The 57,671-nt window shown below is 59.7% G+C and carries 52 protein-coding genes (1 of these 52 running past the window's edge); 25 read left to right on the top strand and 27 right to left on the bottom strand.

Annotated elements, in window-relative coordinates:
• Window positions 1–58: 58 nt before the first annotated feature.
• The 3 genes from tnpC to tnpA are packed head-to-tail and all read right to left on the bottom strand — an operon-like array spanning window position 59 to window position 2,422.
• On the bottom strand, window positions 59–1,642 hold the full coding sequence (gene tnpC, locus G518_RS0120595; protein ID WP_036594857.1) for an IS66 family transposase: 1,584 nt from the start codon (window positions 1,640–1,642) through the stop codon (window positions 59–61).
• A gap of 28 nt (window positions 1,643–1,670) precedes the next feature.
• On the bottom strand, window positions 1,671–2,021 hold the full coding sequence (gene tnpB / locus G518_RS0120600; protein WP_028603289.1) for an IS66 family insertion sequence element accessory protein TnpB: 351 nt from the start codon (window positions 2,019–2,021) through the stop codon (window positions 1,671–1,673).
• Window positions 1,997–2,422, bottom strand: coding sequence for an IS66-like element accessory protein TnpA (gene tnpA, locus G518_RS0120605; RefSeq protein WP_028603288.1), 426 nt, complete (start codon window positions 2,420–2,422; stop codon window positions 1,997–1,999). Before tnpA ends, tnpB begins: the two co-directional genes overlap by 25 nt.
• Window positions 2,423–2,495: 73 nt before the next feature.
• On the opposite strand from tnpA, the gene G518_RS36110 reads away from it, so the two are divergent.
• The 4 genes from G518_RS36110 to G518_RS0120625 are packed head-to-tail and all read left to right on the top strand — an operon-like array spanning window position 2,496 to window position 4,700.
• A complete protein-coding gene (locus tag G518_RS36110) occupies window positions 2,496–2,789 on the top strand; it encodes a DCC1-like thiol-disulfide oxidoreductase family protein (protein ID WP_051237143.1) in 294 nt (97 codons plus the stop codon).
• Window positions 2,790–2,809: 20 nt separating this feature from the next.
• Entirely contained in the window at window positions 2,810–3,712 is a 903-nt protein-coding gene (locus G518_RS0120615; protein ID WP_051237145.1) for an NAD-dependent epimerase/dehydratase family protein, read from the top strand.
• A gap of 43 nt (window positions 3,713–3,755) precedes the next feature.
• The gene (locus G518_RS0120620; protein WP_425414298.1) at window positions 3,756–4,217 is read left to right on the top strand and encodes a DoxX-like family protein; all 462 of its coding nucleotides are present in this window, start codon (window positions 3,756–3,758) and stop codon (window positions 4,215–4,217) included.
• 6 nt (window positions 4,218–4,223) lie between these two features.
• Complete coding sequence (locus G518_RS0120625; RefSeq protein WP_028604160.1) at window positions 4,224–4,700, top strand: DUF2269 family protein; 477 nt, start codon at window positions 4,224–4,226, stop codon at window positions 4,698–4,700.
• Between the two features lie 98 nt (window positions 4,701–4,798).
• Here G518_RS0120625 and G518_RS0120630 read toward each other — a convergent pair whose 3' ends face one another.
• A complete protein-coding gene (locus tag G518_RS0120630) occupies window positions 4,799–5,896 on the bottom strand; it encodes a helix-turn-helix transcriptional regulator (RefSeq protein ID WP_028604161.1) in 1,098 nt (365 codons plus the stop codon).
• A gap of 121 nt (window positions 5,897–6,017) precedes the next feature.
• Between G518_RS0120630 and G518_RS0120635 the strand changes: the two genes are divergently transcribed.
• The gene (locus G518_RS0120635; protein WP_036595456.1) at window positions 6,018–6,458 is read left to right on the top strand and encodes a hypothetical protein; all 441 of its coding nucleotides are present in this window, start codon (window positions 6,018–6,020) and stop codon (window positions 6,456–6,458) included.
• 50 nt (window positions 6,459–6,508) lie between these two features.
• Here G518_RS0120635 and G518_RS0120640 read toward each other — a convergent pair whose 3' ends face one another.
• Window positions 6,509–7,627 (bottom strand): helix-turn-helix transcriptional regulator, encoded by a 1,119-nt coding sequence (locus G518_RS0120640; RefSeq protein WP_028604163.1) that lies wholly within the window; start codon window positions 7,625–7,627, stop codon window positions 6,509–6,511.
• A gap of 221 nt (window positions 7,628–7,848) precedes the next feature.
• Here G518_RS0120640 and G518_RS38675 point away from each other — a divergent pair, with 221 nt between their 5' ends.
• Window positions 7,849–11,094, top strand: a complete 3,246-nt coding sequence (locus G518_RS38675; protein ID WP_169457978.1) for a Kelch repeat-containing protein — start codon at window positions 7,849–7,851, stop codon at window positions 11,092–11,094.
• A 155-nt stretch (window positions 11,095–11,249) separates the two neighbouring features.
• On the opposite strand, the gene G518_RS36120 is transcribed toward G518_RS38675, so the two are convergent.
• Window positions 11,250–12,209, bottom strand: coding sequence for a LysR family transcriptional regulator (locus tag G518_RS36120; RefSeq protein ID WP_051237149.1), 960 nt, complete (start codon window positions 12,207–12,209; stop codon window positions 11,250–11,252).
• Between the two features lie 162 nt (window positions 12,210–12,371).
• Here G518_RS36120 and G518_RS0120655 point away from each other — a divergent pair, with 162 nt between their 5' ends.
• The 4 genes from G518_RS0120655 (at window position 12,372) to G518_RS0120670 (ending at window position 17,286) form a co-directional block, all read left to right on the top strand.
• Entirely contained in the window at window positions 12,372–13,355 is a 984-nt protein-coding gene (locus G518_RS0120655) for a Bug family tripartite tricarboxylate transporter substrate binding protein (RefSeq protein WP_036595458.1), read from the top strand.
• An 82-nt stretch (window positions 13,356–13,437) separates the two neighbouring features.
• A complete protein-coding gene (locus tag G518_RS0120660; RefSeq protein ID WP_051237162.1) occupies window positions 13,438–14,922 on the top strand; it encodes an amidase in 1,485 nt (494 codons plus the stop codon).
• 53 nt (window positions 14,923–14,975) lie between these two features.
• On the top strand, window positions 14,976–16,286 hold the full coding sequence (locus G518_RS0120665; RefSeq protein WP_051237151.1) for an aspartate aminotransferase family protein: 1,311 nt from the start codon (window positions 14,976–14,978) through the stop codon (window positions 16,284–16,286).
• Window positions 16,287–16,347: 61 nt separating this feature from the next.
• The gene (locus tag G518_RS0120670; protein WP_028604167.1) at window positions 16,348–17,286 is read left to right on the top strand and encodes a beta-keto acid cleavage family enzyme; all 939 of its coding nucleotides are present in this window, start codon (window positions 16,348–16,350) and stop codon (window positions 17,284–17,286) included.
• 209 nt (window positions 17,287–17,495) lie between these two features.
• On the opposite strand, the gene map is transcribed toward G518_RS0120670, so the two are convergent.
• From map to G518_RS41095, 3 genes are all read right to left on the bottom strand, one after another.
• Window positions 17,496–18,275, bottom strand: coding sequence for a type I methionyl aminopeptidase (gene map, locus G518_RS0120675; RefSeq protein ID WP_028604168.1), 780 nt, complete (start codon window positions 18,273–18,275; stop codon window positions 17,496–17,498).
• The gene (locus G518_RS0120680; RefSeq protein WP_028604169.1) at window positions 18,272–18,484 is read right to left on the bottom strand and encodes a ParD-like family protein; all 213 of its coding nucleotides are present in this window, start codon (window positions 18,482–18,484) and stop codon (window positions 18,272–18,274) included. Before G518_RS0120680 ends, map begins: the two co-directional genes overlap by 4 nt.
• Window positions 18,485–18,594: 110 nt before the next feature.
• Window positions 18,595–18,753, bottom strand: coding sequence for a hypothetical protein (locus G518_RS41095; RefSeq protein WP_245598059.1), 159 nt, complete (start codon window positions 18,751–18,753; stop codon window positions 18,595–18,597).
• On the opposite strand from G518_RS41095, the gene G518_RS0120685 reads away from it, so the two are divergent.
• Window positions 18,752–19,477, top strand: coding sequence for an META and DUF4377 domain-containing protein (locus G518_RS0120685; protein WP_245598061.1), 726 nt, complete (start codon window positions 18,752–18,754; stop codon window positions 19,475–19,477). The two genes, G518_RS41095 and G518_RS0120685, sit on opposite strands and share 2 nt — an antisense overlap.
• Before the next feature lie 225 nt (window positions 19,478–19,702).
• Here G518_RS0120685 and G518_RS0120690 read toward each other — a convergent pair whose 3' ends face one another.
• The 7 genes from G518_RS0120690 to G518_RS0120720 all read right to left on the bottom strand — a co-directional run bounded on the left by G518_RS0120690 (window position 19,703) and on the right by G518_RS0120720 (window position 25,930).
• Window positions 19,703–20,680, bottom strand: coding sequence for a tripartite tricarboxylate transporter substrate binding protein (locus tag G518_RS0120690; RefSeq protein WP_051237153.1), 978 nt, complete (start codon window positions 20,678–20,680; stop codon window positions 19,703–19,705).
• Between the two features lie 16 nt (window positions 20,681–20,696).
• Window positions 20,697–21,041, bottom strand: coding sequence for a DUF4387 domain-containing protein (locus tag G518_RS0120695; RefSeq protein ID WP_036595463.1), 345 nt, complete (start codon window positions 21,039–21,041; stop codon window positions 20,697–20,699).
• 26 nt (window positions 21,042–21,067) lie between these two features.
• Window positions 21,068–22,429, bottom strand: coding sequence for an acyclic terpene utilization AtuA family protein (locus tag G518_RS0120700; protein WP_028604173.1), 1,362 nt, complete (start codon window positions 22,427–22,429; stop codon window positions 21,068–21,070).
• Between the two features lie 170 nt (window positions 22,430–22,599).
• A complete protein-coding gene (locus G518_RS0120705; RefSeq protein WP_084652053.1) occupies window positions 22,600–23,592 on the bottom strand; it encodes a sigma-54 interaction domain-containing protein in 993 nt (330 codons plus the stop codon).
• 86 nt (window positions 23,593–23,678) lie between these two features.
• On the bottom strand, window positions 23,679–24,122 hold the full coding sequence (gene trxC, locus G518_RS0120710; protein ID WP_028604175.1) for a thioredoxin TrxC: 444 nt from the start codon (window positions 24,120–24,122) through the stop codon (window positions 23,679–23,681).
• Window positions 24,123–24,300: 178 nt separating this feature from the next.
• Entirely contained in the window at window positions 24,301–24,630 is a 330-nt protein-coding gene (locus G518_RS0120715) for a hypothetical protein (protein WP_028604176.1), read from the bottom strand.
• A 109-nt stretch (window positions 24,631–24,739) separates the two neighbouring features.
• The gene (locus G518_RS0120720; protein ID WP_028604177.1) at window positions 24,740–25,930 is read right to left on the bottom strand and encodes an aminotransferase-like domain-containing protein; all 1,191 of its coding nucleotides are present in this window, start codon (window positions 25,928–25,930) and stop codon (window positions 24,740–24,742) included.
• A gap of 158 nt (window positions 25,931–26,088) precedes the next feature.
• Here G518_RS0120720 and nth point away from each other — a divergent pair, with 158 nt between their 5' ends.
• From nth to G518_RS0120755, 7 genes are all read left to right on the top strand, one after another.
• Window positions 26,089–26,727, top strand: coding sequence for an endonuclease III (gene nth / locus G518_RS0120725; protein WP_028604178.1), 639 nt, complete (start codon window positions 26,089–26,091; stop codon window positions 26,725–26,727).
• Between the two features lie 502 nt (window positions 26,728–27,229).
• Window positions 27,230–28,621, top strand: a complete 1,392-nt coding sequence (locus G518_RS0120730) for an NtaA/DmoA family FMN-dependent monooxygenase (protein WP_051237155.1) — start codon at window positions 27,230–27,232, stop codon at window positions 28,619–28,621.
• Window positions 28,614–29,468, top strand: coding sequence for an ABC transporter ATP-binding protein (locus G518_RS36125; protein ID WP_084652055.1), 855 nt, complete (start codon window positions 28,614–28,616; stop codon window positions 29,466–29,468). The genes G518_RS0120730 and G518_RS36125 overlap by 8 nt, the downstream gene beginning before the upstream one ends.
• Before the next feature lie 24 nt (window positions 29,469–29,492).
• On the top strand, window positions 29,493–30,266 hold the full coding sequence (locus tag G518_RS36130) for a class II aldolase/adducin family protein (protein WP_036595467.1): 774 nt from the start codon (window positions 29,493–29,495) through the stop codon (window positions 30,264–30,266).
• Between the two features lie 8 nt (window positions 30,267–30,274).
• Window positions 30,275–31,096 (top strand): ABC transporter permease, encoded by an 822-nt coding sequence (locus tag G518_RS36135; protein ID WP_051237156.1) that lies wholly within the window; start codon window positions 30,275–30,277, stop codon window positions 31,094–31,096.
• A 40-nt stretch (window positions 31,097–31,136) separates the two neighbouring features.
• A complete protein-coding gene (locus G518_RS0120750) occupies window positions 31,137–32,243 on the top strand; it encodes an ABC transporter substrate-binding protein (RefSeq protein ID WP_028604180.1) in 1,107 nt (368 codons plus the stop codon).
• A 251-nt stretch (window positions 32,244–32,494) separates the two neighbouring features.
• A complete protein-coding gene (locus tag G518_RS0120755) occupies window positions 32,495–33,835 on the top strand; it encodes an LLM class flavin-dependent oxidoreductase (RefSeq protein ID WP_028604181.1) in 1,341 nt (446 codons plus the stop codon).
• A gap of 69 nt (window positions 33,836–33,904) precedes the next feature.
• On the opposite strand, the gene G518_RS0120760 is transcribed toward G518_RS0120755, so the two are convergent.
• The gene (locus G518_RS0120760) at window positions 33,905–34,666 is read right to left on the bottom strand and encodes an IclR family transcriptional regulator (protein ID WP_036595470.1); all 762 of its coding nucleotides are present in this window, start codon (window positions 34,664–34,666) and stop codon (window positions 33,905–33,907) included.
• A 136-nt stretch (window positions 34,667–34,802) separates the two neighbouring features.
• Here G518_RS0120760 and prpB point away from each other — a divergent pair, with 136 nt between their 5' ends.
• The 5 genes from prpB to G518_RS0120785 are packed head-to-tail and all read left to right on the top strand — an operon-like array spanning window position 34,803 to window position 38,782.
• Entirely contained in the window at window positions 34,803–35,720 is a 918-nt protein-coding gene (gene prpB / locus G518_RS0120765; RefSeq protein WP_028604183.1) for a methylisocitrate lyase, read from the top strand.
• A gap of 34 nt (window positions 35,721–35,754) precedes the next feature.
• Window positions 35,755–36,753 (top strand): Bug family tripartite tricarboxylate transporter substrate binding protein, encoded by a 999-nt coding sequence (locus G518_RS0120770; RefSeq protein ID WP_051237158.1) that lies wholly within the window; start codon window positions 35,755–35,757, stop codon window positions 36,751–36,753.
• Window positions 36,754–36,809: 56 nt separating this feature from the next.
• Window positions 36,810–37,595, top strand: coding sequence for a fumarylacetoacetate hydrolase family protein (locus G518_RS0120775; protein ID WP_084652066.1), 786 nt, complete (start codon window positions 36,810–36,812; stop codon window positions 37,593–37,595).
• A complete protein-coding gene (locus G518_RS0120780; protein ID WP_028604186.1) occupies window positions 37,592–38,353 on the top strand; it encodes a fumarylacetoacetate hydrolase family protein in 762 nt (253 codons plus the stop codon). The genes G518_RS0120775 and G518_RS0120780 overlap by 4 nt, the downstream gene beginning before the upstream one ends.
• Window positions 38,354–38,374: 21 nt before the next feature.
• Complete coding sequence (locus G518_RS0120785) at window positions 38,375–38,782, top strand: 5-carboxymethyl-2-hydroxymuconate Delta-isomerase (protein WP_028604187.1); 408 nt, start codon at window positions 38,375–38,377, stop codon at window positions 38,780–38,782.
• A gap of 86 nt (window positions 38,783–38,868) precedes the next feature.
• Here G518_RS0120785 and rlmD read toward each other — a convergent pair whose 3' ends face one another.
• From rlmD to surE, 4 genes are all read right to left on the bottom strand, one after another.
• Window positions 38,869–40,338: a 23S rRNA (uracil(1939)-C(5))-methyltransferase RlmD gene (gene rlmD, locus G518_RS0120790; RefSeq protein ID WP_084652068.1), complete on the bottom strand. Its 1,470-nt coding sequence runs from the start codon at window positions 40,336–40,338 to the stop codon at window positions 38,869–38,871.
• Window positions 40,339–40,608: 270 nt separating this feature from the next.
• Entirely contained in the window at window positions 40,609–41,541 is a 933-nt protein-coding gene (locus tag G518_RS0120795; RefSeq protein WP_084652057.1) for a peptidoglycan DD-metalloendopeptidase family protein, read from the bottom strand.
• A gap of 23 nt (window positions 41,542–41,564) precedes the next feature.
• A complete protein-coding gene (locus G518_RS0120800; protein ID WP_036595472.1) occupies window positions 41,565–42,383 on the bottom strand; it encodes a protein-L-isoaspartate(D-aspartate) O-methyltransferase in 819 nt (272 codons plus the stop codon).
• Window positions 42,383–43,165 carry a 5'/3'-nucleotidase SurE gene (surE, locus tag G518_RS0120805; protein ID WP_028604191.1) on the bottom strand — a complete coding sequence of 261 codons (783 nt, stop codon included), beginning with the start codon at window positions 43,163–43,165 and terminating at the stop codon, window positions 42,383–42,385. The genes G518_RS0120800 and surE overlap by 1 nt, the downstream gene beginning before the upstream one ends.
• Before the next feature lie 144 nt (window positions 43,166–43,309).
• On the opposite strand from surE, the gene G518_RS0120810 reads away from it, so the two are divergent.
• Window positions 43,310–44,290 (top strand): NADPH:quinone oxidoreductase family protein, encoded by a 981-nt coding sequence (locus G518_RS0120810; RefSeq protein WP_028604192.1) that lies wholly within the window; start codon window positions 43,310–43,312, stop codon window positions 44,288–44,290.
• Window positions 44,291–44,978: 688 nt separating this feature from the next.
• Here the strand turns inward: G518_RS0120810 and G518_RS0120815 are convergent.
• From G518_RS0120815 to G518_RS0120840, 6 genes are all read right to left on the bottom strand, one after another.
• Window positions 44,979–46,247 carry an MFS transporter gene (locus tag G518_RS0120815; RefSeq protein WP_084652058.1) on the bottom strand — a complete coding sequence of 423 codons (1,269 nt, stop codon included), beginning with the start codon at window positions 46,245–46,247 and terminating at the stop codon, window positions 44,979–44,981.
• Window positions 46,244–47,680 carry an efflux transporter outer membrane subunit gene (locus G518_RS0120820; RefSeq protein ID WP_028604194.1) on the bottom strand — a complete coding sequence of 479 codons (1,437 nt, stop codon included), beginning with the start codon at window positions 47,678–47,680 and terminating at the stop codon, window positions 46,244–46,246. The genes G518_RS0120815 and G518_RS0120820 overlap by 4 nt, the downstream gene beginning before the upstream one ends.
• A 165-nt stretch (window positions 47,681–47,845) precedes the next feature.
• Complete coding sequence (locus tag G518_RS0120825) at window positions 47,846–51,226, bottom strand: efflux RND transporter permease subunit (protein WP_028604195.1); 3,381 nt, start codon at window positions 51,224–51,226, stop codon at window positions 47,846–47,848.
• Window positions 51,223–54,423: an efflux RND transporter permease subunit gene (locus G518_RS0120830; protein ID WP_028604196.1), complete on the bottom strand. Its 3,201-nt coding sequence runs from the start codon at window positions 54,421–54,423 to the stop codon at window positions 51,223–51,225. Before G518_RS0120830 ends, G518_RS0120825 begins: the two co-directional genes overlap by 4 nt.
• A 17-nt stretch (window positions 54,424–54,440) precedes the next feature.
• Window positions 54,441–55,949: an efflux RND transporter periplasmic adaptor subunit gene (locus G518_RS36140; RefSeq protein ID WP_084652060.1), complete on the bottom strand. Its 1,509-nt coding sequence runs from the start codon at window positions 55,947–55,949 to the stop codon at window positions 54,441–54,443.
• 168 nt (window positions 55,950–56,117) lie between these two features.
• A complete protein-coding gene (locus G518_RS0120840) occupies window positions 56,118–56,942 on the bottom strand; it encodes an undecaprenyl-diphosphate phosphatase (RefSeq protein WP_028604197.1) in 825 nt (274 codons plus the stop codon).
• Between the two features lie 273 nt (window positions 56,943–57,215).
• On the opposite strand from G518_RS0120840, the gene G518_RS0120845 reads away from it, so the two are divergent.
• Window positions 57,216–57,671, top strand: partial view of a DUF6622 family protein gene (locus G518_RS0120845; RefSeq protein WP_036595473.1) — the 5' portion only. It continues 105 nt past the right edge of the window; only the first 456 of its 561 coding nucleotides appear in the window; its start codon is at window positions 57,216–57,218; the stop codon falls past the right edge of the window.

The following is a 57,671-nucleotide window of genomic DNA, read 5'->3' on the forward strand; positions in this document are numbered from 1 at the left end:
GTAAGCGGTCAATAAACCCCGCCCTTGTGCTGTTTGAGGGATGTGTACCGTGCGCGGTTCACGGTGCGCCGAGGACGATGTTCCAAGGCAGAAGGGCTTCATAGTCATCGACGGTCTGGGCCAATGGAAGCTTCTTGAACAGCGCGGCGAGGTAACGGGAGGGCTCAATGTTGTTGGCCTTGGCCGTCTCGATGAGCGAGTACAGATTGGCGCTGGCATTGGCGCCCCCCACCGTGTCGGCGAACAACCAGGAGCGCCGCCCCACCACGAAGGGCCGGATGGCGTTCTCCACCGGGTTGGAATCGAGTGGCCAGGCGCCGTTGTCCAGGAACCGAATGAGCTTGGGCCACTGCCCGTGCAAGTAGTGCAGTGCCTCGCCCAGCAGACTTGAGGGAGTCACGCTGTGCAAGTTCGCGAGAAGCAAGCGTTCGATCTCTCGCACGACAGGGGCGCTGTAGCGCGAGCGCAGGCGTAACCGACGTGCAGGCTTCCAATCCCGGGCCAGTGACTCCGCCCGGTATAGCTTGCCGATGAGTTGCACGAAACGGGTGGCAACCTGATCGGGCGAACGCGCCGCCTTCGGTATGGCCTCCTCTGCCTTGATGAAAGGTCGACGTGCGTGCACCCAACACCCCAGATGCGTCAATCCATGGTCTGCGGCGATGCCGTCATAGACTTGGTAACCATCGCTCACGAGCGTGGTTCCAGGCCGGATACCCGCATACAGCTTCTTGGCATGCACCTCACCTCGGCCTGGGGCATAGGCGAACAGCCGCACCGGTGGCCCGGTGCCGGGGCCATTCATCTGCGCCCACATGTAGCTTTTGGTCTGCGCCTTGCGACCGGGCTCCTTGAGCACCTGGACCGTGGTCTCGTCGCCATAGATCAGGTCCGAGTCGAGCAGGTGGTCGCGCAGCAGATTGATCACGGGTTGCACGGCCTGGCCGATGCGCACAACGCCGGCGGCCAGGGTGTTGCTCGCGATATCGCCGCCAAAGCGGCGCAGCAACGCGGCCGTGCGGTACAGCGGCATGCCGAACTGGTACTTGCCGGTGATGACCCAGGCCTGCGCAGCTTCAGTGAGTAGCCCGCGCGGGATGACGCGCGCCGGCGTCGGTGCGACCTTCAAACTCTGATCGCAGCAAGGACAGGCGTACTTGATACGGTGGTGCTGCAGAACGCGCACCTGTTCGGGGATGACGTCGAGTTGCTCACTGACCTCCGCGCCAATCTCCACCAGCGTGTGCCCATCATGGGCGCACACGCGCTCGGCCTCGGGCAACTCGTGACGCACGACCTCACGTGGCAGTGCGGGGTCCAGCGGCTTGCGCCCACGCTTCTTGCGCTGGTGGCCTGCCACCGGTGTCGATGCCTCTTCATCGGTCTGTGCCGGCAGCGTCTGCACGGTGGGCGCGAGTGCCTCGGCCTCGTTGAGAAACAAGTCCTTCTGGTCGGTGCTGCGCGCCTCACTCTTGGCGGCGAACAGTTGGCGTTGAAACGCTTTGAGCCGCTCCAGCGCCAAATCCCGCTCGGTGGTGGCCACCCGCAGCGCGCCGGCAAGCGCATCACGTTCGGCGATGAGGGCGCTCAGTTCTTCAGCGGTGATGGAGACAAGCGATGACACGCCAACTTGGATCTGCATGCCCCATCATCGTTCCTTCACCATTGGGTCAAGCCACGCTGGTGTAGCGCAGATGGGGGTGGCGTTGCACCACCTCGATGTCGATGCCCTCCAGCAGCCAGTGCAACTGCTCGATGGTCAGCGTGGGCACGGCCTGTGCCGATGGCCAGATGAACCGGTCCTTCTCCAGCCGCTTGAGCAACAGCCAAAAGCCGTTGCGCTCCCACCCCAGAATCTTGATACGGTCGCGCCGACGGTTGCTGAACACATACACGCACGAGGCAAACGGATTCAGACCGAGCGCCTGCTCCACCAACACAGCCAGGCCATTGATGTTGAGCCGAAAGTCCACCGGTTCGCGGTGCAGGTAGACCTTCATGCCTTCGTCAAAGCGGAACACCGCAAGCTCCCCAAGACTCGAATCACTTCGCCAACGTTGCTCAGGTCCAGACCACGCATGTCGATCACCACGCCATTGGGCAAACGTGCCTGCATGTCCATCACAGGCGCAGGCGCAGGCATCGATACCGGTGGCAATGCAACTGGCACAAACGCCGCCGCCGTTGGGGCCACGTTGGCCACCGAATGCCGCGCACGGGCATCGCGTTCATGTTCACGAAGCCAGCGGCTGACCTGGTTGGCATTCACGCCGCACTCCCGCGCAAGGCGAGAAACTGATGCTCCTGGCTGTCGACACAAGGCCACCAGCTCAGCCTTCGCCCCTTCGTCGTACACGCTGCGCCCGTCGCTCTTGCGTCCCACCACCAGTCGGCGCCTGAGCTCACTCAATTCGTCTGTCATCTACGTTCCCACGTTGGTCTATGTGGGAACGTAGGCTCTCAGGTCACAAGCCTCTGTTCAAGGGCGGGGTTTATTGACCGCTTACGATGCGCAAGGGCAGATTTTCATTGGCGTTGAGTGCCTCACTCGCGCTTATGAGGGCGTTGGCTGGGCGTGGGTGCATCGTTTCTTCAATTTGCCCGTGGTGCGCCCGCTGGCGAACAGCCTCTACCCCGTGGTCGCGCGCAATCGCTACCGCATGCCACAGTGGCCTATCGCGTGGATTTTTGAATCTGCTGCGCGTCGAGCTGCTGAACGCGCTGCACGACGCAGTGCACGATGCACTCAGGAGCACTGTGAACTGGACGATCACGATATCCGGAGCTGAACCTGCTTGAAAGAGCCATCATGCCAAACACCTCCACGTCTCCCGCCTCATCCCGCACGGTACTGCTGTGCGGCGCGCAGGGCTTCATTGGACGGGCGTTAGCCCAAAGCCTGAAAACGCAAGGTTGGTGCGTACGCTCCGCCAGCCGCAGCAGCCAACCTCCGCTGGATTATGCAAACCTGCGTACCGCAAGCGATTGGTTGCCCCACCTGCAAGGGATAGACGCGGTGATCAATGCCGTGGGACATCTGCGCGGCAGCACCCAGGCACCACTGGAGAGCATTCACGCCCAGGCGCCGATGGCCTTGTTCAAGGCTTGTGCGGAGTCAGGCATCCGCCGAGTGATGCAACTCTCAGCTTTGGGCATAGATGGCAATGAAACGGCCTATGCACGTACCAAGCGTGCCGCAGACCAGCACCTGCAAGCCTTGACTGCGGCTGGGCAGCTTGATGGCGTCATCGTGCGCCCCAGCATTGTGCTGGGTTTTGGCGGTGCTAGCACGCAGTTGTTCATGCGGCTCTCCCAATTGCCCGTACTCGCGCTGCCCCGGCCTATGTTCGAGCAACTGATCCAGCCGCTGTTTGTAGGAGACCTGACGCAAGCCATGGTTCGACTGCTGGAATCTGGTCATACCGGAACAGTGGAACTGGGCGGACAGCAAAAGCTAAGTATGGCTGCGATGATTGCCGCTCTGCGGCTTCAGCGCGGCCTGAGGTCTGCGCTAGTGGGCACCCTGCCCGATTGGATAAGCCACGCGAGCGCCCGGCTCGGCGATGCCATACCGGTATCTCCCTGGTGCAGCGCATCCCTTGTTCTGACCTCTCATGACAACTGCTGCAATCCGGCATTGCTTCGCACCTGGCTGGGGCGTGATCCAGTGGCTATAGAGCAAATGCTGAGACATATCAAAGCGCATCACTAAGCGAATACCGAATCGTCAAACGCCAAACGTGACGGAGTCCATCATGAATCACGACATACTTGGAAATGGAGATGCAGGCCAGACACGACCCGCAGAGATGAACAGCCGTCTGGCTCACAGCATGGGAAGCGGCTTGCCACCTTCTCTGCGCTGGCTGCATTGGAGTCTGGTGTTCGTATGGCTGCTTACTGCGGTGGTCAGCGTGCACCAATGGCAAGGGCAAAGCAGCGAGTTGCTGCTTGCTGCGGGCATTCCGGTGGGACGTTTGCAGGACTGGTTGATTGGCGGAGGCGCCGCAATGGATCTTCTGATCGGCCTCTGGCTCTGGCTGCGTCCATCCCGAATGGCCTATGCCGTAGCCCTCGCCGGCATGGCGATCATGACCCTGATGGCGACCGCCATCTTGCCCAGCCTTTGGTTGCATCCGCTGGGGCCTCTGAGTAAGAACCTGCCCATCGCCGCCGCGCTGCTGATGCTGATGCAACCCACACACGAGAGAAAGTAATCTGCAATGAACACCTATCTTCTCCTCAAGACCGTTCACATTCTCTCCAGCGTGCTGTTGGTGGGAACCGGCTTCGGCTCGGCCTTTTACATGTTCTTTGCCAACCGCAGCGGCTCCGTGCAGGCTCAAGCTGTCGTAAGCCGCCTGGTTGTGCGCGCTGACTGGTGGTTCACCACTCCGGCCATGATCATTCAGCCCTTGTCTGGATTCGCGATGATGTACATGGCCGGCTGGCCTTGGCACACTCCGTGGCTGCTGCTTTCAATGGCCCTGTATCTTTTCGCGGGCACATGCTGGGTGCCTGTTGTGTTGATGCAAATTCGGATGGCCCGGATTGCAGGCACGGCTGCCGCACAAAACACGCCAATGCCTCCAGCCTATTTGCAGCTTGCACGCAGGTGGGAGATTCTGGGCTACCCCGCGTTTATTGCGATGATGGCTTTATACGCGCTGATGGTGAACAAACCTGCGCTGTGGGGTTAAAAATACTGGTCGCAAGGGCGCCTCGACCGAGCTCCCGCAGCCTCCTCCTGGTCCGAGCTCTCAAGCCTACGTTCAATTCACGTCCACGAACTCCAAGCTCAGCTCACCCACCCAAGCTGTGACAAAAACTCATCCCGTCCCATCACGCCCAACCGGTTGTAGAGCTGCCTGCGGTGGTAAACGACAGTGTTGATACTGATGTCCATGCGAGCGGCGATCTGCGGTTCGGACATACCATATGCCAGCCACCAGGCCAGCTCGTGCTGGCGCTGGGGCAGGCGCAACCTCTTCAGTGCCTGCAGCAGGCGCGTACCACGTGACACGCGTTGCGTGATGTGTATCGCCGCGGCATCATCCGCACCATGCGCGGCAGCCAGGCGCGTAGCCCTCAGCGAAAACCATCCCTGACTATTGCGCAATTCAAGCTGCGGCGGCTGCAGTGTCGTGCTGTCTTGTGACACGAGCCTGCGCAGCAATCCTTGCAGCGCAGGAGGCAATTCGGCTCCGCGCCGCCAGCGCCAGCCAAAAGCCAGTGGCATCAGCGCTTCGGACTCAGGCGATATCCACAAAGGCTGGCCCTGCAGCGTGGCGATCAGCAGGCCTTGGGCATGCACTTCGCTGTCTTTGGCCTCGAGTTCGCTGGGCTGAAGGATGCCCGCCAGACTGGCTTCGAGCGGCGCTAGTGCGGCCACCTCTTCCTGCTCGAAAGGGCGTGAGCCCGTATGGCGGTAAAGGATGAGGGTACCAATGCCCCTGCCTTGCGGTGTGCGCAGCACCAAGCTAGCCCAGTGCGCCACATCTGCCGGACGCAGCAGTACGTTAAAAAAATCACTGCGCAGTAGCTCCGCATAGGGCACTCTCAGCAACTGTTCCAGTTGATGCGGGCCATGTTCATGGCGCACAGCTTCGCCAAATTGGCGCAGGCTGCGTTGGAACAAGCGGTGCTCATCTCGCAACATGCGCGGGTCGAAGTAGTCCACCATCGCAGCCTGCAGAGCCGGGTTTTCCATATAGGTTTCCAGCGTGCCTTCGCCGCCGCCATCGACACCGGGATGAACGTAAGCGCCAGCGTCGAAGCCGATATATGGACGCAGGCTTTCCAGCAGAGGGACGATGTGATGCGGACCACCCCCGGCCAGACACGCCATCGAGTGCAGGCGTGCAAGTGCTTGGGGAAGAACGGAAAGCGCAGGCATGCGGCGCATCGTAATCCATTGTCACCCCCATGTTCCACCACGGCCTACCCCGGCCGGGTGGGGTACGAAATAGCATTGCCGGCTAGGCTGGTCGATTTCCAATCCTGAAGGCTTCTCCTCCATGAATATCTCGGCTCTATCGCGTTCGCTTTTCATCCTGGTCAGTGCTGCGGGCCTCTTGATGGCGGGCCATGCCTGGGCTGCCAATGGCACGGACCCGGCTCGCTTTCGCCTTACCCCCGCCCTGCTCGAACGTATGAACGCGGTGGAAGCCGAGCTAAAACAATCTGGTGCGGCCAACAAACAAAACGATGACAACGATGATGCCGACGCCGAATCAGTGCAGGACATCGCGCGCAAGCTAGATGCGCAACCGCACATACGCGCGGCACTGGCGCGACAAAAACTGTCCAGCACCGAATATGTCTCCGCGGGGCTCGCGGCTCTGCATGCCGGCATGTATTTAGCAGTGGAAAAGAGCGCTGACCCGCGGGCTGCAGCTTCCTTGACGCCCGAGCAGCGCGCGAATATCGAGGTGATGCGCGCCCGGCGCAAGAAGTAGCGCTACCGTGGCGGGCTAGGGCGTTGGGGAAAACGCCTTAGTGCCAATCGCTAGGTGTGCGGCTTGAGCATGCCCTGACGTAGCTTTCCAAGTAACTCTTGCCGTTGCATAACCCCTAGCCGGTTGTAAAGCTGGCGTCGATGGTAGACCGCAGTGTGGATGCTGATGCCCATGCGCTGGGCGGTCTGGGTTTCTGACAATCCGCGTGCCAACCACCAGGCCAGTTCATGCTGGCGCTGGGGTAGATCCAGCGCCAGCAGCGCCGCAAGCAGGCGCGCTCCGCGCGCCACACGGCGGGTGATGTGCAGTGCCACCGCCTGGGGGCCGTGTGGGCTCTCTGCCGCGGCCATGCGCGTAGCGCGCACCGAAAACCATCCCTGCGGAGTTTGCAGTTCCAGGGCGGGCACTTCCAGGAGGTCCGTAGCGTCCAAGCGCCGTAGCAGTTCCAGCAACGCGGGGGGTAGCCCAGCGCCGTGCCGCCAGCGCCACCGCCAACCAAAGGCCATGACCAGCAGCGGCTCAGCCTCTGGCGATAGCCAAAGCGGATGACCTGCTGGCGTGACCACCAGCATGCCTTCACTATGGACTTCGTAGTGGTCCGAGTCGTACTCGCCGCTTTGCAGAATGCGCGCCAGGTGAGGCTCCAGTCGCGCCAGATGCGCCACGTCGTTCGGCGTGAACAAGGGCGACGCAGCCTCGCGGAACAAAAATAGCGTGCCCACACCCACCCCTTGCGGTGTGCGCAACGTCAGCTTCAGGTACTCCATGCCTTCACCGGGGCGAGCAACCACATTGAAGAAATCGCTGCGCTGAAATTCACGCATGGGCACCTGAATCAGTTCGCGAAGCAGCTTGGGACCGTATTCGTGCGCCACCGCGCCCGCCAGATCGTGCGAGCTGCGACCCAGTACCTCGCGCTCGCTTTGCAAGATGCGCGGATCGAAGCTCTCGGCCACCACATCCAGTAGCGGACCGTCTTGCACATACGCCGCCACCGCACCATCGCTGCCGGGGTAAAGCAAGCCGCCAAAGTCAAAGCGCACGACTTGGCCCAACTCGGCCAGCAGCGGCTCGATGAGCCGCACGCCACCCACGTCAAGGCTGGCCATGCGATGCAGGCGTGCAAGTGCATGGCGATTGGGTTGGCGAGGCGAGCGTGAGGCAGGCATGGCCGAAATCTAAAAGCTGCTTCTGCTCGCGTCAACGCGGCTTCTACAGCTTGCAGACCCTGTGCAACACCTACCCCGCCCGGGTGGGGCGCACGCGGGCAATCGTGGGTACCTTGTGCGCCGGGCATTTGATTCATGCCATTTTTACTACTTAGTAGATAGCTTCAAGCACTTTACAGATGAGCGCTAGAGGCCAATTTCATTCAGAAAATGTTCTCACCATGACCGTAGTCCCCAAGTCCTGCCTGACCCTGGCAGCACTGATCAGCTCGCTGCTCATCGCCACATCCACCGCCCACGCGCAGTGGGAAAACGCAGCCCCATTGCCCGAGGCCCGGGCCCAGCACACTGCCACTGTGCTGGCCAACGGCCAGGTGCTGGTGGCCGGGGGTAGTGCCCACCTGGCAAATACGCCTACGCATGCCACCACCCTTTTGTACAACCCCGCCACGGGCCAATGGCGCGCAGGCCCTGATCTGGCGCAAGCGCGCCGCGGCCATACTGCCACGCCACTTCCCAATGGCACCGTGCTGATAGTGGGTGGCATCACGAGCAGCGGCGGGCAGATACCCCTGGCGCAGTCCGGCGTTATCTTTGACCCGCGCGCTGGCGCCCCGGGCATCGGCGGTTTCACCGAAACCGCCAATACCCCCATGCTGCGGCGCGCGCGCCACACGGCCACGGTGCTGCCCAATGGGCAAGTTCTCGTAGTGGGCGGCCAAGGCATCGCGGGCCAGGCGGCACTAGCCAGCACCGAGCTTTACGACCCCGCCACCCGCACCTGGGGCAGCGCCCCTTCCTTGCCTGGCAGCAGCTTTGGCAAACGCGATCACACAACCACGCTGCTGCGTGACGGCCGCGTGCTCGTCGTGGGCGGCGAAAGCAACCACGAAGTCCCCACCCTTGACGCCTACCTGCGCGAGAGCGACGGTAGTTGGACCAGCGTACCGCTACCCGCAGGCCACCACCGCACGCTGCACAGCGCCACCTTGTTACCCGATGGCCGCGTATTCGTGGCGGGCGGAGTAGACATCAATGGCGAATCGCTACCTACCAGCCATTTTTTTCACCCCGCCACCAGCAACTGGACGCCCGGCCCGTTGCTCATCACTGCACGTGGCCGCCACAGCGCCACGTTGTTGCCTGATGGACGCGTGCTGCTGGCCGGAGGCCGGGGAGCAGGTGGCGCCGCCATAGGCACCGCCGAAGTGCTTTCACCCGATGGCAACGCCATGGCCCCCGCGCCCACCACCTTGGCGCTACAAGCGCGCCACAGCCACCACGCACTATTGCTACCCAACGGCCAGGTGCTGATCACAGGCGGCGCCGATTCCACCGGCACCGCGCTGGGGAGCAGCCAGCACTACGCGCCTCAGCCCCAACCCGCCGTCACCAACGCAGGCGGGCTGGCGGGTGCGTCGTGGCGTCTTTCCACCGTGCTGGCAGATGGTAGCGTGCTCGTCACTGGCGGCACACGCCCCGCCCCCGGTGTGGGCCCCATGCCCGCCCAGCGCTACTACCCCACGACCAACACCTGGACCAGTGCGGGCGAGCCCTTCATGAATGGCCGCATCGACGGCGCCCAAACCCTGCTGGCCGATGGCCGCGTGCTGCTCACAGGTGGCCAACCAGGCAGCGTCGGAAACGGTGTCTACGAAGCCGACCTGTACAACCCCGTCACAGGCACCTGGAGCCGTGCCGCCACCGGCCCTCAGCGTCGCTGGGGGCACACCGCCACGCTGCTGCCCGGTGGCAACGTGTTGGTAGCTGGTGGCCGCACATCCGGCCGCCTGGCCGACATCTACCGACCCGCCAGCAACGATTGGGTGCCCACAACCGCCTTGTCAGGCTGGCGCAGTCGCCATAGCGCCACGCTATTGGCCGATGGCCGTGTGATGGTAGCGGGGGGTAGAGGCGGTGACGGTGTAACCACATTGAGCAGCGTCGAGATATACGACCCCGCCACAGCAACTTGGCAGCCTGGGCCAGGCCCTCTGGCCGGCCCGCGCAGTGGCCACAGCGCCACGTTGCTGCCAAGTGGCCAAGTACTGATTACAGGCGGCGGGGGCGACAACCACCTGTACGACCCCGGCACCGGAACCACGCAAATGCTCACAGGCGGTACTCGCCGGGGCAACGGCTCCAGCCAGCACAGCGCCACGCTGTTGCCCACTGGCCAAGTCATGTTGGTAGGTGGGCGGGATACGAACACCTACGCCTACGTCAATATCATCACGCTGTGCAAACCTGCCGCGCTGGTGTGTGCCGACGTGGGCACAACCCCTAGCGCCATCGAAGACCACACCGCAGCCCTGCTCCCGGATGGCCGTGTGCTGGTAGCAGGTGGCTACAGCGTTGCACCCGCCGCCACCAGCACCTGGCTTGTCGACCCACGCCCGACCATAGCCGCCAATCGTGTCCGCCCTGCCATCACCGGTGGCCCCGCCACCGTCGAAGCAGGGGCGCCGCTGGCGCTCACGGGAGCGGCATTCATCGACGAAACCGAGGCCGCCAGCGGCTCCACGGCCCAGGCCACCAGCCAAGTGCCCATTCTGACCGTGCAGCGCATGGACGGCGGTTCCGTGCACTGGTTGCTGCCCAGTACCGGTGCCGTGGCCACGGTCAGCACCTTCACATCTGTGCCACTCCCCGCCAGCCTACCTGCAGGGCAGTACCAGGCACGTGTTTACACGGGCGGCATGGTATCCACTCCGTACGCATTCAACATCACCAATTTCTTGCCACCTGGCGCCCCCACCGAAGCCAGTGCCCAGCCCGGCAACAGCCAAGCCACTATCACTTGGCAAGAGCCCACAGGCACCCCGGCGGTGGCCAGCTATACCGTGACCGACAACACACGAGGGCACAGTTGCACGGCGGCTGCGCCCGCGAGCACCTGCACCATCCAGGGCCTTACCAACGGCACGCCCTACACCTTTATCGTCATCGCCACATCGGCTGGCGGCGCCACAGCCACCAGTGCCCCCACAGCTCCCGTCACCCCCAACGGCCCTGTGACCCCGGTACTAGGCGCACCCACGAGCGTGGTGGGCACCGCCGGCAACAGCCGCATCGCCCTGCGCTGGCAAGCGCCTGCCCAGCAACCAGGCAGCGTGGCACCCACACACTACACCGTGGTTTCGTCGCCAAGCCAACTCGGCTGCGGCCTGGTGCAAGCGCCCGCCACCACATGCACGGTGACTGGGCTGAACAATGGCACGGCCTACACTTTCGTGGTGCGCGCCCACGCCGCAGAGCTAACCCGCGACTCGTTGCCTTCGGCTCCGGTCACGCCTTTAGCGGCTGGGCCTGGCCCAGATCCGGAGCCGACCGGCCTGGTGCCCGTACCCGCGTTGGGCGCGCCCGCCATCGCCCTGCTCGGCCTGGGTGCTGCTGCATTGGGCGCTTTGCGTTTGCGGCGCAAAACAAAACAACCGGCCAGTAACGAGTCCACCCCGGTCAACTGACATGTACAGGCACTGGATTGCGAACTACGCTGCCACCTGAAACGGCGCCCGCACCCTCCGCTTCAGGACTTCATCGGAAGATCAGTGCGTGTTCACACTAAATGCCCCCTCGCGGGGTACGCCCAACCCGGTTGAGGTTCGCGCATTGAGTGGGATCACGCTCTGGATGATCGTTTCCGGGCGACTTGCGCAGGCGAGTGGGCACCAAGCACAGAGCCCATGTGATCAAGGAAAGCTCTACAGGCCGCGGGAAGAGTTCGGCCTGCCATAGTCTGCACTTCGAAATGGCGCTCGTTCATCTCACGGTCACGCAGCGCGATAGCCGCCACGTCCTTGCTTTCAAGCAGCCCTTTCAGCGCTTCCATGCCGCAGAAGGTCACGCCGCCACCTGATGCTGCGAATCTGACTAGTGGACCAAGATGATCACAGGCAAATACAGGTTCGCAGTGCAAGCCCTGACGGCTGAAGCTGATGTCCAGCAATTGCCTGAGCGTCGTGAAATGAGGAGGTAGCGCTACCGGATACGCGACGACCTGAGCCAATGACAGCTCTCGCTTCTTGGCAAGGGGGTGTTCCATTCCAACGACGGCCAAGATAGGAGAGGGGTGACGAAATTCGACGTTGATACCGCGTTCAGATGACAGGCCGAGTGAAATGCCGATGTCTACCTCGCCCTCTCGCACCATCTGAACAATTTTTGCCTGTGTACTCACCTTCAACGAAAAGCTGATCCCGCTGTAGTTACGGCGAAATTCAGCCGCCAGAGGCGGAATGAATTCATTCGCAAAACCTTCGGTGCTCGCGATTCGCACGGTGCCCATCCTCAAGCCTCGCAAGCCCTTGATGTCGTCCGCCACGCGTTCGATTTCTTGCCAGGCGCGCTTGGCATGCACCGCCAGCAGCTCGCCGGCAGCGTTGGGGACCATGCCACGCGCACGCCGCTCGAAGAGCAGCGTATCGAGCTCACTCTCCAGCCGTGCGATATGCCGGCTGACGGCTGAAGGCGCGACCCCAAGGCGGTTCGCCGCTTCGGAAACCGAGCCATGGCGAACCACCGCCAGGAAGTGTCGTAGCGCAGATTCCTGGAGAACGCGGTTGTTCAATGTCTTGGGCATAGAGGACTTTCATCGAGAGCTTTGCGAAATTCGCAACGATAAATTCTAAATATTGATATTGCTGGGGGTAGTAACGTTCCCTACATTTCGCATAGCGGGCTGGATTTTTCTGAAAAAACGGCACCGTCAGCCCTTTAACCGTAACCCACGCCCAAGAACTCCATGAGACTGACACTGCACTCCATAGCCGGCCTTTGCGTCACCACTCTTGGTCTCGGCTTACTTGCTGCGCCTGCAGTGGCGCAAGACAATTTTCCGAATCGACCAATTACGCTGGTAGTGCCCTACCCGGCTGGCGGTGGCGGAGATGCGCAAGGGCGCATCCTGGCGCTGAAGCTTGGCGAGAAACTCGGCCAGAACGTCGTGGTGGACAACCGCCCTGGTGCCGGTACGGCCATTGGTGCAAGCTTTGTGTCCAAATCGCGCCCTGATGGCTACACGTTGATCTGGACCAGTGCTTCCACCTTTACGTTCAATCCCGCCATCAGCACCAACCTCTCGTACGACCCCGTTAAAGGCTTTGAGCCTATCGGCATGGGAAGCAACGTGGCCATGGTGCTGCTGGCCAATGCAAACACGCCTGTTAATGATGTGAAAGGCTTGGTCGCGGAACTCAAAGCCAACCCGACGAAATACTCCTACGCTTCGTTTGGCAACGGAACCGCCGCCCATTTCGCGGCTGAAATGATGCTCGGAACGATGGGTGCCAAGATGCTTCACGTTCCTTACAAAGGCAGTGCGCCCGCCATGACCGATTTGATCGGCGGTCAGGTCAGCTTCTCTATGGATACGGTCACTGCAGCCTTGCCACAACTCAAAGGAGGCAAGGTCAAAGCCATCGCTGTCACCTCTGCCAAGCGCTCGCAACAATTACCTGATGTTCCCACCTTCACAGAAAGCGGCTATCCGTTGGATGTGACTTCTTGGGGCATGTTGGCCGCACCTCCAGGCTTGCCACCTGCAGTACGTGCCAAGCTGGAGAAGGCACTGGCTGAGACCATTGCAGATCCTCAAGTGCGCCAGGGTTTCGCAACGCAAGGCGTGGAGGCTCTTTTCGTAAGCGGCGCAAAGGCAGCTGCACAGATCGAACGTGAACTACCCGCCATGCGCGCGATGGCCGCACGTGCAGGCATTCAGGGCAATTAATACCTACCAGCACGAAGCCATCGTGAGCAATTTTTCAAGCCCTACGCAGCTCGTAGAACACTCTGCCGCCGAGTTGCGGCAGATGATCGCGGACAAGTCTATCTCTCCTGTCGAGCTGTTGGACGCGTGCATAGAGCGGATTGAGGCCATCAATCCGCTCGTTAACGCCATCACCGCCACCTGTTTTGACAGGGCACGCGCTGAGGCACGTGCCGCTGAGCAAGCAGTACTGAAAGGCGGGCCCCTAGGCTTGCTGCACGGCTTGCCGGTAGGGGTGAAGGATCTGGAACCCACCGCCGGCCTGCTGACAACCTACGGATCACCTCTGTTTCGCGGCCACGTGCCGGCGCAGGACATCGAACTGGTCGCACGCCTGCGCCGCGCGGGCGGCATTGTGGCCGGAAAGACCAATGTGCCGGAAATGGGTGCAGGTGCCAACACGTTCAATCCAGTATGGGGCGCCACTGGCAACCCCTTCAACCCCAACCTGAACGCCGGGGGATCTTCCGGCGGTTCCGCCGCAGCGCTAGCCTGTGACATGCTGCCCGTGTGCACGGGCTCTGATACCGGAGGCTCTCTCAGAATTCCCGCTGCCCATTGCGGTGTGGTGGGCCTGCGCCCGTCCCCTGGTGTGGTTCCCAGTTCACGCCGGCTACTGGGCTGGTCTGCCCTTTCCGTGGTGGGCCCCATGGGGCGAACAGTCGACGAAGCCTGCCTGCAACTGGCGGCCACTGCGGGTGTGCATGCGGGGGATCCGCTCAGCTATCCGCTGGACCCGATGGCCTTCCTGCAACTCCCCGCCGCTGAGCTTGGCAAGCTGCGAGTGGCATACACCACAGATTTCGGCGTCTGCGACGTAGATACAGATATCCGCGTGGCCTTCGCTGAAAAAATCTCCGCTATGCGGCATCTCTTCGCGCGATGCGATGAGGTTCGTGTAGAACTAGGTGACGTGCACCGTTGCTTCGACGTGCTCCGCACCGAGGCTTTCGTGGCCGGTATGAAAGAAGCTTACGAGAAAGACCCGAACAGCCTTGGCCCCAATCCACGCGCCAACTATGAAATGAGTGCCAGTATGGGCCTCGTGGACAGCGTCTGGGCACAGACCGAACAGACCCGTATCTTGCAGCGCTTTCAAGCTGTCTACAAAGACTACGACCTGTTGCTGACACCCACCACACCGGTTTCGCCCTTCCCCTGGACCATGCCGCATGCGCGGGTAGTGCAAGAGCGCGAACAAGCCAACTACTACCGCTGGCTGGCACTGACCTACGTGACCACGCTTACCACCCACCCATCAATCTCCCTGCCCTGCGGCACAGACGCCAAGGGCATGCCCTTCGGCCTGCAGGTCGTAGGCCGCTTCCGTGGCGACCTCACCCTGTTGTCAGCCGCACGGGCGATGGAAGAGGCCTTTGCCACCCATGCAGTTTTGCGCCGCCCTCGCCCTGATCTCGCGCGATTGAAGCCAGCGGTGCCGCCTCATGACTCCATCGTGACGGCACCACCGCCTGGCAATTGGCATGAGTTCGGCTCAGCTGGTGACGAAGCCATATCCGCTGTTTAACCCTCGCCGGTCGTCCCCGGTGTTCTCAACGTTTTTCCAAAGCTTCCCGCGCCATGGCCATTACCACCGAAGACTCCACTCTTGATGCACGCTTGACTCAACTGCAAGCCGAGTTCACCGCCAGCAACCCTGCCAGCGAGCGCCAGTTTTCTGCCCAAGCGCAGTTCATGCCGGGTGCGAACAGCAGATCGGTTCTGTTCTATGCACCCTTTCCGCTCACAATCGCACGTGGTGAAGGCGCCGCCCTGTGGGACGTTGACGGCCACCGATATGACGATTTCCTGGCTGAGTACACGGCAGGGGTCTATGGGCATTCAGCGCCTGAAATCCGCGATGCTGTTCTCACAGCCATGGAAGGCGGCATCAACCTGACGGGTCACAACCTGCTTGAAGGCCAACTGGCCAAACTCATCTGCGAGCGTTTCCCCCAGGTTCAGCAACTGCGCTTCACCAACTCAGGCACTGAAGCAAACCTGATGGCCATCAACGCGGCGGTGCACTTCACCAAACGCCCAAAGATTGTGGTCTTCTCCGGTGGGTACCACGGCGGCGTGCTGACATTTGGCGCCAAGCCCTCCCCCATCACCGTTCCGTACGATTTCATCGTGCTGCCATACAACGATGTGGCGGCGGCAGAAGCGGCCTTTGCAGAACAAGGCCCACAGATCGCCGCCGTGCTGGTGGAACCCATGCTGGGGGCTGGTGGCTGCATTCCAGCGCAGGCGGAATTCCTGCATGCGCTGCGCCGCCTGACCACCCAAGCTGGCGCGCTGATGATGATGGACGAAGTCATGACTTCTCGCCTGGCGCCACACGGATTGGCCGCTCAGCACGGCATCACGCCAGACATGACAACCTTGGGCAAATACATTGGTGGCGGAATGTCGTTCGGTGCCTTCGGCGGGCGCGCCGACATCATGGCGATTTTTGACCCACGCACCGGCTCCCTGGCTCATTCGGGCACCTTCAACAACAACGTCGTCACGATGGCTGCAGGCTTGGCGGGCTTGACCAAGCTCTACCCTCCATCCGCAGCAGGTGAGCTGGCTGCGCGCGGCCAAGCATTGCGCGAGCGGCTCAATGCCCATTGCGCCCAAGCTGGCGTAGCGCTGCAGTTCACCGGCGTGGGTTCGGTCATGAACTCGCACTTCACCGCCCAAGCTATCGCACGCCCGGAAGACGCCACAGGCTTCGATCCCCGGCTCCGCCAGCTGCTCTTCTTTCATCTGTTGGCGCACGGTATCTATACGGCACCACGCGGACTGGTGGTGCTCTCGTTGCCGGTCACCGGTGAGGCCATCAGCCGCTTCGAAGCGGCTGTGCATAGCTTTCTGACGACCTACGCAGATCTCTTGCCACGCTGAATCGCCGCATTTCCGCGCCCAGGCAAAGCCGCCCTTTCATCGCCAATTTTCACCAGCTGTCATGAGCAAACGCAAGGTCATCATCACCATCGCACCTACAGGGGGCATGGCCCACAAATCACAGAATCCTCATCTGCCCACACAGCCAGCGGAGATCGCAGACGATGTAGTTCGCTGCTGGAATGCAGGCGCCAGTGTGGTGGCCCTGCATGCCCGCCGCCCTGACGATGGTGCCACCTGCAACCCGGCCATCTACCGAGATATGAACGCTCGCATCCGCGCCGCTGGTTGCGATATCGTGCTGAACAACTCCACTGGCGGTGGCGTGCACGGAGACATGATTCGCGAGCTGCCCGGTGGCCGCTGGGAGATCGCCTGGGAAGAGCGCATCAAGGGAATGGATGCCGGTGCCGAGATGTGCACCCTGGACGCCACCACGCTCAATCTCAGCTTCGACGGAAGGGAGATACTCATGGATACACCGCTATCCAAAGGACGAGAGCTGGCGGCAGGCATGAAGGCTCGCGGCATCAAGCCTGAGTGGGAGGTGTTTGCGCACACCCACATCATTCAGGACGTGACCACGCTGATTGAAGAAGGCCACGACGATACCCCTCACTTCATCAACCTGGTGATGAACGTGCACAGGAATTTCCAGAACGCAATGCCTTTCTCGCCGCGCTATCTGCAGCAGATGGTAGACGTGCTGCCCAAAAATAGTATCTTCTGCGTCAGTGGTATCGGAACCTCACAGCTGGAGGCCAACGTGGCCGCGCTTTTATTGGGCGGCCATGCACGCGTTGGACTGGAGGACAACCTCTACTACCGTCAAGGCGAACTCGCAACCAACGTGCAGCTCACCGAGCGCATAGTGCGCGTGATCCGCGAGCTTGACATGGAGCCTGCCACGCCACAAGAAGCACGTCAGATCATGGGCTTGCCCCGCGTAGGTGGGCCATTGCCTCAGTTCGCGCCCGGCGCCATGGCACAACCTGCATAAGTCGCGCAGCGCGCCATAATGAACAAGGCTTTCTAAGTTCACGAGCGCCTGTTCCGGGACACTCAAAGTCGACGAACCTACCAACCGGCGCGTGCAATGACGTCAGAAGCGTCTTTTCGGTCGCAGCGTAGGCACGCTGAAATACGGAGAGACAACGGAAAGCAGGAGGAAGCGAAAAGCTACTTCCGCACTACTTGTTTACGTTCCGCTCATTGCTGCACCGGGCAAAGGGGCTTCTCATCAGAGCGCAGTGTCAAGACACGCACACCGGTTTTTGTGACGGCAACCGTGTGCTCAAACTGCGCTGAAAGCTTCTCATCTCTGGTGACCACCGTCCATCCATCCGATTCGGTACGAACTGCGCGTTTGCCCTGATTGAGCATGGGCTCGATAGTGAAGACCATGCCTTCGCGAAGCACCAAGCCAGTTCCGGGGTGTCCGTGGTGCAGCACTTGCGGCTCCTCATGCATTTCCCTGCCAATGCCGTGCCCGCAATATTCCTCCACGATGGTGTAGCCATGCTTTCTTGCGTGGCGCTCAATCGCATGCCCCACATCTCCAAGCGACGCACCGGCGCGTACTGCTGCGATGCCTTTCCAGAGGGCCTGATAGGTCACATCCACCAAGCGCTTCGCCGCGTAAGACACCTCTCCTACGAGATAGGTCTTGCTGGAGTCTGCGATGAAGCCGTTTTTTTCCAGGGTGATGTCGAAGTTGACGATATCCCCGGTCTTCAGAACGTCTGATGTGGAGGGCATGCCATGGCAAACCACATGGTTGATGGATGCATTAAGGACATAGGGGAAGCCGTATTGGCCCTTGCTGGCAGGCCGTGCTTGCAGGTCTTCAACGATCATTTTTTCAACGAAGTCGTTTACCTGCATGGTGTTCATTCCGGCCAGCGCCAACTGATCCACCGCCCGAAAAACAGACGCCAGCAGCCGGCCGCTTTCAGCCATGAGCGCAATCTCCTCAGGATTCTTGATCATGATCGCGCGCCATGGAGCACTGGCGGTTGAACGCCTGCGGATCTCAACTCCTGGGCAACCAGTTCTTGAAAACTCCGGTCAGGATTCATCTCGCACATCATGCCAATACGAATCCAGAACCCGGCTTGAGCGTTGATAGAGCGATGCGAAACCGTGCACGCCTTGCGGAGCTGATCATGCAAGTCGTCGTCGATGTTCACAATTCCCATTAGCCAACTCCAGAGTATTAATATACGAAATATACACGAACCGTATATTTTCTATATATTCTGAGGGTCTGTGGGCCACTTAAAGATAGAAAACGTGCGAGCCTCCCGCGTCAATCAAAGCCGATCTGTTGTAAGGTCGGAAAGGTATAGCACTCACTGGCTTTAAATCTCATGCGCTCTGGAAATTTCACCCTCTTCAAATCCTTGACGACTATTGCTTTGGCCTCGTTGGTCGTGGCCTGCGCGAGCACCCCACCAGGAGCAGCCATGCCCTCCTCTTCCCCGCCGGCGAACGTGTCCGCCACTGCCCCCTCCCCACTGACAGCGTACGAGTGGGATTTGACAGCGGCCCACGATGCGCGCGGTCAAGCGGCAACGGAGTGGATGTTGAACGGCAGGCAGCCCCTACGTTTGCGTTTTGAAGGCGGGCAGGTGTCGGTACGGAACCTGTGCAACATCGTGGGTGCGGCGTACACCACAGACGGGTCCCGTCTGCAGGTCAACCGGCCTATCTCCACCATGCGTGCCTGCGCCGACACTCAGCTCATGAAGCTGGAGCAGCAAGTGGCCGCTCAGCTGCCAACCGCTTCGAGCTTCAGTGTGCAAAGTGGCGCCAAGCCGCAACTGTCTATTCAGTTTGCCGATAAAAGCCGGTGGGAATTGAGTGGTACGCCCACGCCACAGACCCAATACGGTGGCCGTGGTGAACGCATGTTCCTGGAAGTAGGCCCTCAGCGTGTGCCGTGCTCAAACGGCGTCATGAAAGATGCGCAATGCCTGTATGTACGCGTCGTCAGCTACCGTGAGAACGGCGTGAAGCTCCGTGTGGGCCCATGGGGGAATTTTCACACCGAGATCCAGGGGTTCACACATGAACCCGGTATGCGCCAAATCCTGCGGGTGAATCGATTTGTTCGGAAAGACGTTCCTGCGGATGCCTCAGCACACGTCTATGTGCTGGATATGGTGGTTGAATCTGAACGCATGCGTTAAGCCGCTTCGCCGCGAAGCGTGTCGCAGATACGAACATGTTCAAGATCTAGGCACGTCTTCACAGCTAATGTGCAGCGGAAGCATCAAAACGTCGATCCTGATCGCCTGCCGCGTAGCAAGGGGATGGCTCGAAGAACAAAGAGCAACCACTCTCTGAGTCTCACCGCAACGGCTGTTAGCGCAGACGGGCCTTGGCCCGCTGCGCGATCTGCTAACTCAGAGCCTTTACTCGATCACAATCTTTTTATCTGAGGCAATTTTTTTCCATAAAGCAAGATCGCTCCTGATCCGCTTGGAAACTTCTTCCGGTGCGAGCGCCATGGGCGTGGCGCCATCGGGTTCCAGCAAAGCCTTGACCTCAGGGGTCTTTGCAATTTGAACGAGCTCCCGATTAAGCCGGGCTACCAAGGCAGGGGACATGGAGGCAGGCGCGAACAGGGCAACCCAGATGTCGGCCGTGTATCCCGGCACTACGCTCGAAATCGGGGGGAGTTCCGAAAACATCGGGTTGCCCTGAGCCGAGGTCACGGCCAGGGCACGCACTTTCCCGGACTTGATTTGCGATGCGATGGAGGTGTAGTTGGAGATCATCATGTCGATCTGTCCACCCGCCATGTCCAACAAGGCATTGGAGGCCCCTTTGTAGGGAATGTGTGTCATCTTGAAGTGAGCAGCGTCCGCCAGCATCTCAGTGGCCAGATGCGCAATGGAGCCCGTCCCTGAGGTGCCATAGGTCAACGCACCCGGCTTTGCTTTTGCAGCTGCAATGAACTCGCCGATCGATTTGACAGGCGTCTGCGCACTGACTGCCAGAAGCATCGGACCGTCACCAATGAGCGCCACGGGAGCGAAGGCAGCCACCGGGTCATATGGCAACTTCGGCTGAGTTACAGCCGCGGTGAGAAACGTCGATGAAGTGAGCAGCAGCACCGATCCATCACCCGGGCTCTTGGCTACATAGTCAGCACCGATCACGCCTGCTGCACCGGGCCTGTTTTCCACGATGACCGTGGTGCCCAAACGCTTGGCCAGTAAGGGCGAAACCGCTCGAGCTATGGCGTCGTTGCTCGCCCCGGGTGAGAACGGGACAACGATCTTCATCAAGGCCGGAAACTTTGGTTCGGCCTCCGGTTGCGCGACGCTGAACATTGGCAAGCAACTCACTGCAACCACCAATAGGCGGAAAAGCTTAGAAATGACCATGATGATTTCCTGATCTCTAGAGAAGGTTGGAGGAAGGTTCAGCCGGAATAGAGACGTCTAGCAAGGGTGCGTATTGCTGGGCACCAAAAATGTCACCGTCTCCGGCACAACCGCTTGGCCTCTCGCGGAAGATGGTGAATTTGATAGCCAGGCCAGGGTCATACTCCACGAAATCGCTGATGCGTGATGGCGCAATCCGGTAGAGAGCGGCCATGGATTCCCGTGTGATGGCGCCCGATCGCTTGACTCGCTCGTAGGTGCCCTGCTCGCGGAAGATGATGTCAAAGGTGATCTTGTTGACACCGGCGTTCTTGCTTCTGATGGTCTTTGCCAGTTCGCTAAGTTTTGCTGCATTGGTCATTTGGTTGATCTCGTTCGTTAGCTTGTTCAGACGCCGGCTTCGGTCATGTTGGTGGAGAACAGCTCCATCGGGTCAGCCACTTCTATGGTGTGGTTGAGGGTCCAGCGGTAAGCGGGACTGGCGTGCAGCACTTCATCCAGCGGGAAGGCCACCGAACCTGCAGTGCCTTTCACATCTGGCAGCCGGGCATAGAACATCTGGCGCAATCCAATCATGGCCACCTCCTCTGCCATTTCACGGGTAGGCGCAACGCCTTGGACCATGACGCACAGTTCATGACCGGGCTTGTCGCGCAAGGGCTCGAGCGGTCCCATGACGCCATCGCGGCCATAAACCGTGTAATGCAGCTGATAACCCTCGCTACCAAACCGTGCCTTGACCTGATCGCGCGCCCATCCAATCACGGCATCTACGTTGGCCACGGTGTAGGGATCTCGAATGCCGCAGATGCCCACATATCGTTCCCCCACCTTTCCAGCGCCTTCAAGTTTGACCTTGACCTGAGCATCAGGAAAGAAACGGGAGCCGGTGATGCGCGTGGTTCGCTCGCTGATCTGCTCGTAATGGCAGTGGGTCATGTCCAGCTTTCCACCCGCAAAGAACTCCTCATAGGGGTTTGAGCGCTCATACATGGCGTGGCCAGATACCGAGGCAATCGTGCAGCGCTGCTGCGGATGCATGGCTGTCGCGCGAACATCGTCTTGGGAAATTTCACCCATGACGGTTTCCTTGCCCCCATACGGCTCAGCGCAGAACGAAGCACACTCAAGCACTTTTCCAAGGTAGTACGCGTTGTCAGCGGGAAAGCCGTGGTGCAGTGCCGGAGCGGCAAAGACTGCAGCGTCCGAGCTGCGGCCTCCAATGATCACGTCGGCGCCTTGCTCCAGGAGCTTGCGGTAAGGATGAACGCCAGCCATGGCGACTATTCGATCCGTGGCATCCAGCTCACTCAAGCTCAAGTCCTCGAACCCGTCCAACCCGCGAACAGCAGCCCCTTTTTCCATACGGGCGCGCAAATCAGATTTACTGACCTCGGAATAGAAATACCCCAGACGGAATTTTGGCAAGCCGTGTTTCTGTGCCAATTCCTTGATGATGGACACGTAGAGATCCACCCTGCTGTTGCTTCCTGTGTCACCAGCTGAACCAATGACCATGGGCACCTTCAGCTTGCGCGAAGCCAGGAGCATTTTCTCCAGATCATGCCGCTGCCAACTCTCAGGGCTGGTGGAGGTGTCAGAGCCAAGGGGCACCGGACCTACGTCATCGCTTCCGGAATCTGCGGCAATGTAGTCTGGCGCAGCCTGTACCCCTATCTCAAAGCTCTCCGTTCTCAGAGGGGCGAACCCGAGGTGTCCGTTAGGGCAAATGATCTTGAGGGAGTCCATGCTGCATTTCTCTCGTTTCGTTTCGAATGCAAGAACTATTGCAGCATGCGTGCCAACCTCACGAAAAATTTAAATACCTTTTAAATCAAATACTTATGATCACATCACAGAATGGAAATCGATAGATTGCGTGTAAATTTACACTCATCTAAAAATTTCACGCACGATATTCACGGGGTATTCATGCCCAGCTTCTGAATCTGATGCCGTAGTGCGTGACGGGTCAACCCGAGGCGAGCCGCGGCATCCCCCAGGTTTCCACGGCAGTCGGCAAGTGCGTCGCCGATCAGTTGCTTTTGAAACTGAGCGGTGGCTTCGTGATATGGCGGCCCACCTCCCCCAGGGGCGGCAGGCGGCGGGCGAGCGTTGCGCGCTTCACGAATGATGCGGTCCGGCAGGTGCTTCAGCATGACCTGCTCACCATCTTCCAGAAGGCAGATGCGCTCTATTAAATTCTCGAGCTCTCGCACATTTCCCGGCCAGGCGTAACGACGAAACACTTCCTCTACCTCGGGATCCAGTTGTCTCATGCGACTGCCGTGAACCTTGTTGCAGACGTCCAGATGCGCGTGCGCCAGCATGAAAATGTCATCACCCCGCTCTCTGAGTGGTGGCAGGTTCATGGAGACCACCTGCAGCCGATAGTAGAGATCGTCGCGAAAGGCACCCGCCTTGACTTCCCCCAGGAGAATCTTGTTCGTAGCGGCGATGAAACGAACATCCACATCCGTCGTGCGAACGGAGCCTACCCGCCTGAAACGACGGGTGTCCAGCAGGGTGAGAAGCTTCGCTTGCATCACCATATCAAGCTCCCGCACCTCATCTAGAAACACCGTGCCACCGTCTGCTGACTCGATCAATCCCTGTTTGTGACCCACAGCCCCTGTGAAAGACCCTTTCTCATGCCCGAACAACTCAGACTCAAGCAATGGTCCGGGAATAGCGGCGCAGTTGATGTCTACAAAAGGAGCGGGTGCGCGGTTGGAGGCTTGGTGCAAAAGACGCGCCACAAGCCCCTTGCCCGTGCCTGTTTCACCGTAGATCAACACTGTCCTGGCCTTGCTCTGACCTACGCGGTCAATCAGCTGGCGCAAGCGAACAATGGAAGGATGCTCACCAATCAGGGTGGCAGATAGTGTGGTACTGGGTTCAGGACGTTTCACCCCAGGAGGATACAGCCGTGTCGACTCCTGGGCCAACCACTATGGCCTGAATAAACTTCAGCCCAAAACTCAGAGGGCGATCTGCCCTACCGAACCTGAGCCTTGGCCCACTGAGCGATCTGCGACGGAACGGTCATGGCCCCAGCTTGCCGGGCTACTTCTTTCCCGCCCACAAACAGGGCCAGCGTGGGAATGCTGCGAATATTAAAGCGAGCCCCCAAGGCCTGAGCGGCCTCGGTATTGACCTTGGCCACCCGCATCTGCGGCTCCAGTTGGGATGCCGCTTGCTCATAAGCTGGAGCCATCATGCGGCAAGGGCCGCACCACGGCGCCCAGAAGTCGACGAGGAGCGGAATCTGGCTGCGCGTGAGGTGCTTTTCAAAAGCTGCGTCATCATCTAGCACCACGGGGTGGCCGGTGAAAAGAGCCTGGTGGCAGCTGCCGCAGTCTGGATGGCTAGCCAGATGATCGGCTCGTACCCGGTTGGTAGTGTGGCAGTGCGGGCAAACGATATGCAGGGATTCGCTCATGGCTGTCAGGGCGTGGTGGGTTGAACAATGAGGGCGTGCTCACACTAAATTTACCCTAGCGCCTGAGGGCTTGCTCAAAGGCCTGAAGGATCAGGCTTAGCAAACCTCCGGGCGCTTCACACGCCCACACTAAGGGAGATTCAGTGCGCTGCGCCCTCGGGCGCGTTAACACCAATCATCAAAAATCCGGAGCGGCGGCCGGTTCGTCACGCCGACGCGCGTGCGCGATGGTTTGGCGTGCCGCCATTTCGGCCGTCGTGGCGGATTCAAGCGGCGACCGGCACAGGCCGGCCTCTGCGTAGTGAAGGTTTTCGTAGATCTCGGTTGCCGCAGGGCTCTGGGCCAGCAGCGGAGCCCAATCAACCTCAGCGTTGGCCAAGTCTTGCGCCAGTCGGTCAACCACGGTTCGATACTGGTGCGCATCCACCGGCACACGGCTTGCGTCCAACCGTTCCAGCAACTGGGCCAGAATGGCGGTCGTTTGGGTAGGGGCTTGCAATGTTTTCATGCTGCCCAGTTGGGGACTGGCTGAATGAATGCAAGAGGGCCGCAGTGGCGGGCCCCCACGCGGCACCGCCTGCCCCTTCCAAAGAGCGCCTGGAACCGTCTGTAGTGGCTTACAGAGCCTGTGCAAGCCTCCCAATCCCTTCACGGATTCTGTCTTCATCCGCGGTAGCGAACGAGAGGCGAAGCGTGCTGAGATCGGGATCAGCGCAAAAGAATGGCGCTCCTGGCACGAATGCCACGCCTTTTTCGATGGCTTGGCGGGCAAAGGCAGCACCATCCTTGGTCTTGCCGTTGGCTCCAGTCAGGCGCGCCCACACGAACAAGCCCCCTTGTGGCGCCACAAAATCGATGGCTTCACCTAGCTCGCTGCGTAGCGTATCGCACATGGTTTTGGAGCGCGCGCCATAAACCTTGCGCACGTGGGCCAGAGTGGCTGGCATACGCCCTGCAGCCAGATATTGCGCGGCTGTAGCCTGCGCGAAGGTGCTGGTGTGGGCATCGCTGAATTGCTTGCACATGACCGCCTTGGCGAGCAGCTCAGCTGGCGCCACCATCCAGCCCACCCTAAGACCAGGGCTTAGCACCTTGCTGAGTGAGCCGCAGTGGACCAGCCAATCTCGGCTACCGGGCACCTCGTGGCTAAGCGCCAGGAGGCTCGGCGGAGGCGCGGCATTGAAATAGAGATCGCCATAGGGATCATCTTCAACCACCAAGGTTTGATACTTCACCGCCAGCTCCAGCACCCGTTTGCGCCGCTCCAGGCTCATCATGGCGCCGCTGGGGTTACCGAAGGTGGGAATCAGATAGATGAACTTGGGCTTGTGGCGCTTGATGAGCTCTTCCAGCTCATCAACCTTTACGCCATCTGCATCAATGGGCGCGCTGACCAGATCAGCACCGTAGAGGCGAAAGCATTGAATGGTGGCCAGGAATGTAGGCCCCTCCACGATCACTTTGCTTCCTGGATCGATCAGCGTTTTACCAAGAAGATCAAGGCCTTGTTGGCTGCCGGTGGTCACAAGGAGCTGTTCGGGCGCCAAGCCCTGGACGCCCTTTTGCGCCATGAACGCCGCCAATTGCTTACGCAGGGGCTCGTACCCTTCCGTGGCACCATATTGGAGGGCGCCACCGGGTTCTTCGGTCAGCGCCTTGTTCGCGGCCTCGGCAATTCCTGAGACATCGAACATGGCGCTGTCTGGAAAGCCACCCGCAAAGCTGATGATGCCAGGCTTGCCCAGGAGCTTGAAGAGCTCGCGAATAGCTGATGTTTCCACGTTGTCTAGGCGCTGAGCGAAGGGCAAGGCTGTGTTCGGCATGACGGCAGTTCTCTGTTGGAAGCGCCTATTGTCGCTAATCACCAGAACACAAACTGGGGAGGCAGTGGAGCTTCGTGGCAATATCGTGCCCTTTGCATCTTCCAGCCACCCGCTCCGCGAGATTTGAGCGAGCGCCAAAGATCATGAATCCGCCACAGATTGACCGTTTCTTTGCCGCATTGAAAGCGGCCAATCCAGAGCCACAAAGCGAGCTGGAATTCTCCAGCGCGTTCGAATTGCTCGCCGCCGTGCTGCTTTCTGCGCAGGCCACAGATGTGAGCGTGAACAAAGCGACTCGGGTGCTTTTCCCCGTGGCGAACACCCCGAAGAAAATCCTGGCGCTAGGACAAGACGGGCTTGAGCACTACATCAAGACCATCGGCCTCTTTCGCAGCAAGGCCAAACACCTGCTGGAAACGTGCCGCATTCTGATCGAGCAGCACGCAGGCGAAGTGCCACGTACACGTGAGGAATTGGAAGCTTTGCCAGGTGTGGGCCGCAAGACGGCCAATGTGGTCCTGAATGTGGCGTTCGGCGAACCCACGATGGCCGTGGACACGCACATTTTTCGCATTGGTAATCGCACAGGCCTGGCACCAGGCAAGACACCGCTGGAAGTGGAATTGAAGCTTCTAAAGCGTGTTCCTGCCAAATACATGGACCACGCCCATCATTGGCTGATCTTGCTCGGCCGCTATGTTTGCGTGGCGCGCAAACCGCAGTGCTGGCGGTGTGTGGCCGCAGCTGATTGCGATTTTTCTCCCAAGACTCTGGCTCCCTGAGCGAGGCCACGCCAGCCAGTCACGCCCCGTCTGGATGGAGCGCGCACATGCTCAAGGTCTTTAAATAGATCTCCAAGGCTTCCGAACGGAGCTTGAGCGAAGGGCGGCCAGGTTGTCTCCTGGGTCCACCCGGCTCTGCTTTGCGTCCACATTTTTCGCCGTGGAGAAGAGAGCCGAACGGGAGCTCAGCGTTCCCAGGGCAGACATCCCCATTTCAATCGCGGCCCCCGCTGGGAACGCGGTATTCCCGCTCGGCATCAGCTCATCCCATCACCAGGTTGACGCCTGAGCTGAGGTTAGCCCGCAAGCAAACCGCCGTGCCGCCCCCGTAATTGGATCACCGCAACGGCCGATCTGCGCCTTGTAAAGCCCTCATAGGATATTTATCAATATAAATATTCAATTTCATTCTTAGAAAATAATTAAAGAATTATTTTCCAATAAATTATAAGCATCGATTAATAATTTGAAATCTTCAAGCTAAGCTGCAACACTCAATGCCATGAAGCCATTTGGCTGGAAAATAATTCTCATTGGAATCGAATTGAACAAGCAGACGCGGCAGTTGCACCTGGGTTTCACCATTTGGCCTTTTGGCTTCCATCCAGCCGGTTGGCGCTTACCTGGTGCGCGAACGGGTGCCGATATTGACAGCAATCTTTTCAAAAGATCCGCTCAAATTGCGGAATCCGGAAAGTTTGACTTTTTCTTCATCGGCGATCGTGTTTCATCTTCTACTGAATTACAAAATGAACGCCCCAACCAGGTACTCCGGCCCGAAGCGCTCTCACTCGCCGGATTCGTAGCCGGGGTAACTGAGAAAATCGGAATTGTGGTCACTGTCAATGTGACCTACTCTGAACCCTATAGCGTAGCGCGGGCCACTGCGACCTTGGACCATCTGAGCAATGGTCGGATCGGGCTCAATATTGTGACTGGTGAAGACAAATCAGCTGCACAAAACTATGGCCGAAAAGAACATTGGGACAATTCACTGCGATACGAATGGGCTTCTGAGTTTATTGAAGTGGTCAAATCCCTCTGGGACTCCTGGGAAGATGATGCCATTTTAGGAGACAAGAAGAAATCCTTCCTTAATACAACCAAAATCCATAAGATCTCCCACCGCGGAAAATTTTTCTCAGTAGAAGGCCCGCTGAATGTTGAACGCCCAATTCAAGGGCAATTACCCATCGTCAATGCTGGCCGTTCAGATAATTCGATTGAATTGGGGGCCAGATTTTCTGACATCAAATTCACGGATTCATCTTCTTTAGGATTTGAAGGTGCCAAGGAGTACTACGCCCGTCTAAAAAGCCGCGCCGCGGCGGCCGGCCGGAATCCAGACGCGCAGGTGGTGATTCCGGGCATTGCGGTGTACACCGCCAAGACTTCAAAAGAAGCTCATGCGCTGTACCGACAGGTACAAGAATCCTGGCCCATACCGATTGACCTCCAGGCGCTCTCGCAAGGCTTGGGCGTGGTCCTCGATGGGTTCGAGGCTTCCACGCGGATATCCCAGGTGCCCGCGTTTCTGGCAGCCACCGCAAACGCAGTGGAACATCTGCGCACAGCGCGTTGGCTTTACGGAGAGGAAGACATTTCGCTTGCAGATCTGTTCCGTTACTACCGGCGCCACGAGCTCTTCAAAGAGGTGGTGGGTAGCCCAACTGAAGTCGCTGACTTCATTCAGCACTGGTTCGAAGAAAGGGCCGCAGACGGCTTCATGATCTTTCCGCCCTATATGGACGGAGCTCTTGAGGATTTCGTGGAGCTTGTGATTCCTGAGTTGCAGGCTCGAGGCCTGTTCCGAACCGAATATGCCGGCTCCACGCTGCGGGAGCATTTCAACCTTGCCCGCCCTGCCAATGTGAACGCGGCAGCCCATGGCTGATACACCGGAAATCAGCTTCCGCCATGTAGGCCGAACCTACCAAGGCCGCACCGGCACGACGGAAGCTCTACAACGCATTGACCTTTCCATTGCACGTCACGAGTTCGTGGCCCTGGTAGGGCCCAGTGGCTGCGGCAAGAGTACGGCACTCATGCTGATGGCAGGCCTGGATCAGGCTGACGCCGGCATTGTGGAGATCGAAGGCCAGCCGGTCACAGAGCCCAGCGACCGGGTTGGCATTGTCTTTCAAGATGCCACGCTGCTTCCCTGGAAGAACGTCATGGAAAACGTGCTTTATCCGGCACGAATTCGCGGCATTCCTGTGCAGCAAGTGGAGCCACAAGCGATTGCACTGCTGGAACTGCTGGGCCTCGAAAGATTTCGCGATCGCCTTCCCCATGAACTCTCTGGAGGCATGCGGCAACGGGTGGGTATCTGCCGCGCACTGGCCTACTCTCCTCGAATCCTTTTGCTGGACGAGCCTTTCAGCGCCCTGGACGCATTGACCCGCGATGAAATGAACCTGCTGCTGCTCGAGCTGACTGAGAGCCTGAGCCAGACCGTGGTGCTCATCACGCACAGCATTCAGGAAGCACTGTTGCTCTCTGACCGGGTGCTCGTGATGTCAGCGCGGCCAGGGCGAATCGTCGCCGATATCGCTGTGCCATTCGAGCGTCCGCGCCGACCGCCAGAAGTCTTGCACTCCCAGGAGTTCAGGCAACTCGAAAGCCAGATCCGAGACCTGATCTCCGGACATGAACCCGGCAACGCCGTACGCACTCCCAACCCCTTGTTTCGCCAGCGACTGGAATCCTTCCGACAGCAGATCCAGAGAACCACGGCGTAGCTTGAACCTCCCCCACAAAAATCCATGAGCCAAGAATTGAATTCCGTTGCAGACCAGGTGTCCCCTCAGGAATGGGAAGCACGCGTGGCGCTCGCCGCGACCTACCGTCTGATGGCCTTGACCGGTATTTTTGATCTGACCTACAACCATCTTTCAGCTCGGGTACCCGGCCAGGAAGACGCCTACCTCATCAAGGGCGAGCAACAGTTGTTTCGCGAAGTCACTGCGTCTTCGCTGGTGAAGTACGACTTTGCAGGCAAGCGCCTGCTTGACAGCCCCTACTCCATCAGCGCGGGCGGGCAAGTCATCCACGGCGGGGTATTGCAAGGGCGGCCTGATCTGCAAGCCGTATTTCATACGCACACACCAGCCAACATGGCCTTGTCAGTGCTGAAAGTGGGGCTCCTGCCTATCACTCAACACGCGGTGCGCTTTTACGGGCACTTGGCGTATCACGATTTCGACGGCTTCGAATTCGATGTGGCGGGGCGTGACCGCATCCTGGCCAGCCTGAGCAACAAGCAGTTTCTCGTCATGCGCAACCATGGGGTGCTCATTGGCGGGCGGACCATTCCTGAGGCTTACGTCGAACACCACCACTTTGAGTATGCGGCACGTGCGCAGCTCAGCGCGCTTCAGGCCGCAGGCGGTGTGGAAGGAATCATCATTCCGCCCGAAGAGGTCTCCCTTCACGCTGCCAACCAAATAAGGGGGCGCGGCGTCATCACGGAAAAAAACCGGGATTGGCCCGCGCTCATTCGCTGGCTGGACGAAGTCAGTCCTGAGTACAAGACCTAGGCCACACCATGAGTATTGAAAAAGTGGCTGCCCTGCGCCAGAACCGCATCGTTCTGACAACGCCTGTCTTCGATGGCTGGGATCGACTGCGCCGAGTGGCTGCACCTGCTGCCACGGCCATATGCGCACTGCTGCTATGGGAGTTTGTTTGCCGGTTCTTTGAGGTCTCCAAGGCCACAGCCCCAGCGCCGAGCGACGTTGCGAGCGTGCTGTACCGCGGCTATGACGTGATCTTGCCGCACGCGGCAGCCACGTTGCGCGAAGTGGTCTTTGGCTTTTTCTGCGCCACCACACTCGGGCTGACCCTGGCCTTCCTCATCACCCTCTACAAGCCGATCAAGGAAGCGGTCTTCCCCAACCTGGTGTTGTTGCAGTTCACGCCCAAGATCGCGCTGGCGCCCTTGTTCATCGTGTGGTTTGGTATTGAAACGGAATCCCGAGTGGCGTTTGCTACGTTCATGGGCTTCTTCCCGGTCATGATTTCCACCATCACCGGACTCTCCACGGCGCCATCTCATCTGGTGCGGTTTGCACAGTCCTTGCGCGCCACCCCTTGGCAGATTTTCACGACGCTGCGCGTTCCCACCGCCCTGCCCTACATCTTCAGCAGCAGCAAGATCGCCGTGTCGTTGTCGCTCATAGGGATTGTGGTGGGAGAGTTCATCACCTCTCAGCGCGGCCTGGGCTACCTGATCCTCTTCGCTTCTTCCAAGGCCGACACCGCACTCATTTTTGCAGCCGTGGTCTGCCTTAGCACCGGAGGCATGTTGCTCTTTGGCGTAGTCACTGCCGTCGAAAAAATAGTGTTGCGCAAGTACCGCAGTTCCTGACCCGTCTCTCACTTCATTTCTCCTACCGGAGTTCAATTCCATGACCGACCCAAACGCTTTCTCCGCCCAAACCACGTCCAGTATCAGGCGCAATCTCGTCAAGATATTGGCCGTGACAGCGGCCAGCACGGCATTGCCGTCTTTTGCCCAGCCCCGCACCTTGCGCAAGGTGCGCATAGGCCTGCCTTACGTTCCCCAGGGGAGCACGCTCTATCCTCAAGTAGCGCAGCAAACTGACATCTGGCGAAAGCGGGGCCTGGATGTGGAGCTGTTCAGCCACAAGGGTTCATTCCCCGCGCTGCAGGGCGTAGCCTCGGATAAGTTGGACTTCGCAATCTCCCAGTTTCCCTCCCTTGTACTCAGCGTAGCCAAGGGCTTGCCGCTACGCGGCGTGGCCATCACCTCCTACACCAATGGCTGGGCAGTGGGTCTGCGCGACGACAGTCCGATTCGCAAGCCTTCAGACCTATCCGGGCGCACCGTGGGGCGCACCCTCACCACCAGCGACAGCATCTTCTTGCCGGAATACCTGCGGCGTTCTGGTGTGGACCCGGAGAGCATCAAATCCGTCAACTTCGACAACAGCACGCACGCCGTGATCAACAAGCTGGCAGAGGCCAACAGCACGGTAATCGGCAGCTCAGCGCCGGTGTATCTATCTCAAGGTATCAAGCCGCGCTATCTGCCCTACGGGGCCGTTGGCTTGGAAACCTACGGACATGTGCTGGTCACCAAGAACGCCATTCTTGAATCAGACCCAGAACTGGTCCGCAACATCACTGAAGGTTTGCTGGAGGCTATCAAGGTGGCGCTGACCGAACCAGATAAAGCACTTGATCTGTTTTTCAAAGCCGCGCCCGAAGTACGGCTTTCGTCCACCGGGCCAGAATTTGCCAAGATTGGCCTGGGCCTGTACCAACACATCGGCAATGCCGAGCCTGCGCGTCAAACCGGCCTGGGCACGGCAGAGCCGAATGCGCTGAAAGAGTACACAGAGTTGATCGTCAAGTTCCTGGGCGAGCCCAACACGGCAGCGCCCCCGATCAGCCAGGTATTCGATCTGCGCTACACCGGCAAGACCGCGCTGAACAGCCAGCAATGGGCGGCCGCTCGGGAGCGGGCGAAGCCCTACGCAGTGTTCTATTAACCCCCCCTGAGTCGCTTACGCGCCATCCCCCCGGGGGGACGCAGCCTGCGGCCTGGCAAAGCCAGCTCAGCGGCTACTCGCGTATGGCCTGCTCCGCGGCCCTTTGACCTTGAGCCATCGCTGGCGGCGATCCCCCAGGGGGACGCCACTCGCGGCCGGGGAGAACTCGCTCCTTCAGTAACTCATCCCGGTTGCTCCGGAACCGCTTATGTCACCTTCGTAAGAGTACGTTCCCACTCCGTTTATTCCGTATGACCAAATCCTCTTCTCCGATACGCCTGGGCTTATTTCTTTTGGCGGATGGGCATCATGTGGCGGCTTGGCGGCGGCCGGGGCGGCGGTCGAATCCGTCTACGGATTTCAGGCATTACCTGGAGATTGCTCGGCAGGCTGAGGCTGGTTGCCTCGACTTTCTGTTCGTGGCTGACTTCCTGGGGGTGCGGACAACTGATCCCGTTGCCATCAGCCGGACGGCGCGAACACTGGGGCTGGAGCCGCTCACTTTACTTTCGGCATTGGCGGCGGTCACTCAGCATATCGGGCTGATTGGCACGGCCTCCACCACCTACAACGAGCCGTTTCACGTCGCACGAAAATTCGCTTCGCTTGATCTGCTCAGCCAGGGCCGTGCGGGTTGGAATCTGGTGACTTCACAGAATGATCCAGAGGCTTGGAATTTTGGGCATGAACGCCATGCGGCCCATGCACCCCGCTATGAACGAGCTTCAGAGTTTGCAGATGTGGTGCTGGGCCTGTGGAACAGTTGGCAGTCTGAAGCCATTCACGACGACGCAGAGAGCGGCATTTTTCTGGACCCTGATGGCATGAGGGTACTTGAACACCAGGGGCCTCATTTCTCGGTTCGCGGCCCTTTGGATATTGCGCCCTCCCCTCAAGGCAGACCAATCGTAGTGCAAGCAGGGTCTTCAGACACCGGCGTAGCACTGGCCGTTCGAACGGCCGATATCGTGTTCACCGCACAGCCTTCGGCGGACAGCGCCAGGGCGTTTTATGCGAAGGTGAAATCACGCACCGCTGAGGCAGGCCGTAGTCCGGAAAGCCTTTTGATCATGCCTGGTGTGGCACCAGTGATCGGCCAATCCCGGGCGCACGCGCAAGAGCTGAAAGACGAGCTAGATTCGCGGGTGCACCCTTCGGTCGGACATCACCTGCTCTACAACGCCACAGGCGGTCTGGATCTCTCGTCCTACCCTCCGGATTCGCTGTTGCCCGATGTTCTGCCTGAGACCAATGGCAGCAAGAGTCGCCAGCAGGTGCTTCTGGAAGTGGCGCGTCGCGACAAGCTTACGATCCGGCAGCTCTACCTTATGTTGGCTGGCGCACGCGGCCATCGATATGTCATTGGTACGGCGCAAGATGTGGCAGACGAGTTGGAGCACATGCACAAGGACAAGCAGGCCGATGGCTTCAACATCATGCCGCTCACTCTTCCGGAAGGCCTGTGCGACTTTGTCAGTCAGGTGGTACCGGAACTGCAGCGCCGCAAATTGGTTCGAACCGCGTATGAAGGCCGGCACCTGCGCGAAAACCTGGGCTTGGGTGTACCGCATTCGCTAGCTGCTGCAGCCTGATCAGGATTGCCCTAAGGCGCCAACCAAACAAGGGGAGACACTCACTCTTGGGCATCAACCCACTCTTGTTCATGGGGAACCATTCCTCTCAAGGTTTTCCACCCACGCGGCCTCACGCTTGAGCATACGAACGATCTCAGGCACGCGCTCCATAGGCATGCGTGCACGAAAGGTCGAGATACTGAACGTGGCGACGCCGGTTCCCTGCACTCCGCGTACAGGTACAGCAATAGTGCGTACGTCTGTATCGTCGTGATCTCTCAGCACATAGCCTTCACGCGCATGCACAGGCATTAACGCTGAAATTTCCTTGAGAGTCAGCGATTCGAATTGAGCAATCGCGCCAGCATTCGCCTCCAGAACACGCGGAGCTTCCTGCGGATCCAAGGTAGAAAGAACGGCCATACCGCTGGCACCCACTCCAAGAGGCCGGCGTACCCCCACATCAAGCACGAACGCCTTGGCCGGGTGTGCACCCGCACGGCGCTCCACACAGATCATGTCCAGGCCGCTCCGCTTGGACATGAAGGCCGTGTCCTCACTATCGCTGGCCAATCGCGCGACGCACGCACGATAGAGATCAAGCGAGTCATAGCTCATGGCAGCTGTCAGCCCCAAATCAGCAACCATCTGCCCCAGGTGATAGCGCCGGGTCTGCGGATGCTGCGACACCAACCCTTCCGCTACAAGGCCCATGACGATGCGATGCACCGTGGGCTGTGTCAACCCGGCCGCGCGCGTCAACTCCGCCAGACGCGCGCCTTCCCGATGCTGATGAGCCACCAAGCGCAGCAACAGCACTGCTCGTTCAAAGCTTTGAGTTCCAGCCATATTTAGTCCATATTGTGAATTACAAATAGGGGTTTTCCTAAGTATTTTCCCCAGTAATTTAAGGAGATACTACCGCTCACTCGCCGACCAAAACGAGTATTTAAACAGTCCATATTATGGATATTTAGGAGTAGTTATGCAATCCCCTCAAAAATCTTCTTCAACGCTGTCCCCTGGTGCTCGCTTTCGTCAGGCCTTGACGGAAGAAAGGCCGCTGCAAATCGTAGGAACGCTCAATCCCTACACGGCCATGATGGCCAAGACGCTGGGGTTCAAGGCCTTGTACCTGGCAGGCGCAGGCGTGGCGAACTACTCGCACGGACTGCCTGACCTGGGAATCACCCACCTTGGCGATGTTCTGGAAGACTTGCGCCGCATCACTGACTCTGTGGATCTGCCTGTGCTGGTGGACGTAGACACCGGCTTCGGCGGCGCTTTCTCCATCGCACGCATGATGAAAGGCTTGATCCGCGATGGAGCCGCTGCACTTCACATGGAAGATCAGGTGCAACTCAAACGCTGCGGACACCGTCCGGGTAAAGATATAGTCAGTTGCGATGAGATGCTGGACCGCCTGAAGGCGGCAGTCGATGCACGCACCGACCCTGATTTCGTCATCGTGGCGCGCACAGACGCTCTAGCCATTGAAGGATTGAACAGCGCGCTGGATCGTGCCTCGGCCTACATGGAAGCTGGTGCTGACATGATCTTCGCTGAAGCCTGCACCACCCTCGACGAATACCGTGCTTTTGCCGATAGGCTGGGCCGCCCCGACGTGGTGCTTGCCAACGTCACCGAGTTTTCCAAGACGCCTAACTTCACGACCCAGGAACTGGCCGGTGCAGGCGTGGGCGCTGCGCTTTACCCCTTATCTGCAGCGCGCGCCATGAATGCCGCCGCCCTCAAGGTGTACAACGCCATCCGCCACGAAGGCACACAGAAAAACGTACTCGACATCATGCAAAAACGCGATGAGCTCTATGAATTCCTCGACTATCACGCCTACGAGCAAAAAATAGATCAGCTCTTCTCGCGCTCCGCTCGCCAGAGCTGATCCAGCCAAAACTGCTGAATAAAGGAGACAAGCTGTGACAAGCGACTACTCGCGGCTCACGCGCCGCCAAATGCTATCCATATCAGCAGGGCTCGGCGGGGCTCTACTGGCCAGTGCTGAACCCGCGCTGGCGCAGGACACTTATCCTAGCCGACCCATTCGCCTGATCGTGCCCTTCGCACCCGGCGGCGGCACGGATGTAGTTGCGCGAGTGGTGGCGCAGGAAATGGCTGCGGTACTAGGCACCAGCGTCATTGTTGACAATAAAGCGGGCGCCAACGGCATCGTGGGCACCCTGCAAGGCTTGCGCTCCGCGCCTGATGGTTACACGCTGATTTTCACCATCGAGGCCACGATGGCGATGAATCCTTCGCTCTACAAGGCCGCCACTTATAAGCCGGCCGATTTTGATGCGATCTCGCTCGTTTCACGGCAGCCTTATGTGCTGGTGGTACACCCCTCGATGGAGGCGCAAACGCTGAAGAGCTTTGTGGAGTACGCAAAGAAAAGCCCTGGCAAGCTCAACTACGCCAGTGGCGCGGCGGCAGCCTTTTTAGCGGGCGAGCTATTTAAAACGACGGTGGGCATAGATATTCCCAACATTCCCTACAAGGGATCGGGCGAGGCCATTACGGACGTGCTTTCCGGCAGAGTGCCCGTGATGGTGTCGAGCCCGGTAGCTGTGCTCCCCCACATCAGGGCCGGCAAACTGCGTCCGCTGGCAGTGACAAGCCCGGATCGCTATCCACTGCTGCCTCAAGTGCCGACTGTGGCCGAGCAAGGTTTCAACAATTTCGACGTGACCGGTTGGTATGGCATTGCGGCACCACGTGGCACCCCTCCCGACATAGTGAGCCGGCTGAACACTGCGATCAACAAGGGACTGCAATCCAAGAGCCTGCTTACTCGTTTTGAAGGCGTTGGGGTTGAGCCTGCGGGCAGCCGAAGCTCGAACGAATTTGCTGAACTCATGCGCAGCGAAACAGATCGTTGGTCGGGTGTGATCCGGCAAACCAATCTACAGAAAGAGTAGGTCCGGTTCGCTCGACCGCAAACCAGCTCTTGTATCCATTGACCGAGAATTTTTTGATGAACCCACAACTTGACGAAGTCCGGTGGCAACCTGCCGGGCGCCCCTTGGCCGCTGATATCTCTCTCGCGCGCGCTCTGGCTTTTCTAGCGGCTGGCGAACATGCTGGCGTACCCATTGGCGGCACGATTTACGGTGTACTGCACAACGACCCCAAGGCGATGGCCGCGCTGGGCGAACGCATCGATCAACCACCCTACAAAGCGCCGCCAAAAGCTCCCGTGCTTTATGTGAAGCCGCGCAATACTCAGATGGGCCACGGCGCGCCCATCCAAGTGCCCACCGATGCGCCCGCCCTGCTCATGGGCGGCGCACTGGGCGCTGTGATTGGCCGTACAACTTGCCGTATTCGTGAAGAAGACGCTCTAGCCATGGTAGCCGGCTACACCGTGGTCAACGATGTGACCGTGCCGCATAACAGCTTCTACCGTCCGTCGATCCGCCATCGTGTCCGAGACAGTTTTTGCCCTGTAGGCCCATGGGTCTGTCCCGCTGCGCGAGTACCAGATCCCGACGCGCTGAGTGTACGTACCTGGATCGATGGAGTCCTGGTGCTTGATGGCTCCACGAATGGCTTCGTGCGTCCCCTCGCCCGCTTGATCGCCGAGATAAGCGATTTCATGACACTCCAACCGGGCGACCTGCTGATCACCGGCGTGCCTTTCGGCGCATTTGGCGCCCCCCTGGCGCGTGCTGGCCAGCGTGTAGCCATAGACATAGAAGGCGTCGGCCGACTGGAGAACCCACTGATAACTGAAGAGACACTGAAAGGAGTGTCAGCATGAAAACCGCACGCGTTGCCTACGCTGGCGCCATTCACACGGCTACGCCCGCCGGGGATCATGAGGTACGACTGACCGATGGCCGCGTGGTTTCCCACCACCAGGTCGTCTGGCTGCCACCAGTGGAGCCTGGCACGATCATCGCGCTTGGGCTCAACTACGCCGAGCACGCCAAGGAACTGGCCTTCAATGCACGCCAAGACGAGCCACTGGCCTTCCTGAAAGGGCCGGGCACACTGGTGGGCCACCTTGGCTTTGCACGCCGCCCGGCTGACGCGACCTTCATGCACTATGAGTGCGAACTCGCGGTAGTGATAGGGCGTAGCGCACGTGGCGTTTCGCGTGCGCAGGCGCTTGAGTATGTGGCAGGCTACTCCGTCGCCAACGACTACGTCATCCGCGACTACATCGAAAACTGGTACCGCCCCAACCTGCGCGCCAAGAATCGCGATGGTTGTACTGCGCTGGGCCCCTGGTTCGTAGACGCCGCTGATGTGCCAGATCCGCAGGCGCTCGCTCTTTCCACCCGAGTCAATGGCGTGGTCACGCAGCAAGGCCACACGGGCGACATGATCCTGGACGTCGCCGGCCTTATCGAATATCTCAGCAGCTTCATGACCCTTTCGCCAGGAGACATCATCCTGACGGGTACGCCCGACGGCATTGTGGATGTGAAAGCGGGCGATGAGGTCGTGACCGAAATTGAAGGCATTGGCACGCTCATCAACACCATTGCAGACGACTCCGACTTCGGACGCTAAAGACCTTTACAAACTCTACCCATGCCTCACCTCGTCATTCTCTACACGCCCGACATCGAAAAAGACGCAGATATCCCTGCGCTATGCCGAGAACTAGCCAACACCATGCTCACTCAACGGGATGAAGCAGACCGACAGGTTTTCCCCACGGGTGGCACACGCGTACTGGCCTACCCTGCGGCACATGCGGCCGTTGCCGATGGCAGCGGAGAATATGGTTTTGTATATGCGAACCTGCGCATGGGGACAGGTCGAAGCAGCGCTGTGCACAAAAGCGTTGGCGACGCCTTGCTAGCGACCCTTCGTCAGCGACTAGAACCGCTCTTGGCTCAACGCCCGGTAGGGATCACGCTACAGATAGACGAAAGCCCCGGACAGGTGTTTGATGCCAAACACAGCAGCCTGCATCCCTTGTTTACGCGAGCTTGATCTGGCCCCTCGCGCGTTATGAGCGCGTGCGCAGAGCGTGTTCAACAGGCTCTGCGCGATAGCCGGCAATAAGTGCCCGCCGCGCTTCAGGACAGCTGCTGTTCAGGCGTGGCGAGTTCAAACACCGCCATGCTCTCCACATGCGCTGTATGGGGAAACATATTGACCGCTCCAGCCGCGACGCAGCGGTAACCGGCCTGATGCACGAGTACATCGGCATCGCGTGCCAAAGTAGCCGGATTGCAACTCACATACACGATGCGGTGCGGTGGCTTCCAATCCTGGGCGTTCGCTGGTAGGGGTTCTGCATCTTCCGCACCTATACGGGCTTGATGAATGGCGCCCAGCGCCTTCACAAGAGCAAACGCACCTTCACGAGGAGGATCGATCAACCAGCGGTCGGCATAGCCGTCGGCGGCCAGCAGTTCGGCCGTCATTTCGAAAAGATTGCGCGCGACGAATTCGGCGTTAAGTGCCGCTGGAGGATTTGACGCGGCCCGGTTTCTCTCCAGGTTCTGATTTGCACGAGCAACCAGTGCATCGCTCCCCTCAATTCCCAGGACGCTGCCAGCTTGTGTGGCGATGGGCAGTGTGAAATTCCCAAGGCCACAGAACCAGTCAATCACCCGCTCATGGCGCTGCGCTTTGAGCAGACCTAGTGCGCGGGTAACCAGCACGCGATTGATGTGAGGATTGACCTGGGTGAAGTCAGTCGGTTTGAAGGGCATGGTGATGCCGAAATCCGGCAACTCATAAGACAGCTCAGGGCCGCCCTCCTCCAACAAATGAACTGTAGTCGGCCCTTTTGGCTGCAGCCACCACTGCACTGCGTGCTCTTTTCCGAATTCGCGCAGCTTTTGAAGGTCACCGGCGGACAGTGGCTCCAGGTGGCGCAACACCAGCGCAGTGACGCCATCGCCGGCAGCGAGTTCAATCTGCGCGCAGGTCTGCCGCGCTTGCATACCGTAGATGAGCGCGCGGAGCGGCAACAGCAGCGCGCTCACATGGGGTGGCAGCACTGGGCATTCACGCATATCCGCCACATACCGGCTCTTGCGCTCGTGAAAGCCGATCAGCACCTGGCCTTTCTTTTCCACATAGCGCACAGAAAACCGTGCGCGGTAGCGGTAACCCCAGGCCGGCCCCTCAATGGGCCGCAAAATCAGTTCAGGTTTGACCTTGCCCAGATGCCAGAAGTTATCTTCCAGCACGCGTTGCTTGACCGCCACCTGGGCGCTTGCGTCAAGGTGCTGCATCTTGCAGCCACCACAAGCGCCTGCATGCAGGCCAAAGTGCGGGCACCCTGGGCGCACGCGTTGACTGGATTCACGGTGAATTTGGGTGAGTGAGGCGGCTTCCCAATTGTTCTTCTTGCGATGCACATTAGCCGACACCAGCTCCCCCGGCAGCGCGCCATCAATGAACACGACTTTGCCATCGGGACGGCGGGCAATGCCCTGGGCGTCAATATCTAGTGAATCGACATGCAACCAGCCCGCCGGCAAGCTCTCTTCAGGGGCTGAAAAGCTTACTTCGTTTTCAATGACTGAAGTCACAAGCAATGACCTCGCGGTGCTTTCAATGGGAACGGGGCTCGCCTTGACAAAGAGTAATCATCCGACGTTGATGCCGCGCCTGCGGCGAATTCGTTTGTCATGCCAATTCAAAAAAACGCGCTGAAACTCCGCACCGTATTACCGGCGCCCAAAAAACCGCACGACACCACCCGGCCATCGCCGAGGTGTGTCGTTGATCGGCAACGATTCGACCGACCTAAATTCTCAGCGCGCGTGCTAGCTCAAGCCAGTACCCCGCCAAATGGCTGCTCACCGAGCTGGCAGGTAGCGCGTGGGATCGACGGGTTTGCCCGAACGACGGATCTCAAAGTGCAGTTTGACACGATCCGCGTCACTAGAACCCATTTCAGCGATCTTTTGGCCTTTTTTGACACTCTGGTCTTCCTTGACCAACAGCGCCTGATTGTGCGCATACGCCGTCAGGAAGGTGTTGTTGTGCTTGAGGATGATCAGGTTTCCGTATCCACGCAGGCCAGAACCCGCGTAAACGACCCTGCCGTCTGCCGCAGCCATGACTGCATCACCGGCTTTACCGCTGATGGCCACGCCTTTATTTTTGGCCTCATCGAATCCCGCAACGACCGAGCCGCTGGCAGGCCAGATGAATGCGACATCATCAGCGCCTGCTGAGGGCGCCGGAGCTGGCGCGGCCGCAGGTGCCGCTGCGGAAGGCTGGGCAGCCGGCGCAGGGGTAACACCCGGCGTGGTCTGTGTAGCCACCGGCACGGCAGGCTTGGAGGCTGGGCCACTGGCAGGCGCTGAGGCCACGGCCCCCCCTGTAGGTGGCACCACGCGCAGAACCTGGCCAACCTCGATAAGGTTCGGATTATCGAGATTATTCCAACGAACGATGTCACGCCAAGGCTGATTGACCTCCGTGGCGATCTTCATGATGGTGTCGCCGGGTCGTACGGCGTAGAAACCAGGCTTACCGGCGTTCTCAGCACCGGGGAGAGTCACTGGATCAACCGCAGCCGCCCGTGGCGGACTACTTACCCCACGATCTTCAACCGGAGCTGGTGTGGTTGAAGTAGTGCTGCAGCCAGACAACACGGCAGCCGCTATCAATAGCGCTACCGTATTGCGATTAAGCGCACTCAGAGCCGGACGGCACCCAGGCCGCTCCCCTTGGGAAGCAAGAAAACCTGGCAGAGCCCGCCGTTTTCCTGAAAGAAAAAGCATAGACAAAAAGAATCCTTAGCGCGTTACGCGACACCCGATTTTAGAGGCACGAAGTTGACTGCTTCCAAAATAGTCTGCTGGACCCCCTGCCGAGACCGGTCTACGACCATCAGAGCCTGCTGGCCCGGCGCTGTGGCAATGGGAGCCACCAAGCGTCCCCCATAGGCCAGCTGCTCGATCCAGGCATCAGGGATAGCTTCCCCACCCGCCGCTGCAATGATGCCAGCGTAAGGGGCTCCCTTGGCGAACCCAGCCATTCCGTCGCCCAAAATCAAGTGTACGTTGGCAATGCGCATAGGGCGCAGGTTAGCGCGTGCTTTTTCGTGCAAATCTCGCAATCTTTCGATGCTGTAGACCTCGGTGGCCACCTGGGCCAGCACCACGGCCTGATAACCACACCCCGTTCCGATGTCGAGCACGCGACCCAGCCGGCCATCGGGCCCGCGCAGACCGCCTTGCATAAGCAACTCGATCATGCGTGCCACCACGCTAGGTTTGGAGATGGTCTGCCCCAGGCCTATGGGCAGTGCGGTGTCTTCATAAGCCTGCGGCACCAGGGCGCCATCGACAAAGCGATGCCGATCCACCGCCCCCATGGCGCGCAAGACCTGAGCATCTCTTACGCCGGAGTCGGCCAATTGCTGGACCATGCGCGCGCGCGCCGGAATGGTGTCGCGCCCTGGCATCATGACGCCACTGCTTTCCGGCATGGATGCCGGCGCGGAAGAAGCCGGGCCGCTCGCTACCGGCCTGCGTGGAGCTGGGCGGGCTGCGGGCGCATTGGATGTCTTGCCCAGGGTATTGATGCGGGCAGGAAAGCCCGGGCGTGGCGGTGCAGCCATCAGTTTTCCACCCCAGTGGAGGCACTGGCCAACATATGGCCCAGGCCTTGCGTCCAATATCCGAGTGCGTCGTGGTCGGTCAGATCGACTTTCAGGGGCGTGATGGCCACATGGCCTTGTTCAGTCGCATGGAAATCAGTGCCATCAGCCGCATCTGAGGCTGCTCCGGCGCCACCGATCCAGTACATGGTGTCACCGCGCGGGCTGGTCTGGGTAATGACTTTTTCAGCGGCGTGCCGCCTACCCAGACGGCAGATCTTCGGGGATTTGATCTGCTCGTAAGGCAGATTGGGAATATTGACGTTCAGCAGCCATGGTTTACCGCCATCCTGCCGATGCTGACCAATTTTTGAGACCATGTCGCGCGCGGTGGCGGCAGCGGCATCTATGTGGCCCCAGCCTTTTTCTACCTGGGAGAACGCAATGGCGGGAATGCCGAATAGATAGCCCTCCATAGCCGCCCCCACCGTACCTGAGTAGATGGTGTCATCACCCATATTGGCACCATTATTGATTCCAGACACGACGAGATCGGGCTTATAGCCCAGCAAACCGGTCAGCGCGATGTGCACGCAGTCTGCCGGCGTTCCATTGACATAACGGAAGCCGTTGGCAGCCTGATGCACATAGAGCGGCGAATACAGCGTGAGCGAATTCGACTTGGCGCTGTTGTTGTGCTCAGGCGCGATGACCTCCACCTCGGCGAGGTCTTTCAGCGCTTCATACAGCGCCACTATGCCGGGAGCCTGGAAACCGTCGTCGTTGCAAAGCAGAATTTTCATGGGATAAGAATCAGATGCAACCGATTGTAGGGGCCACGGGCGCCTCCGCCTGCCGAAAGGCCCGTCGCTGTAGAGACATCGTGGCGAACATGCAGCCTTATATCCTTTTATGATCGTCCGCATTCAACGAAACAAGGAGACTTCATGCACGCTTGGCTTTGCGAGAACCCTACCGGAGTCGAGGCTCTCACCTGGAAGGAGCTGCCTACCCCTCAGCCGGGCAAGGGCGAAGTGCTCATTCGCATTCAGGCGGCAAGCTTGAATTTCCCTGATCTCTTGATCGTTCAGAACAAATATCAATTCAAACCTGAACTGCCTTTCGTTCCCGGCTCCGAGTATGCCGGCATCATCGAGGCAGTGGGCGAAGGGGTGAGCGATCTGAAGGTGGGCCAGGCCGTTGCCTGTCTGCCAGGCACGGGCGGGTTTGGCACCCATGCGTTGGCCCCCGCCAAGCTCTGTATGCCTCTCCCGGCCGGATTTCCGCCGGCGGACGCAGCGGCTTTCATCATGATCTACGCCACCAGCCACCATGCCCTGCTCGATCGCGGGCAACTGAAAGCGGGTGAAACCGTATTGGTGCTGGGTGCAGCCGGTGGTGTTGGCATGTCCGCCATCCAGATCGCCAAATTGTCTGGCGCTCGCGTGATCGCTGCCGCATCCACCGACGAGAAATGCGCGTTCTGCAAGGAACTTGGCGCCGACGAAACCATCAACTACAGCACCCAGGATTTGCGCGAACGCCTGAAGGAGCTGACCGCCGGCAAAGGCCCGGACATCATTTATGACCCAGTGGGCGGCGATTTCACTGAAAAAGCCTTCCGCTCGATCGCCTGGCGCGGCCGCCATCTGGTGATCGGTTTTGCCGCAGGCGACATCCCCGCGATCAAGATCAATCTTGCGCTGGTGAAAGGCGCCAGCATTGTGGGTGTGTTCTGGGGTGATTTCGCTCGGCGAGAGCCCAAAGCCAACGCCGAGGCGATGCAAGAGCTTGCGGGGTGGTATGCCCAAGGGAAGATCAAACCTCTGATTGATCGCCAGATGCCTATGAGCGATTTGAAGGCGGCTTATGAGCGTATGAATAGCCGGGAAGTTAAGGGCAAGTTGGTGATGGTGAACGAAGGCTAGTGAGGGGAAAGGGTTGGTTGTTTTGAGATTCAGCGACAGGTCACTAAGAAACGCAACGGATCTCAAAAAAGTAGCGAATCTTGCGTACGCCCCTGCCCCTCACCGGTTGGCCGGCCCGCCCTGCCCAAGAACCCTGATAACGCGCTGATTCTTCACGCTGATATGAATATATGAACCTGCGCGTTTCGAGTTGGGGCCTCTGATCTCGCGGACGGGCACACACCATGGACACGCTGCTAGCCCTCACCCCCACCCTCTCCCGCCTGCGGGAGAGGGAGTAAAACCAATCGCTTGCGACTGACAGTGCAGGGCCGAGCGTAGCAATGGTCCGAATCAGGCTCCCCACCCCTCTGGCCGCGCTGAGAAGCGCAGGGGGAGGGGCGGGCAAGAGCACTGAAAGATGCTCTTGCTTCGTGATCTAGCTTGCAGCCGCTGCTTGAACGTAGAGAACGAAGTGAACGCAGTGAGTTCGGCTGCACCGCCCCTCGACTGAGCATCGCAAGTTGCCCGGAGCGCAGCGCAGGGACGCGTCCAGCGGGGCCGCCTTTTCTTGGGTTACGTTCTTTTGGCGGAGCAAAAGAAGGTGACTGCGCAGTCGGGCGCAATCCCGACCTCCGACCTAAATACAAGAACAGAAGCTGATAAAAACCCGAAAGAAGGCACAACAAACCAATCAAAAACAGCCCTCTCACCCCTTATCGCCCCCCCGCCCCTCCATAGTATCCCTCCGAGCCAACACCGGAAACAACCTCAACCAAGCCATCGCCACCAACACCGTCCCAATCCCCCCAGCCACCACCGACCCCACCGGCCCCATCAGCGCCGCCGTAGCACCAGACTCAAACTCCCCCAACTGATTACTGGCGCCAATAAAAATCGAATTCACCGCACTGACACGCCCGCGCATGGCATCAGGCGTCTCCAACTGCACAAGCGTTTGCCGGATCACAACGTTCACCATATCCGCCGCACCAGAAATCGCCAAAACCAACAAGGAAAGCGCGAAGCTCTCGGATAGCCCGAATACCACCATGCAGACACCGAACGCGCCCACAGAAACCAAAAGCGCCCTCCCCACCCGCCTCTCGATAGGCCGATGCGTGAGCCAGATCGACATGACCAACGCGCCCACCGCAGGCGCACCGCGCAACAAGCCCAGGCCCCATGGCCCCACGTGAAGAATATCCTTGGCGAAGATAGGTAGCAGCGCCACGGCCCCGCCCAGCAAGACGGCAAACAGATCGAGGGACACCGCACCCAGCACAGGCTTGCGCTGCCAGATGAAACGCACGCCAGCCAGCAATGTGGCCACCGTCACCGGCTCTTTGGTTCGCGGCTGGTGCGCATAGCGCATCCGCGCCACAAGAACGCAAGCTCCGCCAAACAGCAAAACGCAAGCGCTGTACACCACGGCCATCCCCGCCACGAACAGCAATCCCCCTAATGCGGGGCCCCCAATGACCGCCGCTTGCATGCCGGAAGATGCGAAAGCCATGGCACGAGACAGCAACGCAGGGGGTACGAGAAGTGGTATGAGTGCCTGCTGAGCAGGCATTTGGAAAGCACGCACTGCCCCGAGCAGCAGCGAAATCCCCAAGAGGAGCGCGCGCGAATCATGTCCCGCCAGGTGAGCCGCCAACAAAATGAGCGCCACCACCCCCTGCATGCCAAGGCAAAGCGCCAGGATCAGCCCGCGATGGTGCTGATCGACGACGTGGCCCGCCACCAAGGCCAATAACAAGGCAGGTGCGAACTGGTACAGACCGACCAGCCCAAGATCCCAGGCGCTCCCCGTGAGTTCATACATGTGCCAACCAATGGCCACCATGAGCATCTGCGCTGCAGCCGTCCCCAGAAGACGGGCAAACCAGAGACGCATGAACGGGCGCTCACGCCGCAACTCAGCAAAAGCCGATTCACGCACACCGGGGTTCTCAATGGGAGATGGACTTGTCATTGAGCGACGACGCCTGTCGTCCAAGGCGCCTGCCACCCTCCGCCAAGCGCCTGAATCAGGCCCACCGCGGCCTGCTGGCGTTGCAATTCCAATTGCAGCAGCCCACGCCGCTGGGAAAGCGAAGTCGCCTGCGCGGTCACCACTGCGGTGTAGGCCGTGAGCCCGGCCTGGTAACTATTCAAAACCTGTTGCTCCACGCGGGCTGCGGCATCGGCAGCCTGGCGCGTCTGTTCGGCCTGGACCGCGAGCGTTTGCAGCGTGGTCAATTGATCTTCAACTTGTCCCATGGCGGTCAGCGCCGTTTGCCGGTAGGTGGCAATAGCGCCGTCGCGCGCGGCCAGGGTCTGGTCTACGCGAGCTTGCCGTGCACCTGCATCGAAAATGGTCTCTGCCACGGAAAGCCCCAGTGACCAGAGCATGTTGGAGGCCGAGAACAGGTTACTGACCGGGAACCCGGTGCTTTGCCCACCGGATGCGCTGAGCGTGAGGCTGGGAAAATAGGCCGAGCGGGCGACGCCAATCTGCAGGTTGGCCGCAGCGACTGAGCGCTCCGCGCGGGCAATATCAGGCCGGCGCAGGAGCAAGGCAGACGGCAAACCAGCGGGCACTTCTGGCACGAGCCCCACCCACTGCGTGGCGGCCAGTGAAAAATCAGCTGGCGCCTGCCCCAAAAGCAAGGCAATGGCGTTTTCGTAGATGGCCCTGCTGCGCCTCAATGCGGTGCGGCTGGCCTGCGCGCTGACAAGCGTACCTTGCGCTTGCAATAGATCCGTACGCGCCGCCACGCCGGCGTCATAGCGGTTCTGCGTGATCTGGGTGCTTCGTTCATATGCTTTTACCGTCTCATCCAGCAAGGCGATCTCGGCATCGGCCTCACGCAAGGCGAAGTAGGCACTGGCGAGATTGCCTTGGGCTGAAAGCCGGGCATTGGCCAGATCGGCCTGGCTAGCCTGCACACTGGCGGCTTGAGCTCTCGCCGCATCACCCAGCCTCCCCCAGAGATCTGGAGCCCAACTGGCAGACAAGTTAGCCGTGATCGAGCTGCCGGCCCCCGTGGAACCGCTGCCTCCCGACCGCTGTACGCCCCCCTGCACGCCTAACGTGGGCCACAGTGCAGCCTGTTGTTGCGCCAACAAGGCCTGCGCCTGCGCCACATTGGCAACTGCCAGTGCGAGGTTCTGATTGGAAATTTCCACCCGGGCCATGAGGCCGGCCAGTACCGGGTCTTTGAACAGAGTCCACCATTCGCCCGCCTCCCAAGCACGAGCGGCATCTGCGCTGATCCAGCCTTCGGCCACTTGTGCGCTCTTCCACGTAGTGGAGACATCCAAGGACGGTGCGTTGTCGTGCGGGGCCATGCTGCAAGCCCCCAGCAACGCGAGCAGCGTCAAGGAAATACCTTGACTGATGATTCGATAGGTCTTGACTGCCATTTGTGGGGTCTCTTGGAATCTGCAGCGTTCAGAACAGATGCCAACTTACTTTCAAGAATAGAAATCCATCCACGCTGCGACTGTCGAAGCAGCGCACAAGGCTTCGACAGGCGCAGCCTGAACGGTGGTTATCAGTTGAACGAAATTCGACATAAAAACGTCTACTCAGGTAGTTGCCTCGCGCGCAAGATGCGATTGGGCCTCAGGACGACGGCGAAGTTTGTCGAGCAGCACATAAACCACGGGGGTCGTCAGCAGCGTAAGCAATTGGCTGGCGATCAGCCCACCGATGATGGTGACGCCCAGAGGTTGGCGCAATTCGGAGCCCTGCCCAAAACCAATAGCCAAGGGAAGCGCGCCAAGACCGGCGGCCAGCGTCGTCATCAGTATGGGCCGAAGACGCAGCAAGCAAGCCTCGCGCACCGCTTGCGCCGCAGTAAGGCCGCGTGAACGTTCGGCGTCCAGGGCAAAATCAATGATCAGAATGGCATTTTTCTTGACGAGACCAATCAGCAAGAACACACCGATCAGCGCCATGATGGAAAAATCCATGCGCAAGGCCATCAGCGCCAAAAAGGCACCGAAGCCCGCCGAAGGCAAGGTGGTGAGCACCGTGATCGGATGAATCAGGCTTTCATACAGGATGCCCAGCACGAGGTAGATCACCACAATGGCGGCAATGATGAGTATCGTCTGCTGAGACTGTGTCTGCTGAGCCGCTGCCGCTGCACCACTGAAAGCACCCCGCACGTTGTTGGGCATGCCAATGTCGGCATGATCTTCCAGCACGGCATCGCGTCCCTGCGCCAAAGAAACGCCCTCCGCGAGATCGAATGAAATGGTGGCAGAAAGCTCACCACCATCGTGGTAGACCGCAGTCGGTACGGCACGCTCTGCAAATGATGCGAAAGCCGCGAGCGGCACCATGGTGGCGGCAGTCTGTGCAAGCGGTTGGCCGGTAGAAGCATTGCGCTGCCCCGGGTTGGCGGAGGTGGCGCCGCTGCTGGCTGAGCTGCTGCCAGCAGCGCTGCTACCCGTATTCATATTGGCCGTGATCGCCTGCGCAGTGTTGGGCAGAGAAAACATGGTGTTCTGCGGACCCGTTTGAAATACGCTGGGAGAGGTCGCAGCGGCTGCGGACACCGGCAATGTCACGGGCACCAGAACATCACGCAGCACCACGGGTGAAGTGGCGTATTGCGGCGCCCATTCCATGACCACTGAATACTGATTCAGATCCTGGTACATCGTGGCCACAGTTCGCTGACCAAAGGCATCGTAGAGCGCTGCGTTCACACTGGTTTGGGTAATCCCAAGCCGTGCGGCCTGGGCGCGATTGATGTTGATGAAAGTTTCAACACCGTTATCCGATTGGTCATCATCGATGTCGACCAGGCGTTCGTCTTGTTTCAGGCGATCCGACAGCTTCATCGTCCAGGTGCGCAAATCTTCCGCGTTGTCACCGGTCAAGGTGTATTGGTAGGTCGAGTTGCTGCTGCGGCCACCCATTCTCAGTTCCTGAACTGGTCCCAGGAATACCCGAAGCCCGGTGATCCCCTGCATCTGTGGTCGCAAACGGTTGATGACCTGACGAGTACTTTCGCGGCCACTCGCTCCGCCGCGCTGGCCATTGGGTTTGAGCGCCGCCGCCAAAAATCCGCCACCCGTTCGGCTACCGCCGGCGAACGCCACCACCGTGCCTACGGCGGGGTCGCGCCGGATGATCTCCACCACCTGAGCCAGCTTGTCCCCCATGGCTTCGGAGGAAATGCTTTGATCGGCGCGCAAGCCCCCAATCATTTGGCCGTTATCTTGCTCAGGAAAAAACCCTTTGGGAATGTGTGTAAACAAATATACGTTCAGCCCCACCACCACCAACAGCACGAGCATCACAACCCACGGCGCAGCCAGTGCGGCATCCAGTGCGCGTGCATAGACACGGGTCACCCAGGGCTGCCTTGCCGGCATGGAGTGACCACCGCCGAGCCAGGACGGAAACCTTGCACGCAGGCGTTGCGCCCAGCTTTTTCTTGGGGCAGAGTCCTTGGCCTTCTTCCCCACGCGAAGCAGCATGGCGCACATCATGGGCGTCGTAGTGAGCGAGATCACCAAAGAGATCATCACTGCCGCAGAAAGCGTAATGGCGAACTCCCTGAACAGCCGGCCAGGCTGGCCCCCCATGAAGAGCAATGGAATGAACACGGCTACTAGCGAGACGCTGATGGTGAGCACCGTAAAGCCAACCTCGCGAGCCCCGCGCAAGGCCGCTTCGCGCCGGGGCATACCCTCTTCCATATGGCGAGAGGTGTTCTCCAGCACCACGATGGCATCGTCAACGACGAATCCAGTCGCCACGGTGAGCGCCATCAGTGTCAGGTTGTTAAGCGAGAAACCGCACAAGTACATGACGCCAAACGTGCCTAACAGCGACACCACCGTGGCAACAGCTGGAATCACCGCGGCGCGCAGCGTACGCAGGAAAACACCCACGACCACTACCACCAGAATGACGGCAATGATGAGAGTGGCCTCCACCTCCATGACGGAAGCGCGGATGGAGCCCGTGCGGTCTATCGCCACGTCCAGGCTGATGTCTTGCGGCAGCTGCGCTCGCAACGTGGGCAGCAAAGCATCTATGGCGTCAGCGGTCTTGATCAGGTTGGCGCCAGGCTCTTGCGTGACGTTGACCACAATGGCCGGCGCGCCATTAAAGAGCCCTCGCGTACGCGTGTTCTCCACGCCATCGACCACCTGCGCAATATCCGAAAGCCGCACCTGATTGTTGCCACGCGAGGCGATGATCAAATTGCGGTAATCCGCTGCACGCAGGCCTGGCGAGGGCGTCAGTACCTGCAGGGCGCGGCTATCGGAGCCGCTGCCAATTTCGATCAAGCCCTTGGGCCGGTTCGCATTGTTGGACTGAAGCGCCGCACGCACGTCTTCGGCCGAAATTCCCAGGTCCTGCATGGAAAAGGGATTCAGCTCTACCCTCACCGCCGGCAGCGAAGCGCCACCCAGCTCCACGTCGCCCACTCCATCTACTTGCAACAACCGCTGGCTGATCACATTCGACACCGCATCGTAGATCTGCCCTGGTGTGCGTGTCTTCGAGGTGAGCGCCAATATAAGAAACGGCTGAGACGCCGGATTGGCCTTGCGGTAGGTTGGGTTTGATCGCAGATCGGCCGGCAGATCAATCCGGGCTGCGTTGATGGCTGCCTGAACCTCACGCGCCGCGCTATCGATGTTCCGATCCAGATCAAACTGCAGCGTGACACGGCTTGAGCCGGTCAAGCTTCGGGAGGTCATCTCGTTGACGCCGGCAATCACGCCCAAGGTTCGCTCCAGCGGTGTGGCCACCGAGCGCGCCATATCCGCAGGCGAGGCGCCCGCCATGTTGGCGTTGACCGAGATCACCGGAAAATCCACTGTGGGCAAACGTGCCACGGGCAGCAGGAAATAAGCACCAATCCCCATCAACGCCAACCCCAGGGTCAGCAACACGGTCGCGATAGGCCGTTCGATGAAAGGGCGGGAGAGATTCACGACAGCGGAGCCTTGGGAGGGGCTTCTGAGTAAGCTGCAGGAGAAGCCTCAGGCTCGCGATCACTTTGAGGCACGCTACTACTTCCCAACCGGCGCCCTAAGCGATCGAACGCGAGGTAAACCACGGGAGTGGTGAACAAAGTGAGGAGCTGACTCAGCACGAGCCCGCCAAAGATGGCAATACCCAGAGGTCGGCGCAGCTCGGCGCCATCGCCCACACTGAACATGAGCGGAAGTGCCGCTGCCATGGCGGCCAGAGTGGTCATCAAAATAGGCCTGAACCGCAAGAGTGCGGCTTGATGAATGGCTTCGCGAGGACTCATGCCCTTGCCTCGCTCGGCCTCGATGGCGAAGTCGATCATCATGATCGCGTTTTTCTTCACGATGCCGATCAGCAGGATCAAACCGATGACACCCACCACATCGAGCTCATGCCCGCTGATCCAAAGCGCCAAAAGCGCGCCCACCCCAGCTGAAGGCAATGTCGAAAGAATAGTAAGAGGGTGCACGTAGCTCTCATACAAGACACCCAGCACGATGTACACGCAAATCACGGCTGCCAAAATAAGCCACAGCTGGTTGGACAGTGAACTCTCGTAAGCCCCGGAAGCACCAGTCAGCCGCAGGCGAATTCCATCAGGAAGCCCTGCCTGGCTCGCAGCGGCACGCACAGCCGAAACGGCGGTGCCCAGGGATACGCCGGGCGCGGTGTCAAAGCCCACCGTGGCCGCGGGATACTGCCCCACTCTCACTACCTGGGACAAAGCGCTTTGCTCCCGCACAGTAGCGAACGACGAGAGCGGAGTCGTCGTACCGCTGCCAGTGCGGACTGGCAGATTCGTCAGGGTACGCAGCGTGGCCGCCTCATCTCGCTGCGCCTCCAGGATTACGCGGTACTGGTTGGTGTCCGTGAAGATGGTGGAAACAATGCGCTGGCCGAAAGCGTTGTAGAGCGTGTTGTCCAGGGCACTGGCCGTCACGCCCAGGCGAGCCGCCGTATCACGGTTGATCTCAATATAGGCAGATAGACTCTTCAAGCCCGCATCGGTAATGGGATTTCGCACTTCGGGTACAGACTGCAAGGCCCGCACAAGGCGCTGCGCCCACTCATTGACCTGGGCGGTATCCACACCTTCCAGGGCAAAGCGATACTGAGTGGGACCTGATTCGCTGTCAACAGTCAAATCCTGCGTGGGTTGCAGGTAGAGCGAAACGCCTGGCGTAGCCTGCAATACGCGCTCACGCAAACGCTGCATGATGGTGTCCTGGCTATCTCCCAAGACGCCTTGTGTCCGCAGATTGACGATCATGCGGCCTGCGCTGAGCATCGTGTTGTTGGCGGCATCCACCCCTACCACCGAACTGAGCGAGCGAACCGCCGGATCAGCCAGCACCGCTTCAGCCGCAGACTGCTGCAACGCAGACATCCGTTCAAAGGAAACCTCCGGCGCAGCCTGCAACCGGACTTGCAATTGCCCTGTGCTCTGCGTCGGGAAAAGGCCCTTGGGCATGCCCCAATACAGCAGCCCGGTGAGCACCAGGGTGGCCAAAGCCACCAACAAAGTCAGCGGTTGATGTTTGAGCACCCAGAGCAAGCTGCGGTCATAGTGCCCTACCACCCAATCGAGCCCCCGCTGTACCGCGCGCGCCAAGCCTCCGCCGACTTCGTTCAAGGGATTTAACCAACGCGCAGACATCATCGGCACCAAGGTGAGCGACACCACGGCAGAAATCAGAATGGTGATCGCCAGCGTGACTGCAAACTCACGAAACAGCCGCCCTATCACTTCCTGCATGAACAAGAGCGGAATCAGCACCGCAATCAGCGACACGGTGAGTGAGACGATGGTGAACCCGATTTCCCCAGCCCCCTCAAGCGCGGCTTGAAATGGCTTCTTACCCATTTCCATGTGCCGAGAAATGTTCTCGATCATGACGATGGCGTCATCCACCACAAAGCCGGTGGCAATCGTCAAGGCCATCAAGCTTAAATTATTCAAGCTATAGCCCAGCAGGTACATCGCCCCCATACTGCCCAAAAGCGAGATGGGTACCGCTATAGATGCGATGACCGTGGCACGCATGCTGTGCAGGAAGAAAAAAATCACCAGCACGACCATCACCACCGCAAGCGTCAGCTCCATCTTCACGTGATTGACTGAGGCACGGATGCCGGTGGTGCGGTCGGTCAGCACCTCTACGCGCACCGTACGTGGCATGGTCTCACGCAGAGCGGGTAGCGCCTTCTGAATGGCGTCCACGGTGTTGATCACGTTGGCACCTGGCTGGCGCTGAACGTTCAAGATGATGGCAGGTGTGAGCGCAGGTCTTTCGTTCGCGGAGCCCTTTTGCGCATCATCGTCATGGATGCCTGCCCACGCCCCCAGGCGGCTGTTTTCCGAGCCATCTATCACCCGGGCAACATCCTTGAGCCGCACTGGCGCGCCATTGCGGTAGGCCAGGATCAGCTCACGGTAGTCCGCTGCCGTCACGAGCTGGGAGTTGGAATTGATGGTGTAGGAGCGTTGCGGCCCATCAAAACCGCCTTTGGCACTATTGCTGTTGGCCACGCTGATCGCCGAGCTCACGCTGTCCAGGCCCATGCCAAGCGCAGCCAATGCATCAACATTGCCCTGAACCCGAACGGCGGGGCGCTGGCCTCCTGCGAGTGTCACCAGGCCCACGCCGCTGATCTGGCTGATTTTCTGGGCCAACCGGGTGTTGACCATGTTCTGCACTTCGGTCAGCGGCAAGGCCTCAGAGGAAATGGCCAGCGTGAGAATGGGCGCATCAGCCGGGTTCACTTTGGCATACACCGGAGGGGCTGGCAGATCTGCCGGCAGCATGGAGCTTCCGGCATTGATCGCTGCCTGCACCTGCTGCTCCGCCGAATCCATGGATTGGGAAAGCGTGAACTGCAAGGTGATGATGGACACCCCGGCCGCGCTGGTGCTGGCCATGCGGTCAAGCCCGGCCATCTGGCCGAACTGCCGCTCCAGCGGCGCCGTGACAGTGCGACTCATCACATCAGGGCTGCCCCCTGGGTAGAGCGTTTGCACCTGGATGGTGGGGTAGTCCACCTGCGGCAGAGCCGCCAGCGGGAGAAACCGCAGGCCGACCAGGCCAGCCAACACAATGGCGACCATGAGAAGGCCCGTCGCCACCGGGCGTTGGATGAAGATACGAGAGATGTTCATGGGCAATCCGCCCTCGCCTATTCCCGAGGCGGAGTCTGGGCACGCCGCCGTTCGCGCAACTGATCCAGATACGCGCGCCGCTCATCTGGCGGCATGGCCAGAAGTTTCTGCTGCGCTTGTGGCGGTAAGCGATCAAACCAGGCGGGCATACTCGCTGCCGAGGCAGGCGCCACCGCAGCCGCTGCGCCGGGACTCTCAGCTATGCGAGCCTGAGGGCGGCTCACACTGGCCGGAGCCTGAGCAGCCGCCGCACCGGAAGCCGGCGTAGCCCGGCTGCGCCGGCCACCAAATCCTGCGCCGGAGGCACCGCCTGCAGGACGATCACCCGCCAATTGCACCCGGGCACCGTCTTTAACGGCGTCCCCACCCTCGGTCACTACCAGTTCACCGCCCTCTAAACCCGAAACAATCTGGATCTGATCGGCTGTTGCCAAGCCCCTCTTGACGCTTTGCATACGAGCCACGCGGTCGCCATCGATCACATACACATAATCCCCCTTGGGCCCTGTACGTACCGCAGTCACAGGAACCAGAATGCCGGAAGCCGAGCCCAGCTGAAGCTGGGTATTGACGAACTGCGCGGGAAACAGCGCGCTATCAGCATTGGCAAAGCGTGCCTTGGCTTTGACCGTGCCAGTGGTGGTATCCACCACGTTGTCAAGCGTGGAAAAGCTCCCGCGCTCCAGAACTTTCGTGCGTGTCCGGTCAAACGCGACCACGGGCAAACTCCCTACCCGCTGGGCCGCCAGTACATCCGGCACGCGATCCTGCGGTACGGCGAATTGCACGTCTATAGGTGTCATTTGCGTGAGCGTGGCAATCGTCGTGCTGCCGGCCTGCATCATGTTGCCCGGGTCTACCGCCCGCAAGCCCACACGCCCCGTGATGGGAGAGGTCACGCGTGTGTATGAAACATTCAGCTTGGCCGAGTCTTCAGATGCCCGATCACTCTGAACCGTGCCTTCGAGCTGCTTGACCAGCGCCGCCTGGGTATCGACATCCTGGCGAGCAATGGAGTCCTGCTTCCACAATGTCTCATAGCGCTGCAGAGTCACGCGAGCTGCGGCAAGTTGAGCCTCATCGCGGGCTCGCTGCCCTTGCGTCTGGGCCAGCGCTTGCTCGAAGGGGCGGGGATCAATCACCGCCAGTACGTCGCCCTTCTTGATCAACTGCCCTTCAGTGAAGCGCACTTCCATGAGCACCCCGGAGACCTGCGGCTTAAGCGCCACCGTGACCACAGGGGTCACAGTCCCAAGCGCTTCGATATAGACAGGAAGCTCGCCCAGCCTGGCAGTAGCCGAGCCCACCGTAACAGATATTCGGCCGCCGCCTGCACCGGGAGGCGGGCCGCCGCTGACCCGACTCGGGCCTGGAGCTGGCGCTTTGGAACGCTGTACAAGCCACCAGGCCCCGCCCACCAAAAGGGCCGTAAGTGTGAGCCCCACCAGCCAACTCAACCAGCGTCGCCGCGGCCGAGCCTGTGCGGCGGAAGCTGCGGCGGGAGAGTCAGACGGCGTCGCGTGCATGGTTAATTATTAGAAATGGCCCAGGGACGAGGCCATGCGGGGATCGTAGCCAGTCACCAAGGGGGCCTCAGTGTCGGGGATTTGAAGATTTGTAAAGCTAAATGCACTCAGGAGCCTGCCGGACTTGGAAATCGTCGGCTGCAAATCACGAAAGCGCTGAGGTAAACCCTACTCCTGCCATACCACCGTGCCAGTGAGCCAGGTCACCAAAACGATGACCCCAAACGCGAGTCTGTACCAAGCGAATGGCACGAAACTATGGCTCGAAATGTAACGCAGAAGCCAACGCACACAGATCCAGGCGCTGACAAAGGAAAACAGCAGTCCCACCGCGAAGAATGGAATATCTGCTGCAGAAAGGAGCGCACGCTCTTTATAGAGCGAATACACGCCGGCGCCAATCAAGGTGGGCATGGCCAGGAAGAAAGAGAAATCCGTGGCGGCCTTGCGTGATAACCCGAGCAACATGCCACCAATGATGGTGGCGCCCGAGCGGCTGGTTCCCGGAATCATCGCGAGGCACTGCACAAGTCCAACCTTGAGGGCATCCCAGGCGCTCATATCGTCCACATCGTGGATGCGCGCCGCGCTTTGCGGACGCCGTTCCGCCCAGAAGATGACGAAGGCGCCCAAAATGAAGGCGGTGGCCACCACCGGGGGCGTAAACAGGTGCGCCTTGATCAATTTCCCAAAAATCAGCGCCAGAACCACCGCAGGTATAAAGCCAATCAGCACATTGAGCACGAAGCGCTGTGCGCTGCGGCTAGTGGGCAGCGCCACCACCGTCTCCGAGATTTTCTGCCAATAGACAATGATGACGGCCAGGATCGCACCGGTTTGAATGGCAATTTCAAATACGTGGGCTTTGGCACCCGTGACTCCTAGCAAACTGCCCGCCAGGATGAGATGGCCCGTGGAGGAGATCGGAAGGAACTCAGTGAGCCCTTCCACGATACCCATGATCGCAGCCTTGAGAAGTAAAACGGTGTCCAAAAGAGTCCTTTTTCTGCAGTAACGCGTTTCTGGTCGTGGGCGCGGATTTTACGCAGCCCCCAATCACCACCCATTCTTGGCCGATTTTCGCCGCGGGCCGCTAACTCTCGCGGCCGGGTGGCGTGCTGTTCGGAGCACAACTCTCGCTCCTCAGTTCCGTCGTTCTGCGCCGTCTGGCTGCATTTCGTCGCAAAACGCTGTTCCAGCGCAGTGCCTGAAGGCACATTCACGCCATCGACACCTCCATCCCCAATCCCTCCCCAGGAGAACAACATGCTGCTGACCGACCTGCTGATCCAACATCCCGAAGCCATTGCCGACATCGTTCGCCAAACCCCAGTGTGGGTGGGCGGTCTGCTGGCTGGGCTTTCCTGGCTGGGGTTTTCAGCCACACGCGCCCGGAACGTGCACATCGCGCGCCTGGCGCTAATGCCTGTTGCCATGGGAGGCCTGGCACTCTGGGGCGTTTACTCAGCCTTTGGTGCCGGTGGTCGCCTGGCTGAATTGCTGGCCGTCTGGGCGGCTTGCTACGCTGCAGTGATCGCCATCGGCTGGAACTCGCAGCCACTGCCTGGCACGAGCTATCAAGCCACCTCACGCAGCTTTCACGTGCCAGGCAGCTGGGTGCCCTTGCTTCTTACCATGGTGATTTTCCTCATGAAATACAGCATTGGTGTTCAGTTGGCCATGGAGCCCTCCCTGGCGAGTAATGCGGGTTTCGAATTCGGG

It is taken from the genome of Ottowia thiooxydans DSM 14619 (assembly GCF_000422885.1).
Taxonomy (GTDB): domain Bacteria; phylum Pseudomonadota; class Gammaproteobacteria; order Burkholderiales; family Burkholderiaceae_C; genus Ottowia; species Ottowia thiooxydans.

Bases quoted from the DNA above. Each gene is read 5' to 3' on its own strand.
- G518_RS0120685 (WP_245598061.1), top strand. From the start codon at position 18,752: ATGCCCTCCTCTTCCCCGCCGGCGAACGTGTCCGCCACTGCCCCCTCC.
- G518_RS0120625 (WP_028604160.1), top strand. From the start codon at position 4,224: ATGAACACCTATCTTCTCCTCAAGACCGTTCACATTCTCTCCAGCGTG.
- G518_RS0120670 (WP_028604167.1), top strand. From the start codon at position 16,348: ATGAGCAAACGCAAGGTCATCATCACCATCGCACCTACAGGGGGCATG.
- G518_RS0120750 (WP_028604180.1), top strand. From the start codon at position 31,137: ATGACCGACCCAAACGCTTTCTCCGCCCAAACCACGTCCAGTATCAGG.
- G518_RS0120830 (WP_028604196.1), bottom strand. From the start codon at position 54,423: ATGAACATCTCTCGTATCTTCATCCAACGCCCGGTGGCGACGGGCCTT.
- G518_RS38675 (WP_169457978.1), top strand. From the start codon at position 7,849: ATGACCGTAGTCCCCAAGTCCTGCCTGACCCTGGCAGCACTGATCAGC.
- G518_RS0120800 (WP_036595472.1), bottom strand. From the start codon at position 42,383: ATGGCTGCACCGCCACGCCCGGGCTTTCCTGCCCGCATCAATACCCTG.
- tnpA (WP_028603288.1), bottom strand. From the start codon at position 2,422: ATGACAGACGAATTGAGTGAGCTCAGGCGCCGACTGGTGGTGGGACGC.
- G518_RS0120760 (WP_036595470.1), bottom strand. From the start codon at position 34,666: ATGGCTGGAACTCAAAGCTTTGAACGAGCAGTGCTGTTGCTGCGCTTG.
- G518_RS0120690 (WP_051237153.1), bottom strand. From the start codon at position 20,680: ATGGTCATTTCTAAGCTTTTCCGCCTATTGGTGGTTGCAGTGAGTTGC.
- G518_RS36140 (WP_084652060.1), bottom strand. From the start codon at position 55,949: ATGCACGCGACGCCGTCTGACTCTCCCGCCGCAGCTTCCGCCGCACAG.
- G518_RS0120620 (WP_425414298.1), top strand. From the start codon at position 3,756: ATGAATCACGACATACTTGGAAATGGAGATGCAGGCCAGACACGACCC.
- G518_RS0120730 (WP_051237155.1), top strand. From the start codon at position 27,230: ATGAAGCCATTTGGCTGGAAAATAATTCTCATTGGAATCGAATTGAAC.
- G518_RS0120660 (WP_051237162.1), top strand. From the start codon at position 13,438: ATGATCGCGGACAAGTCTATCTCTCCTGTCGAGCTGTTGGACGCGTGC.
- map (WP_028604168.1), bottom strand. From the start codon at position 18,275: ATGATCAAGAATCCTGAGGAGATTGCGCTCATGGCTGAAAGCGGCCGG.
- nth (WP_028604178.1), top strand. From the start codon at position 26,089: ATGAATCCGCCACAGATTGACCGTTTCTTTGCCGCATTGAAAGCGGCC.
- G518_RS0120655 (WP_036595458.1), top strand. From the start codon at position 12,372: ATGAGACTGACACTGCACTCCATAGCCGGCCTTTGCGTCACCACTCTT.
- prpB (WP_028604183.1), top strand. From the start codon at position 34,803: ATGCAATCCCCTCAAAAATCTTCTTCAACGCTGTCCCCTGGTGCTCGC.
- G518_RS0120820 (WP_028604194.1), bottom strand. From the start codon at position 47,680: ATGGCAGTCAAGACCTATCGAATCATCAGTCAAGGTATTTCCTTGACG.
- G518_RS0120795 (WP_084652057.1), bottom strand. From the start codon at position 41,541: ATGCTTTTTCTTTCAGGAAAACGGCGGGCTCTGCCAGGTTTTCTTGCT.
- G518_RS36135 (WP_051237156.1), top strand. From the start codon at position 30,275: ATGAGTATTGAAAAAGTGGCTGCCCTGCGCCAGAACCGCATCGTTCTG.
- G518_RS0120665 (WP_051237151.1), top strand. From the start codon at position 14,976: ATGGCCATTACCACCGAAGACTCCACTCTTGATGCACGCTTGACTCAA.
- G518_RS0120815 (WP_084652058.1), bottom strand. From the start codon at position 46,247: ATGACAAGTCCATCTCCCATTGAGAACCCCGGTGTGCGTGAATCGGCT.
- G518_RS0120700 (WP_028604173.1), bottom strand. From the start codon at position 22,429: ATGGACTCCCTCAAGATCATTTGCCCTAACGGACACCTCGGGTTCGCC.
- G518_RS0120695 (WP_036595463.1), bottom strand. From the start codon at position 21,041: ATGACCAATGCAGCAAAACTTAGCGAACTGGCAAAGACCATCAGAAGC.
- surE (WP_028604191.1), bottom strand. From the start codon at position 43,165: ATGAAAATTCTGCTTTGCAACGACGACGGTTTCCAGGCTCCCGGCATA.
- trxC (WP_028604175.1), bottom strand. From the start codon at position 24,122: ATGAGCGAATCCCTGCATATCGTTTGCCCGCACTGCCACACTACCAAC.
- G518_RS0120810 (WP_028604192.1), top strand. From the start codon at position 43,310: ATGCACGCTTGGCTTTGCGAGAACCCTACCGGAGTCGAGGCTCTCACC.
- G518_RS0120780 (WP_028604186.1), top strand. From the start codon at position 37,592: ATGAAAACCGCACGCGTTGCCTACGCTGGCGCCATTCACACGGCTACG.
- G518_RS0120635 (WP_036595456.1), top strand. From the start codon at position 6,018: ATGAATATCTCGGCTCTATCGCGTTCGCTTTTCATCCTGGTCAGTGCT.
- G518_RS41095 (WP_245598059.1), bottom strand. From the start codon at position 18,753: ATGGCTGCTCCTGGTGGGGTGCTCGCGCAGGCCACGACCAACGAGGCC.
- tnpC (WP_036594857.1), bottom strand. From the start codon at position 1,642: ATGCAGATCCAAGTTGGCGTGTCATCGCTTGTCTCCATCACCGCTGAA.
- G518_RS36120 (WP_051237149.1), bottom strand. From the start codon at position 12,209: ATGCCCAAGACATTGAACAACCGCGTTCTCCAGGAATCTGCGCTACGA.
- G518_RS0120755 (WP_028604181.1), top strand. From the start codon at position 32,495: ATGACCAAATCCTCTTCTCCGATACGCCTGGGCTTATTTCTTTTGGCG.
- G518_RS0120715 (WP_028604176.1), bottom strand. From the start codon at position 24,630: ATGAAAACATTGCAAGCCCCTACCCAAACGACCGCCATTCTGGCCCAG.
- G518_RS0120615 (WP_051237145.1), top strand. From the start codon at position 2,810: ATGCCAAACACCTCCACGTCTCCCGCCTCATCCCGCACGGTACTGCTG.
- G518_RS0120775 (WP_084652066.1), top strand. From the start codon at position 36,810: ATGAACCCACAACTTGACGAAGTCCGGTGGCAACCTGCCGGGCGCCCC.
- G518_RS36130 (WP_036595467.1), top strand. From the start codon at position 29,493: ATGAGCCAAGAATTGAATTCCGTTGCAGACCAGGTGTCCCCTCAGGAA.
- G518_RS36125 (WP_084652055.1), top strand. From the start codon at position 28,614: ATGGCTGATACACCGGAAATCAGCTTCCGCCATGTAGGCCGAACCTAC.
- G518_RS0120680 (WP_028604169.1), bottom strand. From the start codon at position 18,484: ATGGGAATTGTGAACATCGACGACGACTTGCATGATCAGCTCCGCAAG.
- G518_RS0120640 (WP_028604163.1), bottom strand. From the start codon at position 7,627: ATGCCTGCCTCACGCTCGCCTCGCCAACCCAATCGCCATGCACTTGCA.
- G518_RS0120630 (WP_028604161.1), bottom strand. From the start codon at position 5,896: ATGCCTGCGCTTTCCGTTCTTCCCCAAGCACTTGCACGCCTGCACTCG.
- G518_RS0120785 (WP_028604187.1), top strand. From the start codon at position 38,375: ATGCCTCACCTCGTCATTCTCTACACGCCCGACATCGAAAAAGACGCA.